Source organism: Alicyclobacillus suci (assembly GCF_017329615.1).
GTDB classification, from domain to species: Bacteria; Bacillota; Bacilli; order Alicyclobacillales; family Alicyclobacillaceae; genus Alicyclobacillus; species Alicyclobacillus suci.
In genome coordinates this window covers 170,941-228,611 of sequence record NZ_JAFMTW010000001.1, presented here as the reverse complement: position 1 = coordinate 228,611, position 57,671 = coordinate 170,941, and the positions used below count along the sequence as shown (strand labels likewise).

Genomic DNA, 57,671 nt, shown 5'->3' with positions numbered 1-57,671 from the left:
TGCGCCTTGGCAAACGAACGTTGCAACCGGATGATACTGTACAAACCGGTGCGCGGCTGGTGTTAGAAGATCCATCCCCCGTGACGTCGACGCCGAATCCGTCCGTCGAAAACTTGGGCTCTTGTTTGTCTGCGGGCGCTGCCCCACTTGAAATCTGTTACGAGGATAATCACGTCCTAGTCGTGAATAAGCCGGCAGGTGTCATCGTCCATTCGGATAATCCGTTGGAACTTACGCTGGATACCTTGGTTGCAGAGTATTATTGGCAGTCGGGACAAAACCTGCCCGTCCGCCATGTGCATCGCCTGGATAAGCCGACGACCGGCGCAGTCGTTTACGCGAAACACGGGTTTGTGGCCAGAGCGCTTGATGCTCAGTTGACAACCCATCAGATGTCTCGGCGGTATCTCGCCGTCGTCTATGGCGCTGCGCTCTTGAAAACGCAGACGGTCGCGAAGCCGATTGGGCGAGATCGGCATCGCGCTGGCGCGTACCGTGTATCATCAACCGGGAAACCGGCGCGTACACATATAGTGGTACAAGCCGCTTCCGTGATGGATGGCCAGCAATTATCGCTTCTGTCGTGTCGGTTGGAAACCGGGCGCACGCATCAAATCCGGGTTCATTGCGCTGCGTTAGGCGCACCGATTTTAGGGGATGTGCTGTATGGTGGGCGCGCCCATATTCACGCTTGGCCGCCGCAACCGGCGATTGCACTGCACGCGCGGGAAGTGGCTTTTTTCCATCCATACGATGAACAAGAAGTTGTCATAAAATGTCGTCCTGGGAACGATTGGATGACATTTTTACGGAAAGAATGGGGAGTAGAAGATGATGTGTAGGAGTGCTTTGTCATGGAGGAACGCATGCACATAGTCGGGCATTTTTTCGCAAATTTAACGGCCCGCATCTTTAAGCACGACATCGCCTCACTCTCAGCTCAAATCTGCTTCTACGCCCTGTTTTCGTTGTTTCCGCTCCTCATCCTAATCATTTATGGAACGAGTTTGGTTGTTCCGCAGTCCAATATTCAACATTTGTTGATTACGGCGCTCAAACCATATTACCCAAATGTCGATTACGCCAACACGGGTGGGGCAAACGACTTTATCGCTAAGAGCATTCAGTCGCTGGGCGCTGCTGGGGCGCGGATTGGCATCGTCAGTTTTCTGACGCTGACATGGTCGGCGACGAGTGCGTTTATTGCTGTCCAGCAAGCGCTCGACACCATTTTTGAAGTGGCAGACAAGCGGTCTTTTCTGGCCCGGCGAATTGTCGGGTTCACCATGCTCGTCCTGCTGATTTTTGTCGCCGTGTTCTCGTCCATTGCCTTGGCCCTGTTTCCACATATTGACCACGCCCCATGGTGGGCGGGCGTCTCAGGCTGGGCTTCGGCAGTGCGTGGATTGACCCGGGTGGTTTATCCGTTGTCCCTGTTTGTCACGTGTTTTGTCTTTTATCGATACTTGCCGTCTCGCAAAGTGGATGTCAACAGTGTACTGATTGGCGCACTCTGTGCGTCGGTGGCGTTGGATTTAGCGAGGGCGCTGTTTGTGGTATACGCCAGTCACTTTGTGAGTTACCATTTGATTTACGGTACGCTGACAGTCGTGATTATGCTGGTGTTGTGGATGTACATCGCCGGTATCATTCTGCTGTTTGGCGCGGAAATTGCCTCTTGCTTGAATTATATGGGACAATCCAAGGACAACTGATGGAGTGCATGAAGACGGAGTGAATGAAATGGACGAGATTGTACTAAAAGGCATGCCTTTTTTTGCCTATCACGGTGTTTTACCGGAAGAGAACGTGACGGGTCAGCGATTTATTGTAAATACGTGGTTGAGTTGTGATTTGCGTGAGGCCGGCGTGTCCGACGATGTGGCCGACACAATTAATTACGCGCACGTGTATGCGGTCGTGCGCGAGATTGTGGAGGGCAAGCCGCGCAAATTGATAGAAGCTGTGGCGGAGGACATTGCGGCGCAACTCTTGGCGACGTTTGACCGGCTGCAGGCGGTCACCGTTGAAGTAGAGAAGCCAGGCGCGCCGATTCCGGGGATTTTCGGGCAGGTGAGCGTGAAAATCCGGCGCCATCGCACATCGGCGTCGACGTTTTTGGTATAGGGCAAGGTGCTGTAAGACTTGTCAGCGAATGCGGCGATAAATCACCGTCGCAAAGTAGAACATACAGGCTGTCGGGCCAAATCGGTAGATCATGTGACGCGCCTTTTTCACCGCTGGCTGGCGCCGCACTTTGTCGTCCGACAAATACATCCCCAGCAGCCCTTGCACGATAAAGCGGTGAATTCGCCCGCCATACGACATTTGCTTCGCCCGTCGCCAGCTTTCGTTTGCAAAGTGACGAATGCGCTGATGGGCAGTGTGTGCATCTGGATAACAAGCGACAAAGTTGAAATCTCCTTCGCGTGCGTCTTCCTCCAAGTCGATTAGGTAATCTAGCAGAATGTGAAGTCCGCAAATCCACGGAAAATAATGGGTATGTGTTTCTTCTACGGTGCGCGCATCAATCTCTTCGGTAGCGGCCAGAAACAACGTAAACATCCCCAGAGTCGAACCCGTGGCGCAGGCAAATTCCCACCATAGCAGTGCGTCTTCGTACGGCTTGAGAAACGGTGTGCTCCAGTCGATGAGCGTTTGACTGCGCTTATCGGGCTGAATGTGCTTGTGCTCTTGAAGTTCACAATAGCGCTCCACATACCACTCGACATGCTTCTGGACGATGTGATAGTTTGGCAATTCGCCTACGCAGCGCTGGCAGGTTTGTACCAAATCTGCCAAATAGCCACCGTCGTCCGGGTTCCCTCGAAAGGCGTAATACGCCCGAAGTGGTGCACCCGGGACAACCGCATCGCGCATGGCGTCGTGGAGTCGGCGAAAATCTATCGGATCATACCGATCACACCGGTCACACAAGTTATCGAGATAATCACTAATCGTTTGCAGCGCCACAATTAATTCGACGAGTGTCGGCGCGTATTCGCGGGTGGCGGCTGCGTAGACGCTCCCTCCGTCCGCATGGAATCGCTTATGCTGAAGGCTGGACAACGCCTGGCTTCGCAACGTCTCATTTGGAATGGTCTTTGCACGCGTCGTCCAACGCTCGATTTGTTTTCTTGAAAGCGGCATGACGTCGTGAAATAGGCGGTATAGGAAGCGCGTGGGTCGTGTCGGTGTCGCAGATGTCAAGCGGTTTCCCCCGTCCCTATACATGTGGTGTTCGCATGGATGGCAAAGACTCATTTCGTCAGAAACTGAGTGACAGAGCCTGCCCAACCAAGGACTTTTTTCGCATTCTCCATTGTGACCCAATTTTTTAGGTCGAATTCTCCGGATGAGGGATTTGTCGCCGCCGCCTGTTTTTCTGTCACTGATTTGTCAGGGCTGCCGGTGGCATGAACGCTTTTGCTTGGAGCGCTCTGGCTCGTTTGTGACGCAGGTGCATGGCTCCCTGGTGCAAATGGAATAGGATGATTCTGCTTCGGCCAGTGATGTGGCGTCGAAGCGGCTGGGTGAGGCGTCGTTGACGCTCCCGGTGTCTGTGCGTGTGGGGGCATGCCAAGGAGACCGCGACGCCTTGCCCCGTGATGCACGATACCGGCGAGTTCGCGCACTTTTTGGTCGCTGGCTACATCGAACGCCAGGCTGCCGAGTTTGATGAACGTGTTCCACTGCACAATGCCCACCTCCTAGCATGGTTGTTTTATCGTATGCAAAGGTGCGCGGCGAGCGTGGACGTTTCTCCATGGGCACTTTTATTTTGGCCCGCGGTAAGTGCAGCCTGGACTATCGTCCGATGAATTGCCTCTCGTTCAGGACACCAGTGGCGACTGAATGTAGGCCAGTATGAGTGCCATCGTATGTTTCAGTGCGTCCCGATGGGTGCGTTCATACGCGTGGGAATTTGCGACACCGGGTCCAATTAGCCCATGCCGCACATCGGCGCCTGCCCGCAGCGCAGCGGATGCATCAGAACTGTAGTAGGGGTAGATATCGACGGCATAATGGAGCCCGTTCGCTTTCGCGAGTGCTACCAAATGTCGGCGGAGTCCTTCGTGATAAGGGCCTGATCCGTCAAGTGCGCAGATGGAGACGCTGTGTTCATCTGTCGCCAGTCCGTCGCCGATGGCACCCATGTCGACCGCTAGGTACTCGACGATTTCATCTGCGATGTTGGCGTTGCCGCCATAGCCGATTTCTTCGTTGTTGCTGATGAAAATGTCCAATCCGTATGGCAATTTGTACTTACTGGATTGTAACTCACGCAATACGCCAAAGAGGATGGCGACGCTGGCTTTGTCGTCGAGGTGGCGGCTTTTGATATAACCCGTATCGGTAATGGCTACGCGCGGATCCCACGCGACGAAATCACCCACCTGGACACCGAACGCTAGGGCCTCTTGTTGTGTGTTGACGGGCGCATCCAGGACAATCTCCATGTTCTCATCCGTGCGCTTGATGTCGCCGACTTCGCGATTGACGTGCACGGAAGTGTTATGCAGGATGATGGTACCGGTGAGCACCTGGCCTGATTCAGTCAACACTTGACAGTATTCACCTTCGACCGTATTCCACGTGTAACCGCCGATTCGGTGTACGCGCAATCGGCCGTTTTCAAGAATTTCTTTGACCATGCCACCGAGCGTGTCGACGTGGGCTGTCAGAAACCGCCGATTTTGATTGTCTGCACCGGGAATCTGAATCAATAAACCGCCTTTTTTCGTCAACGTCGGCTGGTAACCAAGTTTTGCTGCCTCTTCGGCCAAGAGGGAGATGATGTCCTTCGTGTGACCAGTTGGCGATGGCGTCTTCAAGATTCGGACTAATAAATCTTCAACGTATGAATCGTGAGACATGGTATGTGGCCTCCAGTGTGACATAAGGAATTGTCTTTGCATTGTATCACATGAAACAGTATCCATTGGTCGCACGGTGCGCACATACGAGATTTGACGTATGATACGGTAAGGTGAAAAAGTTCGTCGTAAAGGGAGTTTCTGAGGCAATGCGGGTAATGATGGATAAACCACAACTGCTCGAACGCTATGAACGGGTAGGGCAATGGTTAGAGAATAGAGGGGACAAGCTTCACGCTGGGCGGATATACGATGTCCTCAAGGAGTTGACCGTGGACCATGCCAGCACGAGCGTCGCGTTTTGCGGTCTGTTTTCGGCCGGGAAATCGAGTCTCATCAATGCCTTGTGTGCGTCGAATGCGCTCCAGACCGGTGCAGTGCCGACGACGGCTACGGTTCACGCCGTGACGTTGCCAGGGACAAATGGGCGTGTGCAGTTACTGGACACCCCAGGTGTCGACTCGACGGATGAGGCGCATCGAGAAGCGACGATGAATGCGCTGCATCGCGCGGATTTAATGGTGCTTGTCGCCGATTATCAACATGTCGAGGCGGAGGAAAATCTCGAGTTGTTGCGGGCGTTTTCGGAAGAGGGCAAACGAATTGTGTTTGTCGTCAATCAGGTGGATAAACACCTTGATTTTGAATTGACGTTCGCCGAGTTTCGCGAGCATGTGGAAGCTGCGCTGGAGGACTACGGCATTGAACTCGAACACATCTTCTATACGTCGACAACAGAATCGCCCTACAGCGAACTGAATGCGTTTCGCGATTTTTTGGCGGGGTTGCAGAATGTAGATGATGCAACACACGTGGAACAAGTACAGAAGCGGCTCGACGAGATTATTCGCGACGCGGTGCATGAACAGCTTGCAGGCGAGCGCGCATCTGTTGCGGCGCAGGTGCGCGACTGGTTTGGCAGTGAGCCGATGGATGAAAGGGAACTCGCCACCTGGCTGACGCAGGAAAAACAAGCGCTCACGCAGTTGGAAGAGGCGTTTCAACAGGAAAATGCGGCCTTTGTCGACAGCCAGCGCGCGCTGCGCGAAAGCTGGGTGCGCTTAGTCGAGTTGGCGCAGATTTCGCCTTATGAGACGACGGAGAAGGGCCGGTTTTTTGTAGAGAGTCTGCGACCGGACTTCAAAGTTGGTTTTCTCCGATCCGCCGCCAAAACCGCCGCCGAACAGACACGTCGCGGCGAGGCGTTTATTGAGGATTTGACGGGCCGCGTTACCAATTATCTCCTGGTGCCGCTGCGTAATCAAATAGCCAAGGATATCCGCCAACTGCCTTTTGGACAAGATAGCTGGTTGTCGCAACTGGAAGGGTTGACGGTGGATGTCACGCTGGACTACGTTCGCAAGTTGGTGAAGCCAGGCGCCTTGGTGTCGTCACAGTATCCGTATCAGTACGTCAAGGACGTTGTGGCGCGCATCAAGCGCGATGTCCTAGGCCAATTGAACGGATTGGTCGACGTCTGGTTTCGCGAGGCTGATACGGCATACAAAACGTATCACGCGGACAAGTCGCATAGCATAGAAGAACAGCGCCAGCGCGTCGCGGCGCTCAAACAACTCGAAGGCGTTTTGCGCAAGGAGCGCGAGTGGGTGGATGCGCTGTGCAGCGGGGAGGTACCGAATCCGTGACGACATCGAATCATCGTTCTGAACAGCGTCTGCGCGAGTTGTTGCGCGACGTACAAATCAATCTGCAAACCCTACCGGATATTTCGTTGCGCGAAGTGATGGATGTAGAACAGCGACTTGCGCGACGCGATTATCTCGTCGCGGTTTTTGGCGCGTTTTCAGCAGGTAAGTCGTCGCTTTTAAACGCGCTGTTTGGCGAGTCGCTGCTCACGGTGTCACCGAACCCCACAACGGCCGCAGTGACGCAATTGCAGGCCGAGGATGAGCGGCAAGCACAAATCGTCGTTTCCGCGAAGACCGAGGAGGAGTTGTGGCGCGATGTCGCAAGTGCCTTTTCGGCGTTGCACGAACAGTTCTCAGGGCTCGATGAGGCCGTTCATCGCGCTGGCGCGATGAACGCTAAGGATTATCCGACATCGTTGCGCCGGCACGTTCGCTTTCTCAAGGCCATTTACGAAGGTTATGCAGTCATGCGCGACCGCCTGGGGACAGCGTGGACGACAACGCTTGATGAACTTAAGTCGTTTACCGCGATTGAAGCGAATGCAGCATACGTGGCAAGGGTGGATGTCTACGCCGACCATCCATGGCTTCGCAAAGGGTTTATTTTTGTGGATACTCCGGGAGTCGACTCGATTCATCGGCGCCATACTGATGTCGCTTTTCGTTATATGCGGCATGCCGACGCCGTGATTTTTGTCATGTACTACACCCACGCCTTCACGCAGGGAGATAGAGATTTCTTGCTGCAGCTCGCTGGCGTCCAAGATGTCGCCAAGACCAACAAACTGTTTGCGGTGATTAACGCGGTTGATCTCGCCAAGTCCGCGGAGGAACGCGACGCGGTCCGCACGCGCGTGTTCAGTGAGTTGCGCCGCTTGGGGATTCGTGAGCCGCGCGTGTACGAGGTGTCGGCGCAGATTGGCTTGGCGGCACGGCGCCTCTCTGCGGCGCCAGACGACGAACAGTATCAGGCGATGGCGCGCACTCGATTGCAGTTGGACAGCACTGCGCCTCTTCCCAATGTGGATGAAATGCTTGCAGTGTCTGGGTTGACTGCACTCGAACAGGAGTTGACGGAGTACGTGCAAACCGAGGGTGACCAGCTCGCGGCGGATATGGTGCGCCGGGCACTGGCCCAAGTCGCGTCGCAAGTCGACCATCTGCTCTCCGACGAAGTCGCCCGTCAGGCGGATGATAAATCGTTCCGAAATCGTCGGCAAAATGAACTAGCCAAGTTGCGTGAAACGTTGAACGAGGCGCATGCGCGCGATACGGACCGCGCCTCGTCGCTCTTAGGGCAATACGTTCACGATTTGGAAGAGCTCGTGTTTCATGCCTCCGAGCGAATTCGTTTGCGCTATCGCGATTTGTTTCGCGAGGCGTTTCACCCGGGACAGTTTCGTGTCGGACGCAGTCAAGACAAGCTGCGGGAGGCAGGTGAAAGGTTGGCCGACGCACTTGCTCGGCAAATTGACATTGAGACGAGGACCTTCTCATTGCGGGCGGCTGCATTGGCCGAGCAAAACGTTCGTCGCGTGGCGGAGGTGTGGGGCGAGGCGTTTGACGAGCATGCGCTTCAGGCACCGGCGCTGGAGGAGCCGGATTTCTCTGGAGTGGTTGTCGAATCTGTCGCCGCTAATGTTCCAGCTGACACGTTCCAGCCGTTTTATCGGCACTTCTCTTCCGCGAAGCAATTTTTTGAAGGCGATGGGCAACGGAAGATGATGGATGAGAGCGAGCCGGCTGTGATGGAGGTTGTCAAGGCGAGTATGGAGAAGACGACGCAAGCGGTGCTAGACGATGCAATCAACCGCTTGCAATCGGCTTTGGAAGTGCTGTACGCCGCGTTTGAAAGCCAATTGGACACGGCTGAACAGGCTGCGTTGCGACCGTTTGAGGCAGGCCGGCTAGAGGCGTTACAGCGTGCGCAGGCGTATCTACGCGAGCTGCGTGTATGACGCAGCCACCAAGACGTCGAGACTGGTGTTTGAGAGGACACGCGCGTGCGGTGTTTGGCTGACGTCTACATGAACTTGTTCCCTACTGCGTTGGCAGATACAATGTAGGCACAGGTGTTAGGGTTGGAATATATTGTTTTGTTTGTTTTGAGCGAATCGTTACAAATCGTGCGCTGCCGCTGCACAGGCATAGCGCGTTACTTCGTTCAGAGGCAATCGATGAGGAGGAACACACGATGGGGCGTCGCTGGGATGATTTCGACGAATGGCCAAAGGCTCGACGCAGAGGTCGGAAAACTGCCATCATGTGGCCCGCAATCGGTCTCGGTTTAGCAGTGTTTTACGTGCTTGGCGTGTGGACGGGGGCGGGTATCGCGCATTCGGGCGGATCGAATGTCGTGTATCTGCCGTCGCAGAGTGCGCCGAGCTCTAACGCGCAAAGTGGAGCGGGTTCTGGGGATCCGTCGCTGTCGGATTCAACCTTGGTGACAGATATCTACAATGAGGTCAAGGGCAGCATTTTTACGATTACGGCGGTAAATGGCAGTGGTGGACAGGACACCGACCCTCAGGAAGATATCGGCACGGGCTTTCTCATTGACAACCGTGGCGATGTCGCGACCAATGCACACGTTGTTGGGTCTGCCAAGACGGTGGAGTTGAGTGTGGGCGACGAGAAGTTCAAGGGCACGGTCGTCAACGCTGATACACTTGACGATTTGGCCATTGTTCACATCAACGCGCCTGCGTCGATGCGCCCGCTCACGCTTGGGTCCGCAAAGACGTTGCAGCCGGGAAATCTGGTTGTGGCGATTGGCAATCCGTTTGAACTGACGGCGAGTGTCAGTTCGGGCATTGTCAGCGGCTTGAACCGCTCGATGTCGGAGTCCGGTGGACATGTGATGAATGGGATGATTCAAACGGATGCGCCACTGAATCCAGGCAATTCCGGTGGACCATTGCTCAATGCCAGCGGTCAGGTGGTCGGTATCAACACCTTAATTGAAAGTCCGATTGAAGGCTCCATTGGGATTGGTTTTGCGATTCCGATTGACCGCTTAGTGTCGCTTGAACAGAAATTGCTTTCCGGTAAGAGCATTCAGCACGCGTGGTTGGGTATTGAAGGGATGGACATCGATTCCCTGATGCAACAGGAGATGAAATTGGCGAGCGGCAGTGGTGTCTATGTCACCTCTGTCACGAAGGGAAGTCCGGCCGCGAAAGCTGGCCTGCGTGGGGATACCAACGCCGCGAAGTTGAATAGCGCGAGTGATTCGGCGGATCCGTTTAAAATCCTCAAGGGAGATGGCGACATTATTGTTGGGATTGACGGGAAAAAGGTCACCACGATAGAGCAATTGACGCAGTATATCGACGCCGATGAGCCGGGGCAGACCGTGACATTATCCGTTTTGCGAGGCGGCGCACAAACGAGTGTGAAGGTGACACTTGCCCCGTGGCCGAGCAACCAGTAAGGTGAGCGCGATAGTTCGTCCATAGAATGGCAAGCGAGCGCTAATTGGGCTATGATGAGCTTGCGATGTTGGCCTGTACACGTTCGCGCGTGTCGGCGGTGTGCGATGTTCGGGTATCCATCGCAGGGGTGGTTGCTTGAGGAAATTTCTATGGACACTTGTGTTTTGTTTCATGATGTATGTATATTGGTATGCCCATCGGCACCTCGTGTGGAGTTTATCGTGGTGGCCGGCGGATCGAAAATTTGGGGTCGTATTTTCACAGCATATGATAACAATTCGGGGGATTCATTCACTCGACCAGTTTAATGTGTGGTTGGGCGCACATTTTGCAGAGGACAGGCCAGTGACGTATACGGCCTGGATTGGATTTCTCGTGCTTTCCGCAGTTCCGAATCCAGTACTCGGTGTGATTCTGTTTGTCGTTCCTTTTTGGGTGAAAGTTTTCGTGCTCTGTGCGTTACACTGGCTGTTCATGATATCTCTTCCCGGCCGGCGGCGCCGTCGTCAGTTGCAGAAGGCGTCAACTTCCAGCTTGACTGATGGAAAAGCCGGTGTCGAGGGTTCAAGAGACGCTCCTTTGCGCCGTCAGGCCAAACGACATCTGGAGCAACGGAGAAGTTGACGTGTGCTGTTCATCGGATGTTCATCCGAAACGCAAGCTGAATGTATCTCTCTTGCGTTTTGCAGCAGTCTATAAGGGGTGGTGACTGATTGCGCGGGGGGTTGTGATGAGATGAGTGAGAGGTCTAATGCAGACCGGTCCGTGGTCAATTTTGAGTTTGAGACGTTTACGCCGTCCGACTTTGAAGGCCATCAAAATTTGGACAATCCGTCCGTGCGGGGATATCTCGTATACAACGACGGTCGGAAAGACTTTGGGTTTGGAACGTTTGGCATGTCTGACACGTATACGATTGATTATGACGTGCTCAACCAAATCAAAGCAAAACACCCTGCGTTTATGAAGGAAATTGTGGAGCATGGCGGGTTTAAGATCAACGGGGTGTGGCACGAAGTAAACGGTGACGGTGACCTCATCAGCCATTGATGTATCGCGCGAAGGTAAGCGCCATCCGGCGGCGCCTGGTCAAGGCGTAGCGTTGGATGGCGTTTGTTCCGTTTTTGCCAGCTGTTGAAGCTCCGTCAAGAACCCCTTAGGCGCGATATACGCGTGTGCGTTGTTGAACAGCAGAATCACGTTTGTACTCGTCCGTGCAACGGGAATACTTAAAATGTGGTTGGATGATTCGATCAAGACGCTGTCGATATCTGTGGCAAAGTCGCCTTCGTTCCCGGTGTAGGGCTTTGCCGTCTCCAACAGGCGGCAAAATCGCAAGATGCTGTCCTGACTGGTCAATTGGTATTGGCCTGCTGAATTCGCTGTAGAAGACCCCGTTGTTTGAATCAAGACTTGACTGATGGAGGAAACATCGAATGATGTTCCTAGCATTTGCACACGTACGTGCTGCTGACTCACCTCAAATGCGGCGACGCCACAGAACAGGGCGATAATCAGCGCTGGTAGAATGAAGAGCTTGGCTGATAAGCGCCGGGATCGCATTGAAAACATAATCCACCCACCTCGTTAACGAAACATCCTCATTATAGACGACGCGGTGGGGGAAAATGTGACACATATATGGAGATTTATCGCGAATTTCTCCTGTAAATATATGACTTCTTACGTTCTTGGCCTGCGTACGATTGATGAAACATCTTAAGCAGCGCCCTTTTTTCCAGTCTGGATACATATGACCTAGATATATCCAAGGTGTCTGCGACCTCGTTTTGTGTCCACTCCCGGCCATCTACCAGTCCAAATCGCAACTCAATGACTTTTCGCTCGCGTTCGTCTAGGACGTCGAGGAGTTTAATCATGCCGCTGATTTCCAAACGCTTATTGACTTCATCCTCTGTATTGTCCGTGTCGGACCAGAGAATGTCTGATATCGTAATTTCATTCTCCACACCATCATATCTGTACTGGTCGCTTAAACAGGCGACTCAGAATATGGGATAAAGGTGTAAGTTGAACTCCGCACCCCGCTGATGCGTTTCCTTGTTATACACCGCTTTATCCAAAATTGTGCGAAGCAATCGATTCTGTTCTGCCGGTGTTTTCATCTTTGGGTAGAGGTCGAGCACGTGTATCACCTGCGGGATAGCCATTTGCGGTGCGCAATCAGCCGCTATTTCCTGGTCAATCTCTTTGAGCAAGCGTTCTTTTTGGTGCTCTAATGTGGATAATTCCGAGAGGATCTTTTGCCTTCTATCATGGTATGTCGCTGCGTCATAAATACCTTGTTCGAGCAGGTTGTGTAAATTGTCCCGCTGTGTTTCTAGGCGGTGAATGTCATCGTCTATCTTCGTCAGTAATCGCATGTTGTGGTGCGCCTCTGTCGGACAACTTGTGGCAGCAGTCACTTCGTCGCGGGAGATGGTGTATTCGCAAAACCATTCGCGGAGCGCCTGAACCACTCTTTGTTCGACAATATCCAGTCGGGTGCTGCGTTGGGGACAATTCGGGTTTTTGCATATCAAGTGAGGACCTTGTTTGGAATAAGGCCGGCGAATCAGTTTCTCGCCGCATTTCGAACATTCGATGAGGCCGGCCAATGGGTTTGCAATCTGTTTCGAGCAACCGAGTGGGGCATGAGATCTCGACGCGCGAATTTGCGCGCTCGCCTCGAACATCTCTATGGAAATCAGCGGCGTGTGGCGCCCTTTGGCTCGAATTACTTCTTTTTCGGGGCGTTTGGTGTAGGTTCCTTTGCGCTTGTCGTGTTTTATCCGGCCCCAGACGACATAACCGGCATAATGGGCATTCCTCAGGATAGCAACCACATTCGCGGCTCTCCACGATTTTCCTGTTGGCGTCTTTATTCCGAGTGTGTTTAAGTACGATGCAATGTGGCTGCCCCCCATACCGCAATTGACGTGGAGATGAAATATAAGGCGCACCGTGTCGGCATCTTGATTTGGAATGAGTATCCGCTCGTCGTTCACATCGTAACCAAAGGGTGGCCGAGTGCCGAGGTATTTGCCGTCCTGGACGCTGGTGATGCGTCCTTGTTGCATCCGCTTGGTGATCATCTTGAGTTCACGGCGGGCAAAAAACGCTTTAAACTCGGTCCATTCCTCATCCATCTCATCACAGAGATCATAGACTTTATCAGGGGTTAGGATGAGGGTGCCGGCTTCGCGAAAGACTCGCATGATACGCCCTTGGTCTTCCATATCGCCGCGCCCAAGGCGGTCGATGTCCATGGTTAAAACGGCTTGTGCCTCACCGTTTTCTACACCTTGCAGAAGTTTTTGCATTGCTGGTCGCTCCGATATAAATTCACCGGAGACAACTTCTTCAAATACACGCGTGATACGCCACTGAAACTTGGACGCCAATTGAAAGAGTTTGCGGCGGTGGCGAGACAGGGTCTCGATGTCACCGCGACCTTCACGGCGTGCGCGTTCCTCTGCTTCTCGGTCTTCTCGCGATTTCCGAAGGTATACCCACACATTGCCGAGATGCTCTGGGAATGTTCCGAAAGGCATGGGTCGATGCGCCTCCTCGTTTGCAGTTCGTAGGTAGGTCGTAGAAGTGACCACAACTCATTCATATTGAACCTACAGCGATTTAACACCGATTCCATATTAGCGGTGTGTGGCGCAACGTCGTCAGGCAAGCTGCACTTTTTGTCGTCATATGGTTATAGGGGGGTGTTGTAGTTGCGATTGAGTGAAGGGATTCAGACGACTGCGAACGTTCGACCGGACATAGAGCCGGACAAAGAGATGGATATCGGGGGAACGCGGATAAGTATCTTCGCACCACCACCGATGTCCGCTACACAGCGCCAAACGCGCCATCAGGCGGTCGTCAACATTGTCGCCAAGTATTATCAAGAGACAATGAAATCTCCGTGACAGAAGGGGAAAATGGCAGTTACGCCGCCTTGGGGTATTGTTTGGTGTAGAGCATCATGAATACCGCGCCTCTCCATCGCGGGAAAAGGCGCGGTTTTCTTTGTACCTACTGTAACGTTCGACTCTCGATAAGTTGATGGCGCGTTATTGTTGAAAGTGGGCGATGGCTAGGCGTAATTGTTCCGCCATCCGCGATAATTCCTGAGTTGAGGCGGCCACTTCTTGCATGGTTGCCATTTGTTCTTCTGCCATAGCAGCCACACTTTCCGAACTTCCTGCATTTTGTTCTGCGGACGCTGCAATTTGTTGAATAGACGTCAGCACTTGGGACGTACCTGCTGCAATTTGTTGGGCTGCAGAGGAGACATCGAGGATTTGTGTTTGTACGGCCTCGACGGCCTCCATGATTCGCTCGAAGGAGGTACCTGCTACATGTACAGCTTGAATGCCGTTATTTACATCTGTCTGTGCAGACTGCATGGCCGTGACTGCGGTTTCCGACTGCGCCTGCATGAGCGAGATGGATTCCACGATTTGTCGGGCCGCGTCGGCGGTGTTACCAGCGAGTTTTCTCACCTCTTCCGCGACGATGGCGAATCCGCGTCCGTGCTCGCCAGCGTGAGCGGCTTCAATGGCGGCATTGAGTGCCAAAAGGTGAATTTGCGATGCGATGCTTGTAATCAATTCGGTCAGGTTGCCGATATCTTGAGAATTGGTTGCGAGCGTGTGAATCAGTTCCGCCAATTGGGTGACGCCCTGACCTACAGCGCTCATCTGCGTTATGGCATGCTGGATGGAATCGTTGCCGTGTTTCGCAATATCCGATGCTTCAGTGGCTGCGTCGCCAACCGATTGCGCGCGATTGGAAATCTGTTCGATGTCCTCGCTGATGCCTGTTACTGCAGCCAAACTTTCTGAGACGTTGCGCGCTTGAACCGCGATATTGTCGGACATCGTATGAATCGAAAGCGATACGTGTTCCGCTGACTTGTTTGTCTCTTCGGCACTGGCAGTCAATTCTTGTGACGCGGCAGCGAGTTTGTCCGACGTTTGTGAGACTTCGTCAATGACGGTTTCTAGTGTGTCGACCATTTGATTGAAGCTGTGTGATACTAATCCAAACTCGTCGCGATTGGCGATGTGTACGCGTTGCTTCAAGTCGCCTGCGCCAACCCGTTTCGTGGTTTGAACTAATTTTCGCAGTGGGCTGACGATGTTGCGAATATTGATGTAGATGAGCCCGCTAGCCAAAATCAAGGCAATGACGAGCACGATGAGCGTCGTCGTGAGAATGGGGCGCGCCGCGTTTGTCATGTCCTGTGTGTTCATGGCGCCTGCGATTTTCCACCCGGTAATGGGGTTTGTCGTGTAGACGAGCTTTTGCTGATGACCGTCTTGGGTGTAGGTCTCAGAACCGTCGGTGTTGGTATACATGCTGTTTACCCACGGTAGTTTGCTGACATCCTCGCCGGCTTTCAGGGCAGGGTCGATGACCACTTTTTTAGCGCGATCGATAATCAATGGGAAGCCCGTTTGGCCAATTTTGACAGACCCAATCACATCGCTTAACGCAGATACAGGAATTTCACAGTGAATTACGCCGCTGCCATCGTGCACAACTTCCGAAATGCCAATCACGAGCTGACCTTTTAACAGACTGGATGGATAGGGGTCAAGGATACATATTTGCCCACTGACCTGTTCTGCCTGCTGGTACCAAGGTTGTTGTTGGGCGTTGAATCCGTTTGGCACTTGCTGGCTAGAATAATTCCTGTAAAAGCCAGTGGTCGATGCGAAATCGAGGTCTGCCAATTCTGGGTGTGTGTCACTAAACGATGATAGGATGGCGTCTAATTTCGCACCGTCGTTTGAAGACCAATCAGATTTGCTGATTTCCTCAGATAAGTACGTGATATTGTTCATTTCGGGTTGAATGTATTTTGAGATGTCCGAATTCATTAGGGCCACGTTGTTCGTCGCGTTATTGAGTAGTTCGTCTGCCATTTTGGCATATGACGTGCGGTAGGCTATGACACTGACGACGAGAGAAGGGATTAAAAGAACGGCGATAAAGCTGAGAATGAGTTTTTGGTTTACACTATTTAGGAATTTACCGATCACGGGATGTTCTCTCCTTGGCTTCTATGTACTGTCCCTCTATTTGATTATAAAAGTGCATAGTTAAAACTGGAGTATTTATGTAAATTTAACCAAGGTTTAACGTTTGTGATACAAACATTTCACGGAAATTTAACGAAAATCACTTGCGAGCAAATTGTGTACACAGGTTTTGCGGCCTCATAGGAAGAAACTGTGGTGAAATGCCGAAATGCCATTGAGCTTGTCCGCCATATCGGGGATAATCAAAGATATGGCGCACTCGTTGTGTACAGTCATCTTGTTATAGGTATTTCATTGCCTTCTTTGTCTGTGCCGATAGGACTGTAAAGCGACACGTCCTTGCGGGTCTTGCGTTGTGCGCGAAGCTGCATGAGAATTTCGTTTTGGATACAACGGGCCGCATATGTCGCAAATTTTGTCCCTTTGGTTGGTTGGTACGTGTCGACTGCTTTAATCAGGCCCACGGTTCCAATTGAAATTAAATCGTCTTGGTCTATACCGGATGAATCAAACTTCTTCGTGTTACATACACAATCACGAGTTTGCTTCAAGTCTGCACTAAGGAGAACAGTGGACCTTGATTCAACATTGGATTCACCACTTTGGTTACTTTGGCGTATTCCTTATCACGTTCATCGAAGCAATCGGATTTCCGTTTCCCGCGGAAACTACGCTTACTCTGTCGGGTATCGAGTGGACGGAAGGCGTTTTTCGACTCGCGCCGCTATGGGCGGCAGGAGCGCTCGGAAACATCGTCGGCTCCACAGTCGCTTATAGTATTGGCCGCTTTCTTGGACGTCCGATTGTGCTGTACTTGGGTAAGTACATTGGGATTACGGCTGCCCGTCTAGATAAGGCGAATGAACAGTTTCAGCGTTACGAGTACGCGGTGCTCGTCATTGCGAAGTTCATCGCCGGCATTCGCATTTTGGTGCCTTATTTGGCCGGTATCAATCGGATGAGGTTTTGGCTTTTTTGGCCAGTGAACACGGTGTCTGCTATTGCCTGGTCGGGTGCCTTCATCATCGCTGGGCATTACATTGGCGCACTGGTCAGCAAATTGTGGCCATTTTTACATCGCTATTTAATCCCGGTTATCATCGTCGTCTGTCTGATTGTCGCTGCCATCGTCTATTTGAAAGTCCGCAGCCATCGACGGGAAAAGACGCAGGTGCAGCCACAGGAGATAGCGAAAGAGGCTGATTCACGAGAGGATGACCCGTCGCCCCGGTCGTAGTTCGTGAGTGTCATACGTGGTTCGTTTTGATTGCAACGATAGTACTGGTACCGAAACAGCGGTCTATCCGTCTAGGACAATCCCTTCAAGGCATATCAAGTTGCTGAGGGGGGCGATTGTGACGGATAGGCCGATTTTTGTTCGTATAGATTCGAATGGCGGTGGCACGGAGCAGCAACAGGAACTCACTTCGATATTGGTCGCACTCTACAAACAACTGGTCGTGTTTGCTGAACAGGTGTCTGAAGGTCGCCATGACGACGAAGGGAGGGATAGCACGTGCGGTTACTGAAGGCCGCCGTGTATATTCGGGTGTCGACAGGGGCGCAGGCGACAGATGGTCATAGTCTCGATGTGCAGTTGGAGCAGTGCATGGAACAGGCGAAACGGCTGGGCATTGCAGCAGAGGATGTCGAAGTGTACCGCGAGGCAGGCGCTTCAGGTGAAGATATGGATAGGCCAGCGCTCACACGTCTGCTTGACGCCGCTGCAGAAGGGCGGCTGAGCCACGTCATCGTCAAGCACCCTGACCGACTGTCACGCAATATGGCCGATAAAGCGATTATCGTCCGCCTTTTGAAGCAACATCACATCGATATTGTGTTTGTCGATGTGCCAAATTGGGATCAATCAGATGAAGCGCATTTGTTATTTAACATCATCAGTAGTATTGCGGAGTACGAGTTGCGGCAAATTCGTCGACGGACGTTGTCGGGTAAGCTTCGGGCGGCTCGTGAGGGGCAAATTATGCCGATGGGGATTGACCCATACGGATATCGTTACGAATCCGGAAAGTTGGTCATTGACGAAACGGAAGCGGCGTATGTCCGGCAAATTTTTGCGTGGTATGTCGACGAACGGCTTAGCATGCGCCAAATTGCCCGGAGATTGGACGAATGCGGCGCACCGACCAAGACGCGTAAGGCGCTGACATGGAGTCATGCCACGGTGGCGCACATTTTGCGCAATGAGATGTATGTTGGGCGGTACACATATAATCGACGTCGAACGAAGAAGGAGCGGGGTGCCGTCGCGCGCGGTCGTCTGCGTGTCCGGCGCGTAATTGGCTGGCATCCGAAAACCGACTGGATTGTTTACCCTGTGCCGCGTATCGTCGACGATGCGACATTCGAGCGCGCGCGTCAGCGCAGACAGGCGGCGCATCGCCAAGGGTCTCGTCGCAATACGTACCAACATTTGCTTCAGGGGAAGTTGCGGTGTCGTTTATGTCACCGGATGTGGCATGTTGCAGCATCTCGAACTAAGAGGGATGGGGACCTTCGGTATTATCGGCGCCCGGCGGAGAAATCAGGTGCGGCGCGACAGTGTTCGTATCGGTGCCGCGCGATTCGCGCGAAGGCGATTGAGCGGGCTGTGTTTGGCGAGCTGGTCAAACGGCTGCTCGCATCACAGATGTGGAAAGAAGTCACATTAGATGATACGGGTCTACATGCGCGAAGGATATTAGATGACATACAGTGGTCGCAAACGCAATACGAGCAACTGGTTCAGCGGCTTCAGCGACTTCAGAATTTGTATGTGACGGGGGATTTGTCGCAAGTGGAATATGAACGCCATGCCCAGCTACTGCGGCAACAGCAAGCGCGTGCGGCGGCGCGCACAGTGCATTTACAGTCGGTTCTCCAGCAAACGGAATCGGCGCGCCGGCGGGCGCTAGAAGAGGTGATGCAGATGTTCTTAACGGGCGATGAGCGGATTCCGTTTGCGATTCGCCGCCAGATGGTCTGTAGCTTTGTGGACGAATGCCTCATTGACGCCTCTGATGATGCGGTTGATGTGCTCATTACTGGCCCAATGGTGCAATTGACACAGGCCCAATCGATGTCGTGACTGTGTAGCGGATACGTTGGCGACGTGTGCAACTAGGCGTAGGTTGTGCTCGACTAGCAAATCGTGTGCGGCTTTGTCCTGGTACTTGCGCCAGCGTTCAAAACACGCCTGTTCTTCTTCTTTATCCAGTGGCTGTGGAAACGATTGATTGACAAACCCGGTGACAAGGACCATGTCCCGCATCATCGCGGCGGCAAGGGCAAGTGACAGCAATCCGCGTTCACCTCCGACTAACTCACTAAACACGGTGCCCTAGCCTATGTTACAGGCTGAATTTTGGTGCAATTATCCCATAGAGCCCGCGTGCAATAACTTGGTGTCCCGCATTGTTTGGGTGAATGGGCAGTACACCGTGCCGTTTGATATCGCGCAATGTGCCCGTGTGATATCCAGCAATTAGTTCCTTTTGTCGACCAGCAAACCAGCTGGCGGTTGGAACACAGATGCAACCTGCACTATCGGCCACTTCTTTTGTGACCGCATTGAGCGCTGCGATGCCATCGACTGCGAGTGGGCTATTGGGAAATGGGTTGTACTGTGTACACAGGTAAATCGGCGTGTGGGTCGATGTTTGAATGTAGCGAACGAGGCCCCGCAACTGGTAGCCGTAGCGTTTTAACGCAGATGTTACCCCCCGCATTGGCTGTGACGACCCATTTGCTGCGGCGAGTGCAGCATAGCCTAAATCGTCGCCGCCGACCCAGATGATAATTGCGCGCTCTTTCGCAAACGCCGTTCGGCCCAGCGCGTGTGCGGCGGCGTTGAGTGCGCCGCTGGTCCAACCAGGCTCTGCCACGACGAGGCCTGAAGCCGATTGGATACCGCGCGTGTGTCGGAGCATCTGAGTTAGTACACATGGGTAGCTCAAGCAATGGCGGGTTGCCCCTTCGCCGAACGTGATGGAATCGCCCATTGCCAAGAAGTGCATACCCATCGCCTCCTTCTGTGGCGCCTACATGCATTGTGTAATCACTTGCATAGAGTGATATTGCGCGCGTCATCAGCCTCTGTATTGAATGCACGTTCGCTCTGTATTGAGCGGGTGCTTGCCCACAGAAAACACAGGGGGAGTGTGGAAATTCATGACTGTAAGTCCAAGCCATGTGTATCTTTATGCGGCGACACCGACGGACCTACTCAAGGCACAGGCGGCGGCGAACGTCTGCGGCGTTCCGAGAGCCAATTGTACGGGGAATTTTCAGAATGCGTGGCGGTTCGCCGCCGCCGAGGGCAATCTTGTCGTGGCAGTAGGAGGGGCTGCAGTCTACTCCTTATATTACAATCCGTGTGGCTGGGCGAATCCCAGTGGACAACCAGGCGGTCATACGCCATTTGAAATGTACGCGTTAGGCCAAGGCGTGGCAAGTGCAAAAGCGAATTATTTCGCCAACGCGGGGGGCGTGACGTCCCTCGACAGTCTGACACTGGCCGTCATGCTGACCTACTACGCGATTCATGGGGTGTTTCCGCGTGGCTACGGTGCACTGCCCACACAGGAAACGCCGCAGCAGGTGTGCGTGTCAAATGCGCAGCCGAATGTCACGTCGACGGATCCTACGCCATCCACGCAGCCTGCGCCCACAACTTCGTCGCCTTCTGTTGGCGTGTACGCGTCGATTTCCACGACCGCTGACGTTCAAAAGGCCATTTCCCAAGGCTGGCCAGGGATTGCCGTGACGACAGCACTTGGGGCGCAAACGAGTCCGTTTACAGCGACCTTGTCCGCAAAGCCTGACGCAAAGGTCGCGCAAGTGCTGGAGTCCAGTGGTGCGAAATTGTGGTGGTTGTCGTTTTGGACGGTCAGTTGGCCGACGAGTGGAACGACCTTTTATCAAGCAGGGTTTGACGCCGGGTCATATGCTGGCACGCAAATCCAGGCATATCCAGGAACGCGGCGTCCGAACTACGTCATTCTCGATCCCGAAGGTTACAATACCCCTGCCCAGACAGCGCAACAGTTTCAGGATTTTATTCGCGGTTGGGATGCAGGCTTAAAGTCTATCAACACGTCGTTCCAACCTGCGTTTTACTGTAACCAATCGCAATACGCGACATTTCAGTTGTCCACCCTGAGTATACCGGCATTTGTGGCCATTGCGCCCATTACGGGAAATCGTCCGCAAGTGACTGGTGGCAATATCAAGGGGTATATCGCATATTACGCGACGTGTCCTGTCAACGATGAGATAACGCAGGTCAAAGGGTGGGGGGCACTTTACAACACAGTGCAGTTTCGCGATAGTGGAATAGATTGTGGTCCGACCGCTTGATAGTGCAGGAACTGTTTGGTAGTGTGCAGACATAGATTCGTCAGGCGCGGGGGTTGATAGCCATCAAGTCCCGCGCCGATGTGAGCAACCGCGACAGAGAATTGTGTGGTCATACACGTATGCATCTCTGGTAGATTGTTCGGGCAGGATGACAACGACGCTTGTGGACGACCGTACATCATTGTATAAAGGATGTACAATGGCTCCCATTTGAAGTGCGGGGCGATTGATGAGGAGGAACACAGTTGACAACACACATTCACCCACATCATGTGGACGCAGAATTCGAAGATACATCCATCCAACCGGCACGAACAATGGACTTGGCCAAGATTGAAGAAGCCGTGCGCATGATTTTGACGGCGGTGGGCGAAGACCCAGATCGCGAAGGGTTGTTGGACACCCCAGCGCGCGTCGCACGTATGTATGAAGAAATTTTTGCGGGGTTACATCGAGATCCAAAACAGGAGTTGAGCGCTCGTTTTCACGTCGAGCATGGGGAAATGGTGTTTGTTCGCGACATTCCGTTTTACTCGATGTGTGAGCATCACTTACTACCTTTTTTTGGGACAGCCCATGTGGCCTATCTTCCGAGCGACAATGTGGTAACAGGCTTGTCGAAGTTGGCCCGCTTGGTGGACACGGTCGCGAAGCGGCCTCAGGTGCAGGAGCGAATGACGAACGATATAGCTGACGTACTGTTTACCGAGTTGAATGCCGAAGGCGTCATGGTGGTCGTCGATGCGGAGCACCTGTGCATGAATATGCGCGGCATTAAGAAGCCAGGCAGCAAGACGATGACGTTGGCGGTTCGCGGTCGCTATGAGTCGGATTTGCGCATGCGCGAAGAGGTGTTGCAGCTGGTTCGCTATCGTTAAAGGGTTGGACAAGCACGCGGGCTTCCGGCGTGACGCGCATGAGATAAATGCGTGGGTACACGGGCTACAACGAAATCAAAGCTGCGTGGGGCAGGCGCCTTTTTGTCGTGTCCCGCGCAGCTTTTTTTGTGCCGGTACGCGTCGCTCAGGGGTTCGGCGTAAACAGGGCCCAACTTGATGTATTGCCGATTTGATAGACGAGGTTGTCGCCATGGATGTAGACGTTGTCGGTCCAAGTGCCCAGGGCGATAGATTGTGTTTGATTGCGCGTCAGGTTGTACTGGGTCGCACTGCCCGATATCGAGTTTCCATTGGACGAGCGAACTGAAGTTCCCCAGTAAACGTCTGTTTGACCGACGGCCCACCACACGTTTTGCCGGGCAGTCGTCTGTAGATTCGCCAAGGACAACACGTGCCTGGTGGTCTCGTCAAAATACTGCAGTGCATCGGTTTTTGCGCCACTTGCATCTGTCAGCTCAAAGACGATAACAGCCCCGCTGTGCGTCTGCTCTAATTCCAATAGATGAACAGTGGTGGTATTTGGTTTATTTTGTGCGACGTTATCGTGTTGTAAAGACGCATTTGAGTTTGAGCCGCCAAGTGGTTGCATCGCGGTGGCCGAATCTGGTTGTTGGCTTGTGGATGCGTTGTCCGATGCGGCGGATCCGCTTGTGACTTGTGCCGGTGAAACAGCCGTCGTCCAATCGGTGTTAAATGCTGACGCCGATGCGACATTCGCGGGTACCTGACCGATGGTGATGGCGCCCTCTGTGAGTGGCGTCGGACTGGCATCCGTCGGGAATGGCGTGTATTGAATCACCGTTGGGGGATTTTGCGCACCCACTATTGTGGGGGATTTCGGGATTTGCGCCCAAATGACGCCCTGTTCGAGTGGAACTGCGACGATGTCATGCGTCATTGGTGCTGGTACGGTTAAACTGTGTCCTTGTCCATCTGAATAGGAGGACAGGACGCCCTCGGTGTCTGGAGATGGTCCGAATTGTAACACTGAAGATTTGACGGACGTGTCTGCGTACGCGTTTTTTGCGACGATTTTCGCCTGTCCGCCAAGAACCGCGCCCAGCGTCGCAGCAGCAGAATTGTCTTGTGTACCAGTTGATTTTCCCGGGTGATTCGCGAACGATGACGGTTTTGTCGCCGTTGTTTTGGGTGTCGTCAGTTTGTCTGAATGCGTCGTCGACTTCGAATTGCCGATGGCGTTGCTTTGCTTGTTTGACGTGTTTGAGTGGTCGCTGGCGGTTGCTGTCGACGTCTGCGAAGCGCTTGACGTCTGCGATGACTGTAGAGAGGTCGTCGTTCCGGTTTTTATTTGGCTGGCCAATGCTTGCGCAGCTTGTCCATTTAACAATTGCTCGTTCAGATGACGCTCGTGGTATTGGTAGGACCAAATCAAGATGGCTGCGGATGATGAGATAGCTGCTGTCGGAATCAGAATTTTTTGCATAACCCAGTGCATGCGCCCTGGGGTCTGTTTTGACACGACTCAACCTCCTATCCGAATCGCGACATGGCGTTTAGTAAATGGTTAAATCTAGTGTAACATGAGCTAGGGAGTTGTCCTAGATTTTTTTCATGGCAACGACGACAAAAAAGCTGTTCCCCAGCATGCTGAGGAACAGCTTTTGGAATATGTGTATGTCTTACAGTGCAGCTTCGTAGTTTTTGTTTGCTTCGTCCCAGTTGACGACATTCCAGAACGCTGCGATGTAATCAGGGCGTTTGTTTTGATATTTGAGGTAGTATGCGTGTTCCCAAACGTCGAGGCCGAGAACAGGCTTTTTCCCTTCCATCAACGGATTGTCTTGATTTGCTGTGCTAATGATGGCGAGTTTGCCACCGTCGACAACCAGCCACGCCCAGCCACTGCCGAAACGGCCTGTCGCTGCAGCGTTGAACTGCTCTTTGAATTTATCAAAGCTACCAAAAGTGCTATGAATCGCCTCAGCCAATTTACCTGTTGGTTGGCCGCCACCATTTGGCGAGAGCAGCTTCCAGAACAGGCTGTGGTTCGCGTGGCCGCCGCCATTGTTGCGGACTGCCGTACGAATGTTTTCTGGAACGGCGTTGAGGTTGCTGATCAGCTCTTCAACGCTTTTATTGGCCAAGTCTGCTTGACCTTCGAGCGCTTTGTTCAAGTTTGTAACGTACGTCCCGTGGTGACGATCATGGTGAATTTCCATCGTCAAGGCGTCGATGTGTGGTTCGAGTGCGTCAAACGCATACGGTAATGCTGGTAATTCATGAGCCATGTGGACAAACCTCCCTATGTAATTGGGTCGTTTCAAGCCTATTGTAACGCACTCATAGAATGTTTTCCAAATACCGTGTGCAAACTTTCGACCGATTGTTTACGATGTTCGCGCCGGATGGTATACATGTAAAAGAACTGTCCACTGGAAAAGGGGTTATCACTTGGCACTTTTGACTGGCAAGACCATTGTCGTGATGGGCGTCGCAAATAAGCGCAGCATTGGTTGGGGCGTCGCGACAGCCGCAGCGCAACATGGGGCAAATCTCGTGTTGACGTACCGGAGTGAGCGGGCGGGGGAACAGATTAAGAAGTTACTTGCCGAACTCCCGGAGACGAACGCACGCGTGGTGCAATGCGACGTCACGGACGATGCTTCGATAGCGGCAGCGTTTGCCGAAATTGGTCAACAAGGTTCGATTCATGGCCTTGTGCATTCGATAGCGCACGCCAATGTCGAAGATTTGCAGGGCGAATTTGTGGCGACATCCCGTGAAGGGTTTCTGCTGGCGCAGAATATTAGCGCGTATTCACTGGTCGCTGTGGCCCGCGCTGCCCGTCCTTTGATGACGGATGGGGGTGGCATCGTCACCATGAGCTATTTAGGTGGTGAGCGCGCGGTGGAAAATTATAACGTGATGGGGGTTGCCAAGGCTTCGCTGGAGTCGGCTGTGCGCTATCTTGCAAAAGACTTGGGCAAGGACAACATCCGTGTGAATGCGGTCTCCGCTGGGCCGATTCGCACACTTGCGGCGAAAGGCGTGCGTGGCTTCAACGACGTGTTGCACAAGATGGAGGAGAAGGCGCCGCTTCGCCGCAATGTCGACGCGCAAGAGGTTGGCGACGTCACGGCGTTTTTCTTGTCGGATTTGAGCCGGGGGATTACAGGCGAGGTGATTCACGTCGACGGAGGATATCATATCGTCGGCGTCTGATCTGCCTGATATCACCGGGCCTATGCCCAGACGTCTGTGCCAACGGCTTCGGCGATGGTGGAAAATCCGTCCTGCCGAAGCCGTTCGGCCAATCCTCTGGCGATGTCTCGAACGACCGTTGGTCCTTCGTAGATGAAGGCTGTATAGAGCTGTAGCAGGTCGGCGCCAGCTCGAATTTTTTCGTACGCGTCGTCCCCTGTGAAAATTCCGCCGCAACCGATGATGGGCAAGCGTCCTTGTGCTGTTTGCCGAACAAGGCGAATCACTTGGGTCGCTCTCGCCCTGAGCGGCCGCCCGCTCAATCCGCCACTCTCTTTTTTCTCCGCGCTTTTCAGCCCCACCCGAGAGATTGTCGTGTTGGTCGCGATAATACCTAGTTGCCCGACCAAACTAGACTCTAACAACGCTTCGACGATATGAGTCAGCGCCGCGTCATTGAGGTCTGGAGACAGTTTGACAAAGACTGGCTTGCGATGTTCAGTCAGGTAAGGCGCGAGTCTGTCTAGCAAAGATTGAATGGTTCGCGCACTTTGTAGGTCCCGGAGGCCTGGCGTGTTTGGAGAACTCAGATTTATCGTCACATAATCGGCAGTCGCAATGACGTCGCGAAGCGCACGTTCATAGTCGTCGCCAGCGCGTTCGTTAGGTGTCACTTTGTTTTTGCCAATATTGACACCGACATAACCTGCTCGATGTTTCAAGTTGGCTAGGCGGTGGGCACAGGTACGACTTCCTTTATTATTGAAACCCATGCGATTGATTAGTGCCTCATCTGCCTTCAACCGGAACAAGCGAGGCAATTCGTTGCCGGGTTGCGGAACGGGGGTGACGGTGCCGACTTCGATACTGGAAAAACCGCAATGGAAGAGACCTGGCACAGCAACTGCATCTTTGTCCAACCCTGCGGCGAGCCCAATTGGGTGGGGAAGGGTCATACCGAGCACAGTCGTGTGCAGGATTTTGTCGGGCGTCCACGGGCGGACGGCAAGTTTACCCAGGTTGGGCCAGTGTCCCAAGGCGTTGAGGACAAGATGGTGTGCTCGCTCTGGGTCTAGTTGAAAGAGTGCGCTGCGCAGCGTCTTATACATAGTAACCTCCAACATCTCTTTATCAAATCTGCTCGAAAGTGTAGCATGTTTTAGGGATTCGCACACGCCTTTGTCACGTTTAGCGGGAGAACTTCGTCTAACAGTCAAAAGGCGTGCGCTTCAGTAAGGGGAATCAACATGCCGAAAGCGCGTCGGGCGAGCGATGAAGAAGCGTTTCCAGATCTTCCTCGTCTCGAGGAGTGGATGGACGCTTATGGGAGTGACGTAATCCATCTCGCTTACTCTTATGTTCACAACTATCATAGGGCAGAAGACATCGCCCAGGATGTCTTTCTTCGAGCATGGCGAAATTGGGCGTCGTTTCAAGGGAACAGCTCTGTAAAAACCTGGTTGCTGTCGATTACGGCGAACCGCGCGAAAGATTATCTCAGATCTTGGAGCGCGAAGCACGAGGTTGCAGATGACGGCGACGCGCTGGCGGCCATATCGGTGTCGGACACGGCCACGGAAGTGGCCGCGAAGCTTGATCGCGATGAATTGTGGCAGACGGTTCATCGATTGCCGGAGAAGTATCGGGAAGTGGTCATTCTTTATTATGAGCGGGAACTGTCGAGCCAAGAGGTGGCAGAGGTTCTTGGAATAACTGAACAAGCGGTTCGAACGAGATTACATCGAGGACGGCAGTTGCTCAAGCGTGCGCTCAGTGAGGAGGGGATGGGGTTTCATGACGAATCGAGACGATAAAGACCTCCAGAACATCATGCAGCAATTGAGTGAAGTTCCGTTTCGCGACGAGTTGAAGTCGCGCGTTCTCAATGCCGCAAAAGCAGAAGATTTAGCACTTGCAGGAGGACGGCGAAAGCGAGTACCCCGCACTTGGTATGCGGGCATTGCCAGCGGACTGGTCGCGGCAGCCGCAGTCATTGGCGTGGGGATAGGTCTAGAGCGACATGATGCAGAACAAGCAGCCCACCAAGCATCTGCAACTTCAGCGTCGGTTTCGTTTCAATTAGACGCTAAGCAGTATGGGATGGCGCAAGCCCCGCTGCAAATATCCAACGTGCGCGTAGGTACATTGCCTGGAGACCCGAAGGATTCAGACGTCCTTGCCGATTTGACGAACACCTCAGATAAACCGGTGCACGAATCGGATATCTTTGGTGTCCTGTCGTTCACGCCGGCAGGGGACAATAACCTGCAAACCGGAGAAAATTGGTTGACGTTTGTCAACGGGCCAAGTGGCTCCATTGCGCCGCACCAGACCGCACAATGGGGATTTCACCCGGACGGCAGCACGCTACATGCACCGCTGACACAGGCTATCGTGGAAACGCCGCATCTTCGTTTTTACCTAGCGCACTTGGTACCGACCGATATGGCTGACAAGGTGTGGACCAAGAGTCCGCTTGACGTGAGTCAAGTACAGGTGGAACCCCGTGTCGTGGATGGCCGTGCGCAGTCGGTACAAATCGATGCGCGATTGACCAACAGGTCTAAATCGCCGTTTCCACTCAGCTCAGCGCGTGCCGTCATTTGGTTTGCGTCGTCGCCTGAACAGAGTTTTTTGTCGGATGGCAGTATTCGCTTTATGTATCACTTGACACCCGAGTATAAAGATCAGGTGTGGCCGAGTGTCGTTCAGCCTGGACAATCCATCGCGGTGAACTTCCGAGTGATTTCGGATAATCAGTCGGATTTCTTTAATCGGATGGCCCACGTGATGATTATCAACACGCCTCAGGGTGGTTTTTAACGCGAAAACGGCCTACGGTGCCCGGGAGGCAACGTGGAGAAAGGAGCAGGAAACCCATGACGACGCGGTTTAGTCTGGCAGAGTTGGCAGACATGCTGCATGTCCCAGTTGAGGCCGTAAGACAGGCAGTGGAGTCGCTTGTGGACGAGTTGACAGGGGAGTCATTTTTGTATAATGACCGCACGTGGCGCATTGCGCCGAGCGACGTCAAACGCATTCAACTGTGGCTAGAGGTGCATCCTGAAGCGGTTGAGGAGGCACGTCGTTCACGGACTCGACGCGTCCGTGTGAAACGAATTGTGGCGCCAGGCGAGGGGAGCGAGTAAGCTTACCTATCACGTTTCATTGCGTTTAGATTATGAGAGACGTACACTAGAAATAAATCGAGCCTGGCTTCCATTAGGCGGTATTGGTGAAGGGAGAAACAGTCGTGAGAATCGGAGTGCCAAAAGAGATTAAAAACAATGAAGATCGCGTTGCCATTACACCGGCTGGTGTACGTGCGCTCGTGGATGCGGGTCATCAGGTGTTTGTCGAGACCGGCGCTGGCGCAGGGAGTGGGTTTACAGATGCACAGTACCAAGAGGCTGGTGCACACATTTACGCGGATGCGTCGTCCACCTGGGGAGACGCTGATATGGTGCTCAAGGTCAAGGAGCCACAACCGTCTGAGTTTGCTTTCTTTCGCTCTGATCTGACACTGTTTACATATTTACATCTCGCGCCGGAGCCCGAATTGACAAAAGCCTTGATGGATACCGGCGTCACGGCGATTGGTTATGAGACGGTTCAATTGTCTGATAACAGTCTGCCACTCTTGATGCCGATGTCAGAAGTGGCGGGCCGGATGTCTATTCAAGTGGGCGCGCACTTCTTGGAGAAGCCGTTTGGTGGCCGTGGTGTGCTGCTCGCTGGCGTTCCTGGGGTGCCACCGGCGCGCGTCGTCATTGTCGGCGGCGGCATTGTTGGTACGAACGCGGCGCGTGTGGCTTTGGGGATGGGCGCAGATGTCACGATTTTTGACAGCAACCCTCGGCGGCTGCGAGAATTGGATGACATGTTCCGCGGGCAAGTGCGGACCGTGATGTCAAACACGTATAACCTGCACGAACATATTGAAGGCGCCGACCTGCTTGTGGGCGCTGTGCTGATACCGGGTGCGCGTGCGCCGAAGATTGTCACGGATGACATGGTCAAGGGGATGAATCCGGGCGGCGTGATTGTCGATGTGGCGATTGACCAAGGCGGATCGATTGCGACGATTGACCGCATCACGACCCATAGTGATCCGGTGTATGAGAAATATGGTGTGGTACACTATTCAGTAGCCAACATGCCAGGGGCGGTTCCGCGCACGTCGACGCTTGCGTTGACCAATGTGACGATACCGTATGCGGTGCGTTTGGCCAACTTGGGTGCCGCAGCCGCGGTTAAGGCGGACGCTGCTCTGGCGAAAGGTGTCAATGTGTATCGTGGGAAGGTCACGTACGAAGCGGTGGCCAACGCGTTGCATCTGGAGTACACGGAATTGTCGTCCTTGCTGTAATGGGAATTTGTGTATGATTTGAAAGTGAGGTGGAACGGCTTGGTCACGGAAGAACTGGTTCGCAATATGTTGACTGAGGTGCTCGACCCGGAGATTCAAATTGATATCGTCAACTTAGGGATGGTTTACAATATCGATATTGAAGATGGTGGCAAGCGCATCAAAGTCACGATGACGCTCACTACAATGGGTTGCCCGTTATTTGACGAAATCAAGGATGAAATCGTGGAGCGGCTGACGTCCTTGGAGGGTGTCGAAGAAGTCGATGTGTCGCTTACGTTTGATCCACCTTGGGATAAAGAAATGATGTCCGACGAAGCGAAACTCGTATTCAAATATTTGTTTTAAATCAGGGCCGCCGCCAAGGCGGCTCTTTTGTGCGATGCGCATCTGGCAAACGGGGCACGCTACCCAATGTGTACGTAGAAAACTTGCATTTTTGCACAGGTGTGATACGCTTTTTAAGAAGAAACATGACTAATGCGGTCAACATTTAGAAATATACAGATGAGTGAGAGGTAGGTACGTATGGCAAAGCCAAATTTCCAAGTCGAAGATCTACACGTCAGCATTGAGGGTAAAGAAATCCTCAAGGGATTGAATTTACATATTCGCGGCGGGGAAATTCACGCCATCATGGGACCCAACGGAACGGGGAAGAGCACGCTGGCCTCGTCTTTGATGGGGCATCCTCATTACGAGGTCACAGGTGGTCGCGTGACATTGGATGGTCAGGACCTCCTCGAAATGTCAACGGATGAACGCGCACGCGCGGGTTTGTTCCTCGCGATGCAATATCCATCGGAAGTACCTGGTGTGTCGAATGCGAACTTTATTCGCCAAGCGCTCAACGCCCGAATGGAAGAGGGAAAAGAAATACCAGTTCTCAAGTTTCACCGGACGCTGCAGGAGAAAATGAAGCAATTGAATATTGACCCGGTGTTCGCTGAGCGCTATCTCAACGAAGGCTTCTCCGGTGGTGAGAAAAAACGCAACGAGATTTTGCAGATGTCGATGCTCGAACCCCGTATCGCAATTTTGGACGAGATTGACTCAGGACTCGACATCGACGCTTTGAAAGTTGTAGCGAATGGCGTCAACAGCATGAAATCTGACAATATCGGCTTCCTTATCATTACGCACTACCAACGTTTGTTGAACTATATCGTGCCGGATTATGTACACGTCATGATGCAAGGGCGAATTGTCAAGTCCGGCGATGCGAAGCTCGCAGAGGAATTGGAAGCTAAGGGATACGATTGGTTGAAAGAAGAACTGGGTATTGAAGACGAGACGGTCGAGGTCGACGCGTAAGGGGGGGAGCACAAGTGACCGAAGCGAATACGGTGTCATTGCAAGTTCATGCCGTAAGTTCGGCGTTTCAGGAGCCTGAATGGGTGTTGCGCCTGCGGGAGGACGCCTGGCAGCGATTTACGGAGATGCCGGAACCGCGCCTCGAGAAGACAGACCTCCGCAAGCGCGGCTGGGAGACGGGCACGTTTGTTGCTTCGCCAACTGGCGTACCAGAGTCGGTTCGCCATTACGTGAACAATCTCGACCATCCGTACGCCTTGTTTGTCGACGGGCATCTCATTGAAGTGAAGCACACAGAGGCGCAAGGTCAACAAGGTGTCATTTTTACAGATATACACACTGCAACGCTCAAGCACGAATCGTTGGTGAAAGAACATCTGGCATCCGTCGTCAAGGTGGATGACAATAAATGGTCGGCATTGAGTTTGGCATTGTTCGCGGGCGGCATCTTTTTATATGTTCCACGGAATGTGCAAGTCGACGTTCCATTCGAATCGGTTCATGTGTTCACGGCAGCGCAGTCGGGTACGTATCCACGTAATCTGATTGTGGCGGATGAACTGGCTGATGTGAAATTTATCGACGTGACGTTTTCACCAGAACAGAAGGAGAAATTTACGTCCAGTCACGTCACGGAAGTTGTGGCCAAGGCAGGTAGTCGCGTGCACGTCGGTACCGCTGACGAGTTCGCGAAGGGAGCGACGTATTTCGTGACGCGCCGTGCGCTGGTGGGCAAGGATGCGGTGGTCGAATGGACGGTCAGCGATGTGAGTAACGCATTTACGGTTGAATTGGTGGAAGATATCTTGGAAGGCACTGGCGCACGTGGAGAAACGCGTGTGATTGGGGTGGGATATGGACGCCAACACATGGATTTGACCGCGAGCATGGTGCATCGTGGGCGCCATACAGAAAGTGATATTACGATGCATGGGGCGTTGCGCGAACGTGCGAATAGCGTCTTCCGGAGTTGCACAGAAATTGTCAAGGGCGCTGTCGGAGCGGGCAGTGAGCAGCACGACAGAATGATTATGATTGACAGGACCGCACGCGCTGATGCGATTCCGATGCTCCTGATTGACGAAAATGACGTCAATCGTTGTGGGCACGCTGCGAGCGTTGGGAAGATTGACCCGAACCAAGTGTATTATCTGATGAGCCGTGGTATTCCGCAGGCACTGGCCACACAGATGATTATCTGGGGCTATCTTCACGATTCGGTGGAGGCCTTGCCTAGTGCCCCGTTGCGCGACCTCGTGGTGGCGCGTATAGAAAGGGAGCTTTCACGATGAATCCGATAGAACTCCGTAAGGATTTTCCGATATTTGAGGAGAAGATCAACGGTCATCCGCTCGTCTATCTGGATAGCGCGGCGACATCTCAGAAACCGCGTCAGGTGCTCGATGTGTTGAAGCGGTATTACGAACATGAAAATTCCAATGTGCATCGCGGTGTCCACACCCTTGGAACGAGGGCGACGGAGTCTTATGAGCAGGCGCGGGAGAAGGTTGCTACCTTCATCCACGCGCCGTCAGCGAATCAGGTTGTATTCACCCGCGGGACGACGGAGTCGCTCAACATGATAGCTTATGGTTATGCGCGAACGCGGTTCCAGGCTGGCGACGAGATTGTGTTGCCGCCGAGTGAGCATCACAGTAACTTGATTCCTTGGCAGCAGGTGGCTCGTGCTACCGGCGCTTCCATCAAGTATCTGCCACTTCAACCGGATGGAACGATTCGCTTGGAAGATGTGGAAGCGACCGTCACAGAGAAAACCAAGTTAGTGACCATTGCGCACGTTTCTAATGTACTGGGTACCATTAATCCGGTGAAAGAAATTGCCGAAATCGCGCATCGACACGGTGCCATTATGGTCGTAGATGGCGCCCAAAGCGTGCCACATATGCCGATTGATGTGGTCGAGCTGGACTGTGATTTTCTCGCTTTTTCCGGGCACAAGATGTGTGGGCCTACTGGTATTGGCGTCCTCTATGGCAAAAAAGAATTGTTTGAGCAAATGGAGCCCACGTACTTTGGCGGCGAAATGATTGACGTGGTAGAGCTTTACGAGTCGACCTGGAAGGAAGCTCCGTGGAAATTTGAGGGGGGTACGCCGATTATCGCTGGGGCGATTGGGCTTGGCGCGGCGGTGGATTACCTGTCGGCCATCGGTCTGGATGCTGTTGCGGAACACGACGCGAAATTAGCCAATTTGGCTATGGAACGGTTGCAGGCCATCGATGGTATTGACGTCTATGGCCCGCCGGCAGGCGTGCATCGCGGCGGGTTGGTTACGTTCAACCTGCGTGGTGTACATCCGCACGATGTAGCGACTGTATTGGATACTCAGGGCGTCGCGGTGCGCGCAGGACATCATTGCGCACAGCCGCTGATGCGGATTTTGGGTGTCGGATCAACTGCGCGTGCCAGCTTTTATCTTTATAATACAGAAGATGACGTTGAGCACTTGGTAGAAGCCCTACAACAAGCGAAGGAGTTCTTCGGCCATGCAATTGGATGAGTTGTATCGCCAAGTGATCATGGACCACTATCAGAAACCGCGAAATCAGGGAACGCTATCGGAGGATGCCATCTCGGTAGATCTTCGGAATCCCAGCTGCGGTGACGAGATTTTTCTCCAACTGATGGTGGAGGACGGCATCGTCAAAGATGTACGTTTTCGGGGAAGCGGATGTTCCATTTCCATGTCGTCCGCATCCATGATGACGGAGGCCATTAAAGGCAAAACGGTTGACGACGCATTGAAACTCTCGCAGACATTTCGGGAAATGATGTTGGGTCACGACGTAGATTTTGACGAACTGGGCGAGCTTGAATCGCTCCACGGTGTCGCCAAGTTTCCGGCGCGCATCAAATGTGCGACGCTGGCGTGGCAGGCGCTGGAGCGTGCAGCCTCGTCGACTGGCGAGAACTAAGAAATAAACTGCGCATGACAGGCACTGATGGTGAATTGTAATACATCTCGAAAGGGGATGTTTGGCATGGCAAAACAACTGCCGGACATGGAAGAGTATCAGTATGGTTTTCGCGATAAGGACATTTCCGTCGTCAAGTTCGAGAAGGGCCTGACACGCAAAACCGTTGAAGAGATCTCGATGATGAAGAACGAGCCCGGTTGGATGACGGATTTCCGCTTGCGTTCCCTCGACATCTTTTGGGAAAAGGGGATGCCAAACTGGGGCGGCGACTTAAGCGAATTGGATTTTGACGAGATTACGTACTATGTCAAACCTTCGGAACGTCAGGGTAAGACGTGGGATGAGGTTCCTGAAGAGATTAAGAACACGTTCGACAGACTTGGTATCCCGGAAGCGGAACAAAAATTCTTGGCCGGGGTCTCGGCACAATACGAGTCTGAAGTCGTTTATCACTCCATGCGTGAAGACTTGGAAAAAATGGGCGTCATCTTCTGCGATACGGACACGGCTTTGAGGGAACATCCGGAAATCTTTAAAGAGTACTTTGGTACGGTGATTCCACCGGAGGACAATAAGTTCGCTGCACTCAACAGCGCAGTCTGGAGTGGCGGTAGTTTCATTTATGTTCCAAAGGGCGTACGTTGTGAAGTGCCGTTGCAGGCTTATTTCCGGATTAACTCGGAGAATATGGGTCAATTTGAACGGACGCTCATCATTGCCGACGACGACAGTTTCGTTCACTATGTCGAGGGGTGTACAGCGCCGGTTTACAGCACAAACTCGTTGCACAGTGCGGTCGTAGAGATTATTGTCAAGGACCGAGCCCGCTGCCGTTATACCACGATTCAAAACTGGGCGCCAAACATCTATAACTTGGTGACCAAGCGCGCTGTGGCACATCGCGATGCGACGATGGAATGGGTCGATGGCAACATCGGATCGAAACTGACCATGAAATATCCATCTGTGTATATGCAGGGTGAAGGTGCGAAGGCGATGGTGCTGTCTATCGCCGTGGCAGGCAAGGGCCAGCACCAAGATGCTGGTGCCAAGGTCGTTCACAATGCGCCGAACACGACCTCGACGATTGTGTCGAAGTCGATTAGTAAGCACGGCGGCAAAACCACTTATCGCGGGTTGGCGAGTTTCGCGCCGAATGCGGTGGGCTCCAAGGCGAACATCAAGTGTGACACGCTGATTTTGGATGACAATTCGACATCTGATACGATTCCATACAATGAGATTATGAATGATGATGTCACACTGGAACACGAGGCGTCTGTCTCCAAAGTCAGTGAGGAACAGCTCTTCTACCTGATGAGCCGCGGCATTTCTGAAGAGGACGCGACGCGAATGATTGTCATGGGCTTTATTGAACCGTTCACGCGCGAACTTCCGATGGAGTATGCGGTCGAGATGAACCGATTGATTAAGTTCGAGATGGAAGGTTCCATCGGGTAAGTTGTAAGATTGGCGCGTTCTTGTCTGTGGGAACGCGCCTCTTGTAAGGAGAAGGGTGAACTCGGTGACTTGGATAAAGGTTGCGAACGTAAGTGATTTGGAAGTAGGCGATATGATGCAGGTGTCGCTCGACGAGGAAGACCTCGCTTTGTACCACTTGGAAGATGGTTTTTATGCGACGTCGGACGTCTGCACGCATGCTGCACAATCGCTTTCCAATGGAACGCTGGACGGGCACATTGTGGCTTGTCCGAGGCATGGTGGCAAGTTCGATGTCAAGACGGGTCAGGCGACATCCTTTCCGTGTGTCATCCCCATTGCAACCTATGAGGTTGAGGTGCGCGGTGACGAAGTATGGGTGGATTATGATTAATGTAGCGGTATGTCTGACATGGTCAGGAACTGAAACAAGGAGGAGTATGGCATGAAGGTATCCCGCAAGACAGAATACGGACTTCGCGCCATGGTGGCACTCGCATCGATGGCGGGGGTTGACCGCACGGTTCCGCTTCGGCAAGTGGCCGAGGCGGAATCGATTCCGGAACAGTTCTTAGATCAGATCATGGCCAAACTACGCAGAGCAGGATTTGTGACAAGCGTTCGCGGCGCAGGTGGTGGATATCAATTGAGTCGACCTCCGGAGGCCATTTCGATTGGCGCTTTGGTTCGCTTGCTGGAAGGGTCGTTAGCGCCTATTGCATGCGTGACAGAAGAGGGGAATGAGTCACCTGAAAGTGTCTGTGACTTGTATCGGTCTTGTCATACGCGCAACGTTTGGATGCGCGTTGCCGTGGCAGTCACCAATGCATTGGATGCGTTGACCTTGGCGGACGTGATGTATGATGATATTCCGCTACACGCGTAAAATTCCATCCTATCGAGTATAATGCGCAGAGCAATCGTGGCCATGTCCCGGGGCTCTGCGTTTTTTTGCGTTTTGGATCCGCTTCATTCTTCGCGCGCCAGCGATTTGTCTAGTTGGTCCACTTTGTGCTTGTGTAACGTAACATTGTTATGTTACGATGTTTGCACCGGGAGTGAGTGATGAATGGAACAGGACCTCATGTCTAAAAAGGAATTGTTAGAGCTGACCGGGATTTCGTATGGACAGTTATATCGGTGGAAGCGCAAAAAGTTGATCCCCGAGGAATGGTTTATTCGAAAATCTACCTTTACCGGGCAGGAGACATTTTTCCCGAGGGAGAGAATGCTACAGCGTATCGCGCAGATTCAGAGCATGAAAGATGATCTGTCGCTGGACGAAATGGCGAGGATGTTCTCCCCGGGACCATCTGACATCTCTCTTTCTCCGGAACAGCTATTAGCACAAAACATTGTTACGAAATCGGCGTTGGATGTCCTGTTTGAACAACATCCGGGGGTAGAGATTTTAAAGTTTGAACAACTGCTTTCGTTGTATGTTGTGGATGTTGCGCTGCGGACAGGTGATATTCATTTGGATGATGCAGCGATGATGTTCAAGACGATGGAGCAGAATGTTGAACGGTTTGAAAATGTGAGTTGCCGGTTGTTGGTGATTCGGAAACTGGGTGTGTCGTCGTGTTTTTTATGCTCGACGGCGGGAGATTTATATTTTGATGCGGATACGAAAATCGTGATGGAGTTAGATCTTGCAAAGTGTATCGAGGAATTGAAGTTAAGGTTTATGTAAGGGGTGAGGCAATGTGGACGATTACGCAGTACGGCCAAATCTCGATGTGTCGGGGGTAGGAAGTGCGTCAGGTGGCGTATATCAAAACGTAACCATTCAGGGCGTCAGCAAGATACATCATGACATCGACTGTCTTCGATGTGACCTCGAAGGGGTTGCTGAAATTCTTGGTCACGTACGAGCACAGGTACTGAGCGTTCAGGGAAAGGCGAAAATACAGGGCGACGTCGTCGCGAATGAAGTCGTTGTGGAGGGCGTCACACGCATATCGGGAGGGGTGTTCGCCGAATCTTTGTCGTTGACAGGGGTGCTGTGCGTTGGCGGATCTTGTGAGACAGAAAGGTTTGAGGCGCATGGCATGTTTGTGATTGAGGGCCTCTTGTCAGCAGATGAGATTCTGTTGAGATTGGAGCGCAGTTCGCGCGTTAAAGAGATTGGTGGCGCACAAATTCGCGTGGTGAGAAGCAAAGGCTCACGCTTTTTTCAGCGCGTTCGCCGATTAACAGCCGAGGTGATTGAAGGGGACGATATTTATCTCGAGTATACGAAGGCGAACGTGGTACGAGGAAAGCGAGTGACGTTGGGGCCGGGTACGGAGGTGAATCTCCTCGAGTATTCGTCCGATTTTGAGAAGATAGGCGACGCGTTTGTTGAGCGCCATAAAAAGCTGTGACTGCGCGCTCGTGGTTGTGAATCACGATGACAAAGCGCGTTTGGCGAGTTATCGGAGGGAATGCGATGAAAACGAAGCGAAGTTTGGGTAATCACTGGACCATCCACGGTACGGCGCAGTCCGCAGGTGGCACTTTTGAGAAGGTGACCGTCCATGGCGAGGGGAAAGTGACTGGGGATATTCAGTGTGCGCACCTAAAAGTCATGGGCACGTTCCAGGTGGATGGAGCGCTTTTTGCGAACTCGGCAAAGGTGATGGGAACCGTAGAGGTCGCGAAGGATTGGCGTGGTGACCACGTTCACGTACTTGGCGAGATGAAGGTACGTGGTGACTGTAATGTGGAGAAGTTTAAATGTCAGGGTTCATTTAACATTGGTGGATTGTTGAATGCGGGTGCCATAGAACTGTCCCTATATGGAGATTCGAGCGTTCTGGAAATTGGTGGGGAGACCATTCGCGTAAAACCATCTCATCGGTGGAGAGCGAAGGGCGCTCGTCAACTGACGGTCGATACCGTGGAAGGCGATCATATTGTGCTTTACGACACGGTGGCGCGCGTTGTACGTGGCAACGATGTCGAGATTGGCTCGGGTTGTGACGTTAAAGTCGTCGAGTATCGCGACAATCTTCGCATCTCGAACAGTGCGAGTGTGGGCGTTCAGACGCAGACAGGATTGATGCAAAAGGATGTGGACGTGCGTGACTAATCGGCCCACGCGGGTAGGGATTGTGGTTGTTGGCTTGTTGTTGGGAATCTTTATTTCAGCAATGGACAATACAATTGTCGCGACGGCGACAGGAAGTATTGTCTCCAGCCTCGGTGGAATTGATAAAATCGTTTGGATCACTGCGGCCTATATGGTGACTGAAATGGCTGGCATGCCAATTGTCGGGAAGCTTTCGGACATGTATGGGCGCAAACGGTTCTTTGTGTTTGGATTGGTGGTTTTTTTACTGGGGTCGATGCTCTGTGGAACAGCACACAACATGGACCAACTCGCCGTTTATCGAGCCATTCAGGGGATTGGCGGTGGCGCTCTGATGCCAGTTGCGTTCACGATTATCTTTGACGTCGTCCCCCGGGAGCAAGCGGGCAAGTTTTCCGGCATGTTCGGCGCTGTTTTCGGACTCGCGAGCATCTTTGGTCCGTTGCTTGGGGCGTACATCACGCAAGATGTCAATTGGAGGTGGGTGTTTTATCTCAACGTCCCCTTAGGTGTCGTTACATTTATTTTGATTTATTTTTACTATCATGAGTCGCCTAGACACACACGACAGGCGATTGACTGGCTTGGCATCCTCACATTGGTGCCTGCTATCGTATCTCTGATGTTTGCACTGGAGTTCGGCGGCAACCAGTATGCCTGGGCATCTGTAGAGATTGTTGGGGCATTTTTTATCGCACTCATTCTATTTAGCTTGTTTCTCGTGGTAGAAGCGAAGGCGAAGGAACCGATTATTTCCTTTCATATGTTTCGGAACCGCGTGTTTGCCGTGAGCAATCTGGTTGGGCTGTTGTCGGGCAGCGCCTATATCGTGGCAGTCATATACGTGCCGATTTTTATTCAGGGGACGTTGGGCGGATCAGCTATCAATGCGGGCCTCGAATTATTGCCGATGATGGTGGGGTCGTCGCTCACAGCACCGCTCGGCGGCGTGTTGGCGAATAAAATGTCGTACCGGAACGTCCTGATTCCGTTTTGTCTGCTTTTTTTACTTGGCATTTATTTATTGACTAGGCTCACGCCAAACAGTTCGATGTTTGAAGTGATGGGATTTATGTGCATTGTAGGTCTGGGGATTGGACCTTCATTTTCAGTGATGGGCATGGCCTCGCTCGGCGAGTTTGATGCGCGCCACCGGGGCGCTGCGAGTTCAACCAACTCATTTGTTCGGGAGCTTGGGATGACTGTTGGGATTGTTATATTCGGTGCGATTCAGACCCATGTCTTTCAGCGTCAACTGACGTCTCTGATGGTAGGGGGCGCACAAACTAGGATGACTCATTTCGCAAAGATGGATCCACGGGCCATTCTCACACCGGAAACAAGACAGCGTATCCCGCGTCCGATTCTTCATCAATTGAGTCGTGCGATTGCGTATTCTGTCACACACACATTGCTCTGGGACCTGATTCCGGCTGGACTTGCTTTTGTGACGCTATTTTGGATGGGTGCTGCGAGGTTTCGAGGCATGCACAACGCAGAAATGGATACAGAAGGGGGCGTATAGAGAAGTCGACACGCCGAAAAGGCTGGCGCCTTTCTTTCATCGTGCGCGCAGTCCCTTTCCAGCGTGCAAGTACCTTCATCTTATTCATGAGACCCGAGTAGGTGGATTGCGTTAAAAACCAAGGTCGAGTTTAGGTAATGATTGAATGCGCTCCACAGCAGCATCCCGCGTATTGCAGGCATCCACATACTGCAAGAAGATACGCTTGACGTCGTCATGTTTGTTGAGGATGACGGGGTCGACCAGGAGATGGTGTTCTTCGCGGTCATACGTCAAATGCAGACTCGGATTGTAGCCATGGTCGCGAAGGCTCTGCAACAGCGCACTCAAAGCATCATTGACCTGAAAGTGTGCATTGCTCCAGTCCTCTGAGCGATAGGTTTCCATATCGGTGGTTTCCTTCCCTTCGTCTGTGTCGCGCGATTTGAAGCTCCATCTAAATCTTAGTATAATGCCTACGAAGCCAATCGCCAAGTTGGTCTAAATTCAAGGAGGGATTGTCATGCCGTTAGTCGGTCGTCCAGCACCAGACTTTGACATGTTGTCAACGAAAAACATGGATACGCTGAATGAACGTGTGAAGCTTTCCGACTACAAAGGTAAATGGCTGGTTCTGTTCTTTTACCCAGCGGATTTCACCTTTGTCTGCCCGACGGAAATCATCGCTATCAATGACCGCCTGCAAGAGTTCAAAGATCTCGACGCAGAAGTTCTTGGCGTTAGCACGGACAGTGTTCACAGTCATAAAGCCTGGATTAACACGCCGCGTGCCGAAAATGGTTTAGGTGGCTTGGATTACCCACTAGCAGCAGACTTCACCAAGACCGTCGCACGTAGCTATGACGTGTTGGTTGAAGAAGAGGGAACCGCGCTTCGCGGTCTGTTTATTATTGATCCCGACGGCATCCTCCAATACCAAGTTGTGCACAACATGGACGTTGGCCGCAGCGTGGATGAGACGCTCCGCGTTCTTGAAGCGTTGCAAATGGGTGGCTTGTGCCCGGCGAACTGGAAGCCTGGACAAGCTACGTTGAACGTTTGAGTTTCATAGACGATATTGACATCTCCGCGTGCAACTGGTGCGCGGGGATTTTTATCAATTCGGAGGTGAACAGGTATGCCAATGCGGTTGGGTTCCGATATGCCGGCACTGGTGGGGGCCACGGAGTGGTTCAATGGCGAACCGAAACTCGAAGATGGCAACGTGACGTTTGTACATTTCTGGGCAGTGTCCTGCCATATCTGCCATGAGACGATGGCGGATGTTCTGCGGATTCGCGACGAATATGCGGATCAGGGTTTACAAACTGTGGCTGTCCACATGCCGCGCATGGAAGAAGACACCGACATCGCGCGGATTCGAGCGGACGTGGAGAAATATCGTATCACGCAGCCGTGTGCTGTCGATAATCAAGTTGCCATCGCGCAAGCATTCCAAAACGAGTTCACACCGGCATTTTTTATCTTTGGCCGCGATGGAAAACTATTGTTCCGGACGGCTGGAGACAAAGGTTTTCAGAAAGTAGAACCGAAGGTGCGTGAGGCATTGGGTATCCGCTAGATAATACGCCCTACACGTGTAAGCCCGCCATTATCAGGCGGGATTTTTCGTCTTGGCTTGGTCCAGTCGTCGCGGCAGTGACGTGCCTTGCGGTCGACTGACATCAATATGTAAGCGCTTGACATAAGCTGCAAGTAAGCATAGACTTTTTTAAAAGTGAATGACTATTCATTCATTTTTGGGGGGATGGCTATCGGGACACGTCGGGACAGTGCGAAGCGCGATGCGATTTTGCGAGCTGCCATTCAGGTGATTGCAGAAACAGGTTATCATCACGCGCAGATCAGTCGAATTGCCCGTGCCGCCGGGGTAGCGGATGGTACAGTGTATCTCTACTTTAAAAACAAAGAGGATTTGTTGCTTTCCATTTTGCGTGAGAGCATCGGCGAAGTTGTCCACCAACTCCGGCAGGCGCTTTTAAAGGAGCGCGGGGCTATTGCGAAGCTGCGGCGCATCGTCGAGGTTTACCTGGGTGGTTTGGGGCGAGATGCCGAGCTGGCAATGGTGACGCAGGTGCATTTGCGGCAAGTTGATGCTGAGATGCGACGGCAAATCGGGGAGATTATGAAGCCGTTTTATCACTTGTTGGACGACGTTATCGATGAAGGCATACAGGCAGGCGTGTTTAATCAGGAGGTCGGTCATCGGATTGCACGGCGGATGATTTTTGGCACTCTGGATGAAACCGTAACCGCCTGGGTATTGTCTGGCAGCAAGTACGATTTGGGTGCACTTGCGCCGGATATCGTGCGTGTGCTGTGCTATGGCATCTCTTTGCGCGAACAGGTAGAGGAGGAAGTGTGATTGTGAATATCTTAGTGCTCATCAAACAAACCTTTGACACAGAAGAGCGTATCGCCATCGTCGACGGACAGGTGAAAGAAGATGGTGTGCGATTTGTCATTAATCCATACGATGAATATGCCATTGAGGAAGCGATTCGCATCAAAGAGGCGAGTGACGCACAGGTGACAGTCGCCACGGTTGGACCGGAACGGGCGGAGGAGGCGCTGCGGACAGCGCTTGCGATGGGGGCGGACGAGGCCATTTTAGCTGCTGATGAAGCGCTCTTCGGTGATGAGTTCACTGTTGCGCAAGCCCTTGCGGCCATTGCGAAAAAGGGGCAGTACGACCTCATCCTCGCGGGCAACCAGGCAGTCGACGATGGGTCAAGTCAGGTGGCGGTGCGCGTTGCTGAATTGTTGGATTGGGCTCATATTTCGACCGTGACAAAACTTGAGATAAACGGCGACGAGGTCGTCGGTCATCGCGATGCGCAGGGTGATGAGGAAGTGGTTGCCGGACGCTTGCCACTGGTCGTGACCGCACAACAGGGGTTGAATGACCCGCGTTACCCTTCGTTGATAGGCATTCGCCGCGCGGGGAAGAAACCGCTTACGAGGATGTCTCTAGCTGATTTGGGACTGGCTGAAGGCGACATTGCACCGAAGACTAAGATTGTCCAGCGGTTTTTACCGCAGGTGAAAGAAGCTGGACGAATTTTGACTGGGGACTTGTCGGAACAGGTACAAGAACTGGTTCGTTGTTTGCGCACAGTGGATAAGGTCATTGAATGAGCACTGGGGGGAGCATGATGGGAAAGAATATTCTGGTTGTCGCCGATGTACGTAACGGGGCACTGCGCAATGTGACGAATGAAATGCTTGGGGTTGCAAACCGATTGGCACAAGGTGGGACCGTTCATGTCGCAGTGATTGGCCATCTGTTGGATTTGCCCGATTTTGGTGTGGCTGGAGCGGACGATGTATGGGTGATGGATGATGCGCATTTTGGAAACTATACGCCCTCTCTGTATCGCAAGGCCGTCATCGAAGTGATTCAGCAAGTTCAGCCGCAAGTCATCCTATTTGCGCATTCGGCTGTGGGCAAGGATTTGGCACCGGCTGTTGCAATGCGGCTTGGATTGGGGCAGATATCCGATATTACAGATGTTGAAACAGATACAGAGACACCGACGTTTATTCGCCCCATTTATGCTGGAAAGGCGTTCACAAAGGTGGTGGCGACGTCTGAACCGTATGTCATCACGGTTCGTCCTAATAACCTAGCGCCGTACGACGGTGCGCCAAAGACGGTGAATACTCACACTGTGAACGTGACAGTGGAGGATGCAGATTTATCGACAGTCGTGCGCGAGGTGGTTCGCAAAGCGAGTGGCGCGGTAGATCTCACAGAGGCGAAAATCATCGTCTCCGGCGGACGTGGTGTCAAATCGGAAGCAGGTTTTTCTGTTTTGTACGAATTGGCGGAGGTACTGGGTGCGGCTGTGGGCGCATCACGTGGTGCATGTGACGCGGGCTACTGTGACTACGCTTTGCAGATTGGCCAGACAGGCAAGGTGGTGACGCCTGATTTATATATTGCGTGCGGCATTTCTGGAGCGATACAGCATTTGGCTGGAATGTCGAATTCGAAGGTGATTGTGGCGATTAATAAAGATCCGGAAGCGCCAATTTTCCAAGTGGCCGATTATGGCATCGTTGGAGATCTGTTTGAGGTGGTTCCGCAGTTGACTGCTGAGTTCAAAAAAGTCATGGTGTCGCAGTAAGCGTTTCCGTGCGCTCGCGAAGAAGCGACAAACAGCGGCACGTATATTTCGTGCCGCTGTTTGATGGCGTGTTGTGAGACCATGTTGGGCATCTGCGTCTTGCCTGGTTTTTCAGACGCTGCGCGGTATAAAGGTCTCAATGGCGACGATGACGAGTGCTACGAAAAATAAGACCCAAAAAAATTGACGCATCTGACCCGCCCCCTCTGTTGCATGGATGGACTGCTATGTAACTAGGCTACCGCCATTTTAACAAAACGATAAGTGAGCTGCACTGTGAGTTTGGTACGGAAACGCAGTGGATTGTGCTATACTGTGGCGCAAGTGGAGACGAATCGACAAGGAGCAGGGAATATGCGTTCGTTTGACCAATTGGATTGGGTTCACCGCTTCGAAGATTACGAAATGATTATGTACCTTCAGCAAGAGGGTACAGAAGACGACGGAATTTATATGCAAGTTTTGCAGCGGACCGTCGAGGATGGCGCGGAGGAATGGAACATTTTATATGACCGTCGCCTCACGTCAGAGGTTGGCAAGCCTTCGGTTTCTAAGGAAGATCCTAGTTACGAAGATGAGATTCTTCGTATGTATTTACATGCGCATCCCGCTTTGGTGGATGACGAGAAAGCGTATTTGCGCGCTTGGTTGGCAAGTGCGGGTGCAAAGAAGGATGGCGAGAATCTGTGAGCAAGAAGTCGAAGCAGAAGCGCAACAAGACGGAACAAGACGTCTTTGACAAACCGGAGTATGCGATGGATATCGTCGTTGATAAGCCGAAGAAGGCACCGAAGGAAAAGCCGAAAGAAGAGGCTTTTCACGTCGGTGAGAGCATCGGTGACAAAGTGGCCACCAAGTTGACAGAGCTCAAGGCGCAGCTTGAAGAAACGGCTGCAGCAGTCAAAGAGGCGCCCGCCAAAGCAAAGCGAAGGGCGAAGACGTCGCGCACGGCGAAAGAACGTCTGGAGGACAATCCAGATTTGTCGTTTGCCGAGCTGTTTGATCCAGAAGACGACGAAGAGGTGTCATTTGACGAGTTGTTAAAGGATTCCAAGCTCGATTGGCACCACTTTAAAGACGAATAAGTCACACCGCCGCCTGACGTGGCAGTGGAACTCGTGCTCGCGTCGCTTCGCGCGTCAATCGGCCGACTCAAACGGTTTGCCCTGCGGTTTTGGTGCAGTTTTGCGCGTTGCCGAGTCGGTTGTTTCAACTGAGTGGGCACCCTTGCTTATGGATGGATGATGCGCGTAGTCAGGGTGTGCCAAATCATTTGCCACTCGCGCAATCCGCTCCACGTCGAGGGCTTTTGCCAACAGGTCGGCGTCTACGCCGATGGCCGCACCAGCTTCCCGCAGTGACGTGTCGTGCGCGAGTGCGTATTTGACCACTTCAGCGGCGCGGTCATATCCCAGTTCTACATTCATGGCTGTTGCTAACGACAATGAGTTTTCCGCGTACCACAGGCATCGCGCTTCATTCGCTTTAATTCCCCGGATACAACGTTCTGTAAAGGTTCGTACACTGCTGCTGAGAATATGAATACTGTGCAAAAAGTTGGCCGCCATCACGGGCATCATCACGTTTAGTTCCAACTGTCCGGCGGCGCTAGCCTGGGCGACCGTCGTGTCGCAGCCAATCACCTGGAAGGCCACCATATTGAGCATTTCCGCCATCACAGGGTTTATCTTCCCTGGCATAATCGATGAACCTGGTTGAACTGCGGGCAATTGAATTTCCGCGAATCCTGTACGGGGACCGGAGGCAAGCAGGCGCAAATCGTTGGCGATTCTCGCTAAAACCTGTGCGATGTTGCGAAGTACGCCAGAGACCAGTACGATTTCGTCCGGGTTTTGATTGAACGTGAAGGGATTCGACGGCCGGTGGAAGGCCAGTTCGGTATATGCGGCAATATAAGCTGTCGCTTTGTCGGCGAACCCTGGTGGTGTGTTTACACCTGTGCCAATAGCGTTCCCTCCCATACCAATCGCCAAGAGATTGCTGGCACTCTGTTCGAGCCAGACGCGATGGCGCCGAATGTTTTCCGCGTAGGCACCAAATTCATCTCCAAGGTACAGTGGGACCGCGTCTTGCAGATGCGTTCGCCCCGATTTAACCACATGCTGAAATTCCGATTGCTTAGCGCCCAGTGCGTCTTCCAGTGCGGCGAGGGCGGGATCGAGTTGGTGTGCCAACATCTCCATCCCTGCAATGTTCATCGCGATATGAAACGTGTCGTTTGTCGACTGCGATTTGTTGACGTCGTCATTGGGGTGCACCAATGACGTGTCTCCACGTGTCCCGCCCAACAATTCAGCGGCGCGGCTGGCGATAACCTCGTTGACGTTCATATTTTGGGATGTACCTGCCCCAGCTTGATAGACGTCGACTTGGAACCATTCGCGATAGCGGCCTTCGATGACCTCTTCGGCGGCGGCGCAGATGGCATCCGCTTTGGCCGCCGGAAGGGCCCCGAGGTCTTTATGTGCTTTTGCAGCGGCCCACTTGATAATGGCCTGGGCGCGAATAAACGAATGGTGTAGGTGGAGACCACTGATTGGGAAATTTTCGATAGCCCGCGCGGTTTGCGCTCCATAATACGCATCTGCTGGAATCTGCAGTGTGCCTAGGGAGTCGTGAACCGTTCGGTGTTGAAATGGTGACATAAGCATCCTCCTTGGTGGGGCAGATGGATTGGACAGACGAATTCCTAATACTGGATTCTATTTTAGCAGTTTCTTACTGCTTGCATACGCTTGTGTGTCGGGTGGTGCTCATGTAGAGTGGAACAAGATGAGGTGATGTGCGTGCGCGGTTGGTCTATTGAAACGTTATTGTCCTTGCAAATTCCGGAGGGAATTGCGATGTCGCCGGATGCGACAGTAGCGGTGTACAGCCTGCGTACACTCGACGAAGAGGAAGGAAAGTATCGCTATAAGTTGTGGTCTGTCACACGTGATGGTGCGCCTATTCAACTGACGCGAGGGGACAGTAAAGATACATACCCGCAGTTTAGCCCTGACGGCAAGTGGTTGGCGTTCATCAGTGATCGGAAGAGAAGCGCTTCGGATGATAACGACCACGCGCCAGAACAGCAGTTGTACGTTTTGCCCGTAGCGGGTGGCGAAGCATTTCTCGCTGCAGAAAGTTTGGGGAACGTTTACGATTATGTGTTTAGCGCCGATGGCAGTTGTATCTACGTCATTGTTGACGTCGAAGAGACGGCATACGAAAAATATTTGCGCACGTCTGCCGAAGAGGATATGCGAGATGTGACGCACGAAGAGCGAAACCAGTTGCCACGGCGTATCTGTCGTGTCTCACTTGACGATTTTTCGGTGACAACGATGTATCAGCGCGATTACGGGTTGATGCAATTGGCAGCGGGATCGACCGACGAGACCTTGGTGTTTGTAACGAATTATACGGGCTTGACGAATGATCTCGACGATTGTGATATATGGTGCCTGTCGGCGGTTGAAGATGGAGATTATCAGGCACAAGCGCTGGTGTCCCGCAAAGGTGCCTGTGTGCAACCAGCCATCGCGCCAACTGGCGACGTGGTCGCGTTTGTGGCACCGCGCGGGGACTGGGCCGAACATGCTCAATCGGATTTGTGGCTTGTCGATAGGCGGTCGGGGCAAGTGTACAATCTCACACAAAGTCTGGACTTTGTCGGCGATGTACAGGATGTGCAGTGGCTTATGGATGGCTCGTTGGTCGCGACTGTCGAGCGTGGGTTGTACGCGTCGCTTGTCCAATTTATTCCGGAAAAAGAGGTTGGTGGAAGATGGCGGTACCGATTTGTGAGTGGCAAGACGTCGGTTGTCGGTGAGTTCTCTGTCGCGGCAAAAACGGCGGCAGTGGGTTATCTGGCCGAGACGGCGGATAGGCCGCATGAAGTATTTGTTTTGAATTTGCAAGAAAGCGGAACCCATGATGGCGTTCAGTGGACGAAGCTTCATGCGCCTTATCAAGATTTGCCGCGGGCACGTGTCCAACCGTTTACTTGGATATCTTTTGACGGTCGGGAAATGGAAGGTGTGCTGTCTTTGCCGAATCCGGATGTGGCTGGGCCTGGTCCTTATCCGATGCTTGTCGATATTCACGGCGGGCCCGCGTGGCATGCGACGATGGCGTTTTCCAACTACCTGAACGTCCATTGGCTGGGGAGCCTTGGGTACGCTGTGTTTTGTCCAAACTATCGCGGCGGGATTGGTTATGGCCAGGCGTACATTCAAGCCAACGCCATGGATTTGGGCGGGGGAGATTATCAGGATATTATGACCGGTGTCGACGCGGTCTTACGCACTGGTTGGGTCGATGAAGCGAGGTTGGGCCTGACGGGTGGCAGCTACGGCGGGTATATGACCAATTGGATCATCGGTCACGACCACCGCTTTCAAGCGGCGGTTTCGGAGTTTGGCATCTGGAACTTGTTGACCGATTTCGGTTGTTCGACGCAGCGTGTTTGGGAAGTGATGTATCTCGGGCGCTATTGGGAGAACGAGGCGCTTTATCTGGAGCGCTCACCCGCGCGCTACGTACAAAACATCAACACGCCGGTGTTAATTATTCACGGAGATGACGACGACAACACATTTCCGGCCAATTCGAAAGAGATGTATAACGCGCTGTTGGAAGCAGGTAAGACCGTCGAGTACGTCCATTATCCGCGCGAGGGACATGGAATTCGCGAGCCGCGGCACCGGGCTGACGAATTATCGCGGATTGCCGCGTGGTTTGGTCACTATCTGCAGACGCCACAAACTCCGGTGCCTATCTTGTTCGGGCAAGCGGGCGCAATTCAGGGAGACCAGTACAAGGCGCTGATTACCGGGGTCGAGGTGACAAACGCCTACAAGGCGTTCGGGGATGATTATGAGGCGGTCCTCGCCGTGTCTGTTACGTTGATGCCGGCGTCTCAAAGTCGGGATGGCGCACTGGAACTCAAGCTGGACAATCCCGCTACAGCTGATGTGGCACTTTACTTTACCGGGCGGGAACCACATCAGCGACCGAGTGTGTTTCCCAGTGCAAAACAGTTGCCTTTGGGCGTAGCAGTCGGCGGTGTGGTAGTGACAGGAGATGTCGTGTTGCGTCTCGAAGACATCCAGACAGTGCATTTTTTGTTCGACGATGACATCCTCGGTTATGCCAGTGTCGATAAGCTGTTGCTCGATATCAGCAATGTCGCATTTCGGTTGGTGTAGTGGGCGCACGGCGCCATTCGCTGTTGTGGCAATGAAAGGAATGAAGCGAAGATGAACGAAACCTTGGATTTGCAAGCCGTCCTCGTGACGTCGCTCGAAGCGGCCATTGAGGCCGGTGATTATTTTAAATCGAGATTCGCCACAGAGTTGGTCGTCAAGACAAAATCGTCCATATCCGATCTCGTCACTGATGTCGATCCCTACTGTGAGCAACTCATCCGAACGCGCATCAAGCGGGCGTTCCCAAGTCATCAGGTGCTTGGTGAAGAGGCGGTGGAACCGGGGCGTGAGGCCTCGGAGCGCGCAACTCAGGCCGTTTCACAGGCATCGGCGCTTTGGATTGTCGACCCCCTCGACGGTACGACCAACTACGTCAATGCCATTCCACTGTCGGTGGTGTCGATTGCCTTTGCAGCGTCGGGACAACTGCAGGTTGGCGTGATTTACGACCCATTTCGGGAAGAAGTGTTCTATGGTGAAATCGGGTGCGGTGCGCATCTTGCCACGCGCGCCGATGTCGTTCGTTGGTTACAAGACCCCAAGCAGCCGCGCCCGGGCATGCACTTGTCGGTGTCAGAGGTGACAAAGATTGACTATGCGGTCATGGCGACGGGGTTGCCGATGCGGCATGTGGCGCGTGAAACGCTGATGCAGCGGGCGACACAACTGGTGCTTCAGGCCAAAAGCCTGCGCGCACTTGGCGCGGCTGCCTTACATATGGCCTATGTGGCCGCCGGACGGATTGATGTGTTCTGGGAGTATGAATTGAACGCGTGGGACGTTGCTGCGGGTGTCTTACTCATCCGCGAAGCGGGCGGTGTAATACAAGATCTCGATGGCCGGGATTACAGTTTGGAAACTCGCAATATTGTCGCGAGTGGCCGGCGAGAGACGATAAATCGGATTGTCGATACACTTCGGGGAGCATGATGTCGCCTCGTTTTGGGAGATGAAGGGATTGCAGAGCAACCAAGAGCAACGCATGGCAGAGCAACGCATGATGGAAATTGCACAATTGCCGGTTTACCGGGACAGACACCTGACCTTGTTAACCGATTTATATCAATTGACCATGATGTATGGTCAATTTAATGCAGGGCGCCACGAAATTCGCGTCGTCTTCGACGTATTCTACCGTTCGAACCCATGCGGCAATGGCTATGTCGTGGCCGCAGGTTTGGAGCAGGTCGCGTGGTACCTCTATCACCTCAAGTTCACCGAGGGCGACATCGCTTATTTGCGCTCCTTAAACATGTTCTCGGAAGCGTTTCTCGAATATCTGAGGAATTTTTCGTTTCATGGGGACGTGTACGCCATTCCAGAGGGAACCTTGGTGTTCCCGAACGAACCGCTTTTACGCGTCGAGGGCCCGATTGTGGAAGTGCAGTTGATTGAATCGGCCATTCTATCGTTTATCAACCATCAGAGTTTGATTGCGACCAAGGCCCGGAGAATTGTCGAAGCGGCCAGGACGAACCCACTTCATCCGGGTAGTCCTGTCATTGAGATGGGGTTACGACGGGCGCAGAATGTCGACGCCTCCGTGTTTGGTGCGCGCGCGGCTTACATTGGCGGCTGTGTCGGCACCAGTAACCTGATGGCTGGGGAGTCTTATAATATCCCGGTATCCGGTACACAGGGGCACAGTTGGATTCAGAGTTTCCCGTCGGAATTAGACGCTTTTCTTGCATATGCAGAGGCGTTTCCCGAGGAGACGGTATTGCTCGTTGACACTTATGACGTCCTCCGCTCCGGCGTGCCTAACGCCATCGAAGTGGGACGCCGGATGCGGGATACGGGACGCAGTTTAAAAGCGATTCGGATTGACAGTGGTGACTTGGCTTACTTATCGAAACGAGCGCGCCGTATGCTCGATGCCGCAGGTCTCCGTGACGTCAAGATCATCGCTTCGTCTGATCTTGACGAGTACACCATTCGCGATTTGGTGACACAAGGGGCGGAAATTGATGCCTGGGGTGTGGGGACTCACCTCATTACGAGTTCGGAGTGCCCGGCGTTGGGCTGCGTTTACAAGCTGGTCGCGCAGCAGGTCGACGGGGTGTGGGAACCGCGTATCAAGGTATCGGAAAACCCGAACAAAGTGACGAATCCGGGACGTAAAAAGGTACTGCGTCTGTTTGTCGACAATCAGGCAGTCGCGGATTTAATCGCTTTAGACCACGAGCGTTTTGACCCATCTGAGCCGCTTGAGATTTTTGATCCGATTCATACGTACAAGCGAAAAGTAATTGAGAATTATCGCATTGAGGAGTTGCTCGTGCCTATTTTTGAACGCGGACAGTTGGTGTATGAGTTGCCGCAGGCGCATGACATCCGCGAGCGGGTTGACCTGCAGGTCGAACAATTCGCAGCAGAAATTCGCCGGCCGCTCAAACCGCACGAATACCATGTCGACTTGTCTCAGGAGTTGTGGGATTTAAAGCAGTCGCTTCTCCATCAATGGCGCAAACCTGAAGGGAAAAAAGGGTAAGTCGTGTGATACGCACGTGTAATGTTGTATGATGAGGGAGAAGGGGGCGACTCGGGTGAAGGTGCTAAAAGTTACGCCTCGCGGCTATTGCTACGGCGTTGTCGATGCGATGGTCGTCGCGAAACGCGCAGCTGAGGACAAGGCGTTGCCGCGACCAATTTATATTCTCGGGATGATTGTACACAATCAGCATGTGGTGGATGCTTTCGCCAAAGAAGGGGTCATCACCGTCGATGGGGCGGATCGACTGACATTATTGGAACAAATAGATCACGGGACAGTGATTTTCACCGCACACGGCATTGCGCCACAGGTGCGGGCGCGAGCCATCGAGAAGGGGTTGCACGTCATTGACGCCACCTGTCCCGATGTGACGAAGACACACGACCTCATCATCGAGAAGACGAGAGATGGGTATGAAGTTGTGTATATCGGGAAAAAAGGGCATCCCGAGCCGGAAGGTGCAATGGGGGTTGCGCCTGGGCGCGTCCATTTGGTGCAGGTTCCGGAAGATGTGGACAGCCTCCAGCTGAAGACATCAAAAATCGTCATCACCAATCAGACGACGATGAGCCAGTGGGATACGCAGGAGTTGACCCAGCGAGTACTGGATAAGTATCCATCTGCGGAAGTGTACAATGAGATTTGTCTTGCGACGCAAGTTCGCCAGCAGGCGGTGGCTGAGCAGGTAGGGGCTGCGGATGTGTGTATTGTCGTGGGGGATCCACGCAGCAACAACTCGAATCGTTTGGCGCAAGTCGCTGAAGAAATCGCAGGTACGCCAGCGCACCGGGTGGGTGACGTGAGTGAGATCAATCCGGAGTGGCTGATGCGTGCGAATGTCGTAGCGGTGACGTCAGGTGCAAGCACACCGACGGCTATCACAAAAGAAGTGATTGATTACTTGGAGCAGTTCGATCCGGCTGATCCGCGCACGCACAAAATTGTGCGCACGGTTAATCCAGAACGAATTCTACCGACTGTCAAGCATCCGTCCGCCTGACGGTTGATACCACAGGCTATTCGCTTCATGGCGTGTGTTGTGTGGAACTGCTGTAGGGGAGCGGTGCACGCTGGTCTATTTACTGATTGTGATTCTAGGTCTTATTTCAATTGCTTTTATGATTTTACGCCGGTTTGTTCGGAAGCGGACGTTTGGCCGCTTTGCAGCGACGTTTTTTACGGCAGTGTTTTGGGTTGCCTTTCTCGCCTTGCTCGGTTATCAGATTGGGTATACGGCAGGCGATAAAGGCGTGAGCGCGCTGAAGATTTTACACATCTCGCGAAACAATCCGTAGTGGGTTGATTGGTCGTAATGCTGACCGCCGCAAGTCTAGGTGACGCACCTGAGCGACGGTCAGGGTCATCATGATGGTTATGGAAGCGAATTCGGGAGGGATGGGCATGGAGGAAGCATTACGTTCTTTCTTTTTGCGGTTGGCACAAAATCAGGCGATGATTGGCTGGGCGAAACGTTATGGATTGCGTTTTGGCGCGAATCGATTTGTCGCGGGGGAGACCATTGAGTCTGCGATTGCGGCGGTTGCCGAACTCAATCGACAAGGCATTGCTGTGACGCTTGACCATTTGGGCGAGTTCGTCGCGGATGAGGCAGAAGCACGAGCTGCAGCGGCGTATTGCGTGAAGACCTTGGAAGCGATTCACACGGCTTCAGTTGACTCGTCGTTGAGCCTCAAGCTCACACAACTTGGGCTGGATATCCGCCGGGAACTGTGCCTCGAAAATATCCGGATGATTCTTGACGCGGCATCGGCGTACAAGCTGTGGGTCAACATCGATATGGAGGACTTTTCGCGGTGTCAGGCGACGCTTGATATTTTCCGAGAGCTTGCCGCATCGTATGACAATGTACAGACGGTCATTCAAGCGTACTTGTACAGAAGTTTGGATGACGTCAGGGATTTGGCGGAGATGGGCGCGAGTATTCGGCTTGTCAAAGGCGCGTACAAGGAACCGGAAACGGTTGCGTATCCTGACAAGGCGGATGTCGACGCCAATTATATTCGGATGCTGGATGTCCACTTGCCAAGCCCTGGCTTGACGTCGATTGCCACCCACGACGAGCAGATTATCGATTACGCGAAGCGCACCATTGCAGAGCAAGGGATTGCAAAAGACAAGTACGAATTCCAAATGCTATATGGTATCCGCACGGACTTGCAGCAAGCGCTCGCAAAAGAAGGGCACCCGGTTCGGGTGTATGTGCCTTATGGGGACGACTGGTATGGTTATTTCATGCGCCGCTTGGCAGAACGGCCTGCAAATGTGGAATTCGTCTTGAAAGGCGTCATTCACTCATAAACTTGGTGGCACAATCGTTTATGTATCATGATAGATGGGATGGGCATCCGCGATGAAAGCGGGTGCTCTTTTGTTAACTATCTTTACAGAATTTATCATAATAATTGACTATTTAGTATTAGATGCTATAATTCGACTGTAATAGTCACATGATTTGCATGATTGATTTTGGGGGTAAGAAAGGGGAGACCGTATGGAGCAGGGCAAATTTCGCAGAAAATTAAGTTTACTGGATCTTACGTTATTGGGCGTTGGGTCCATGGTCGGGTCTGGGTGGTTGTTTGCCTCGCAGACAGCGGCTACAATGGCTGGCGCGATTGCGTGGATTCCATGGTTGTTCGGCGCACTTGCGGTCATGCTGATTGGACTGGTTTACGGCGAGATGGCTGCGGCAATTCCACGAGCAGGTGGGTTTGTTCGTTATCCAGATTACACGCATGGCTCACTTGTCGGGTATATGATTGGATTTGCATCTATGATGGCATATTCCAGTGTTGCTGGTGTTGAGGCGGAAGCCGTTCGCAGTTATGCTTCCAGTTACATCCCTGGTTTAGAGATTACGCAGGGGTCGGCGACCAACGTCACGCTAGTGGGAGATTTATTTCAAATCGCACTTTTAGTTTTGTTCTTCCTGATTAATTATTGGAGCGTTCAAGTATTTGGCAAAATTAATACAATTGTCACTATACTTAAATTTGTCGTACCGTTGTTAACCATCATTATTTTGCTCTTCTCGTTTCATCCGAGCAACTTTTCCGTCAACAAGGCGGCGCCAGGTGGTATTCACGGTGCAATGCAGGCTTTGACGGCAGGTGGCCTCGTCTTTTCCTTCTTAGGATTTCGGCAGGCGGTTGACTTCGGTTCTGAAGCGAGGAATCCACAGCGCGATATTCCGCGCGCCATTGTGTTTGCCGTCTTAGTGTCTGCGGCTATCTACGTTCTATTGCAAATTGTGTTTCTCGGCGCTGTGCCACATGATATGATTGCGAATGGTTGGCAGGCTGTGTCGTTTAAATCACCGTTCGCGAACTTGATGGAGACACTTGGAATGGGTTGGATGGCGGTTATTATCTTCGCGGATGCGATTTTGTCGCCGTCTGGCACCGGTAATATCTACTTGGCTGGTACGGCGCGCACACTGTTTGCCTGGGCGAAAAACGGGTATTTTTATTCGGTTATCGGCAAGATTGATGCACGTACGGGCTTGCCGCGCGGCGCACTCTGGCTCACGCTCATATTGTCGATTGTTTGGACCTTGCCATTCCGTTTCAGCATGTGGAGCGGATTGGTAGACGCGGTTACGTCGGCTACCGTCATGACCTACATGATTGGACCTGTTGGCGTCGCTGCACTTCGCCGAACTGCGCCAGATCTGAAGCGTCCATATCGGCTGAAAGGGCTCCACATTATCGCGCCTGCAGCGTTTATCTGCGCCACATGGATTATCTATTGGGCCGGTTGGCAGACTGACTCGTTGCTTATTGGGTTTACGCTTGCTTCCTTGATTCTGTACTTTGCGTTCATGGATAAGGATGTTGAATCTCGTCAGCGGCTGAAAAATGAGTGGAAGTCCGGTATTTGGTTGATTGTGTACTACCTGTTCATCGCCGTAATGTCAGTACTCGGCAGTTTCACAAATACGAAAGTGTATCACATCGTCATCCCTAATCCATGGGATACGATTATCGTCGGCGTTGGCGGACTCGTGTTTTATTATTGGGGTGTGGCGAGTGCGCTTCGCGTACCGCGTATTGCGGATGAATCTGAGGCAGAGGAAATTAAGGACGCCAGTTATGCTGGTGCCACAGACAGCTCTGTTCAGGCGTAAACAGAAATTCGTCACCTTCGAGCGCACACGGCTACCGTGTGCGCTTTGTTTGGTGCAATGTGTTTACGACCGTTTTGCTATTTGCTCATAGACTGCTGCGAAATGTTTTGCAGACGCCGCCCAAGTGAACTGAGACGCACGTGCAGATGCTGCTTGACTATATTGGCGGTATGTGTCTCCATCTACGACAATCTTGCGAATGGCCTGCGCAAATGCTGATGAACGATGAAATTGGCGAACCAAGATACCTGCTTCGTCTCCAATCGCCTCTGGGATTCCCCCGAGTTGGCTGGCCACCACCGGGAGTCCGTGACTCATCGCTTCGATATTGACGAGTCCGAATGCCTCATGTTTTTGTGAGGGGCAGATGAGAATATCGTGTTCGGCATAGACGTCATTGAGCTCTGTGGGTGGAACAAAACCTAAAAATCGAATGTCCGCGTCAGCGGACGCTTTCAGCAACGCTTTCCGATATGCTTTTTCCCATGGTGGTGTTCGCCCGACAATGGTGAAAGACACAGCCATGTCACTTGCCAGCAATTTGACAGCGTCCACGGCAACGTGAACGCCTTTTTGTGCGATGACGCGCCCGACATACAGCACACGCAGCGGATGGTGTGGGCGTTTGTCGGTGTGAGCCGCACGTATTGTCGGCGGAAGTGTGAGTCCGGGATAAATCACGGACGGATGCCAATGTTCTGAGAGCCCCATTTGTTCTCGGATAGTCTCAGATAAATCGCGGCTGTTACAGACAATTCCATGCGCATGTGTGAGTACGTTTCGCGCGCGTTGCCGGGTGATGTGTCTTGCGCCAAGGAATGTCGTGGAGTGAAGGTTTAGGATGACCCGCTGTTCTGGGAATCTTCTGATGACCTCTAACGCGCGACTCGGCCGGTTCTCAATTTGTACAATATCTGGATGTCGTTTGCGAATCATGTGTCTCACACGCCGCCAGTATTCCGTGGGTGTGGAGCGCTGGACGATGATGTGAATATGGCGACCCTGCGGATGACGAATGCGGTTTGCTGTTGACCCAGGACTGACCAGGGTCACACGAAAATTATCACGCTGTGATAATGCCTCATACAAATGGTTGACGTAAATTTGTACACTGCCACCCCTGATGGGGGGGATTGGCAAGTCCTCTGGGGCGATGATCATCACATGCACAACCATGCGCCTCCTCTCCTCGGAGACTCGCTCTACAGTATATGAGACTACAATCAAAGGGACACCCATGAGCATACACTAGGCCTGACAAATGCTTGTGAATCCTACAGACCGCAAATCTGTGAACATGGTGTGTGCGTGGCCTGTGAGGATCATTGGAGGAATCGTGGTGCTCTTTGTTCTCACAGGTCGGGGTCCAACTGCGTTGAAAAATCTGCCTAGGCGAAGATTAACGTTCCAATTGTTACAACAGGCTTGTCGGGACGTGGGTATTGAAATGATGATTACGACACCGACGAACGTGAATGGGAAGCGTGGTGTTTGTCATGGGTGGACGATGGGGGAGTCCGCACAGACGACTTCATGGACGCCAAAAATCGCGCCAATGTCAGGCAACGTGCTGTATGACGCGATGTATCTACGCGACTTGA

General features: G+C 52.7%; 60 protein-coding genes and 1 pseudogene (2 of these 61 only partly in view). 46 read left to right on the top strand and 15 right to left on the bottom strand.

The genetic code is table 11. From position 1 onward, the window contains the following. The 3 genes in view from J3482_RS01280 to folB are tightly spaced (at most 28 nt apart) and all read left to right on the top strand, a layout consistent with a single transcriptional unit that may run on beyond the window. On the top strand, window positions 1-842 hold the 3' portion of the coding sequence (locus tag J3482_RS01280) for an RluA family pseudouridine synthase (protein WP_206921946.1). 139 nt of this gene lie to the left of the window's left edge; only the last 842 of its 981 coding nucleotides appear in the window; its start codon lies off the left edge, out of view; the stop codon is at window positions 840-842. 12 nt (window positions 843-854) lie between these two features. Beyond that, window positions 855-1,715, top strand: coding sequence for a YihY/virulence factor BrkB family protein (locus J3482_RS01275; protein ID WP_146822397.1), 861 nt, complete (start codon window positions 855-857; stop codon window positions 1,713-1,715). A gap of 28 nt (window positions 1,716-1,743) precedes the next feature. Beyond that, window positions 1,744-2,127: a dihydroneopterin aldolase gene (gene folB, locus J3482_RS01270; RefSeq protein ID WP_146822398.1), complete on the top strand. Its 384-nt coding sequence runs from the start codon at window positions 1,744-1,746 to the stop codon at window positions 2,125-2,127. A gap of 21 nt (window positions 2,128-2,148) precedes the next feature. Here the strand turns inward: folB and J3482_RS01265 are convergent, their stop codons facing one another. The 3 genes from J3482_RS01265 to J3482_RS01255 all read right to left on the bottom strand — a co-directional run bounded on the left by J3482_RS01265 (window position 2,149) and on the right by J3482_RS01255 (window position 4,877). Then, a complete protein-coding gene (locus J3482_RS01265) occupies window positions 2,149-3,210 on the bottom strand; it encodes a tetraprenyl-beta-curcumene synthase family protein (protein ID WP_223204083.1) in 1,062 nt (353 codons plus the stop codon). A 50-nt stretch (window positions 3,211-3,260) separates the two neighbouring features. Then, on the bottom strand, window positions 3,261-3,698 hold the full coding sequence (locus J3482_RS01260) for a hypothetical protein (RefSeq protein ID WP_146822400.1): 438 nt from the start codon (window positions 3,696-3,698) through the stop codon (window positions 3,261-3,263). 135 nt (window positions 3,699-3,833) lie between these two features. Then, the gene (locus J3482_RS01255; RefSeq protein WP_206921945.1) at window positions 3,834-4,877 is read right to left on the bottom strand and encodes a M42 family metallopeptidase; all 1,044 of its coding nucleotides are present in this window, start codon (window positions 4,875-4,877) and stop codon (window positions 3,834-3,836) included. Window positions 4,878-5,026: 149 nt separating this feature from the next. On the opposite strand from J3482_RS01255, the gene J3482_RS01250 reads away from it, so the two are divergent. From J3482_RS01250 to J3482_RS01230, 5 genes are all read left to right on the top strand, one after another. Next, window positions 5,027-6,523, top strand: coding sequence for a dynamin family protein (locus tag J3482_RS01250; RefSeq protein ID WP_206921944.1), 1,497 nt, complete (start codon window positions 5,027-5,029; stop codon window positions 6,521-6,523). Then, window positions 6,520-8,484, top strand: coding sequence for a dynamin family protein (locus J3482_RS01245; protein ID WP_146822403.1), 1,965 nt, complete (start codon window positions 6,520-6,522; stop codon window positions 8,482-8,484). The genes J3482_RS01250 and J3482_RS01245 overlap by 4 nt, the downstream gene beginning before the upstream one ends. 236 nt (window positions 8,485-8,720) lie before the next feature. After that, complete coding sequence (locus J3482_RS01240) at window positions 8,721-9,959, top strand: S1C family serine protease (RefSeq protein ID WP_146822404.1); 1,239 nt, start codon at window positions 8,721-8,723, stop codon at window positions 9,957-9,959. A gap of 346 nt (window positions 9,960-10,305) precedes the next feature. Continuing rightward, window positions 10,306-10,584: a hypothetical protein gene (locus tag J3482_RS01235; protein ID WP_188332200.1), complete on the top strand. Its 279-nt coding sequence runs from the start codon at window positions 10,306-10,308 to the stop codon at window positions 10,582-10,584. A gap of 111 nt (window positions 10,585-10,695) precedes the next feature. Next, complete coding sequence (locus J3482_RS01230) at window positions 10,696-11,010, top strand: hypothetical protein (RefSeq protein WP_146822406.1); 315 nt, start codon at window positions 10,696-10,698, stop codon at window positions 11,008-11,010. A 39-nt stretch (window positions 11,011-11,049) separates the two neighbouring features. Here the strand turns inward: J3482_RS01230 and J3482_RS01225 are convergent, their stop codons facing one another. The 3 genes from J3482_RS01225 to J3482_RS20780 all read right to left on the bottom strand — a co-directional run bounded on the left by J3482_RS01225 (window position 11,050) and on the right by J3482_RS20780 (window position 13,514). Then, entirely contained in the window at window positions 11,050-11,532 is a 483-nt protein-coding gene (locus J3482_RS01225; protein WP_146822407.1) for a hypothetical protein, read from the bottom strand. A 77-nt stretch (window positions 11,533-11,609) separates the two neighbouring features. Beyond that, the gene (locus tag J3482_RS20785; protein WP_051189507.1) at window positions 11,610-11,930 is read right to left on the bottom strand and encodes a sigma factor-like helix-turn-helix DNA-binding protein; all 321 of its coding nucleotides are present in this window, start codon (window positions 11,928-11,930) and stop codon (window positions 11,610-11,612) included. Window positions 11,931-11,966: 36 nt separating this feature from the next. Continuing rightward, on the bottom strand, window positions 11,967-13,514 hold the full coding sequence (locus tag J3482_RS20780; RefSeq protein ID WP_206916379.1) for a recombinase family protein: 1,548 nt from the start codon (window positions 13,512-13,514) through the stop codon (window positions 11,967-11,969). A gap of 174 nt (window positions 13,515-13,688) precedes the next feature. Between J3482_RS20780 and J3482_RS01210 the strand changes: the two genes are divergently transcribed. After that, window positions 13,689-13,886: a hypothetical protein gene (locus J3482_RS01210; protein WP_206921943.1), complete on the top strand. Its 198-nt coding sequence runs from the start codon at window positions 13,689-13,691 to the stop codon at window positions 13,884-13,886. 144 nt (window positions 13,887-14,030) lie between these two features. Here the strand turns inward: J3482_RS01210 and J3482_RS01205 are convergent, their stop codons facing one another. Beyond that, window positions 14,031-16,007 (bottom strand): methyl-accepting chemotaxis protein, encoded by a 1,977-nt coding sequence (locus J3482_RS01205; RefSeq protein ID WP_206921942.1) that lies wholly within the window; start codon window positions 16,005-16,007, stop codon window positions 14,031-14,033. Between the two features lie 281 nt (window positions 16,008-16,288). Then, window positions 16,289-16,558, bottom strand: a pseudogene (locus J3482_RS01200) (sigma-70 family RNA polymerase sigma factor); the annotation flags it as partial. Window positions 16,559-16,584: 26 nt separating this feature from the next. On the opposite strand from J3482_RS01200, the gene J3482_RS01195 reads away from it, so the two are divergent. The 3 genes from J3482_RS01195 to J3482_RS01185 all read left to right on the top strand — a co-directional run bounded on the left by J3482_RS01195 (window position 16,585) and on the right by J3482_RS01185 (window position 19,095). Then, entirely contained in the window at window positions 16,585-17,244 is a 660-nt protein-coding gene (locus tag J3482_RS01195) for a DedA family protein (protein WP_146822410.1), read from the top strand. 118 nt (window positions 17,245-17,362) lie between these two features. Continuing rightward, a complete protein-coding gene (locus J3482_RS01190; protein ID WP_188332201.1) occupies window positions 17,363-17,536 on the top strand; it encodes a hypothetical protein in 174 nt (57 codons plus the stop codon). Further along, entirely contained in the window at window positions 17,524-19,095 is a 1,572-nt protein-coding gene (locus J3482_RS01185; protein WP_146822411.1) for a recombinase family protein, read from the top strand. The genes J3482_RS01190 and J3482_RS01185 overlap by 13 nt, the downstream gene beginning before the upstream one ends. A 262-nt stretch (window positions 19,096-19,357) precedes the next feature. Here the strand turns inward: J3482_RS01185 and J3482_RS01180 are convergent, their stop codons facing one another. Continuing rightward, entirely contained in the window at window positions 19,358-20,023 is a 666-nt protein-coding gene (locus J3482_RS01180) for an SGNH/GDSL hydrolase family protein (protein WP_188332202.1), read from the bottom strand. A 154-nt stretch (window positions 20,024-20,177) separates the two neighbouring features. On the opposite strand from J3482_RS01180, the gene J3482_RS01175 reads away from it, so the two are divergent. Then, a complete protein-coding gene (locus tag J3482_RS01175) occupies window positions 20,178-21,365 on the top strand; it encodes a hypothetical protein (RefSeq protein ID WP_146822413.1) in 1,188 nt (395 codons plus the stop codon). Window positions 21,366-21,682: 317 nt separating this feature from the next. Beyond that, window positions 21,683-22,243 (top strand): GTP cyclohydrolase I FolE, encoded by a 561-nt coding sequence (gene folE / locus J3482_RS01170; RefSeq protein ID WP_031218907.1) that lies wholly within the window; start codon window positions 21,683-21,685, stop codon window positions 22,241-22,243. Between the two features lie 145 nt (window positions 22,244-22,388). Here the strand turns inward: folE and J3482_RS01165 are convergent, their stop codons facing one another. Together J3482_RS01165 and J3482_RS01160 are read right to left on the bottom strand one after the other, a co-directional pair. Next, on the bottom strand, window positions 22,389-23,744 hold the full coding sequence (locus J3482_RS01165) for a hypothetical protein (RefSeq protein WP_146822414.1): 1,356 nt from the start codon (window positions 23,742-23,744) through the stop codon (window positions 22,389-22,391). Window positions 23,745-23,904: 160 nt separating this feature from the next. Next, the gene (locus J3482_RS01160; RefSeq protein ID WP_146822415.1) at window positions 23,905-24,513 is read right to left on the bottom strand and encodes a superoxide dismutase; all 609 of its coding nucleotides are present in this window, start codon (window positions 24,511-24,513) and stop codon (window positions 23,905-23,907) included. Between the two features lie 163 nt (window positions 24,514-24,676). On the opposite strand from J3482_RS01160, the gene fabI reads away from it, so the two are divergent. Beyond that, on the top strand, window positions 24,677-25,447 hold the full coding sequence (gene fabI, locus J3482_RS01155; RefSeq protein WP_146822416.1) for an enoyl-ACP reductase FabI: 771 nt from the start codon (window positions 24,677-24,679) through the stop codon (window positions 25,445-25,447). A gap of 20 nt (window positions 25,448-25,467) precedes the next feature. Here fabI and J3482_RS01150 read toward each other — a convergent pair whose 3' ends face one another. Then, entirely contained in the window at window positions 25,468-26,535 is a 1,068-nt protein-coding gene (locus tag J3482_RS01150; RefSeq protein ID WP_206916362.1) for a quinone-dependent dihydroorotate dehydrogenase, read from the bottom strand. Window positions 26,536-26,673: 138 nt separating this feature from the next. Here J3482_RS01150 and J3482_RS01145 point away from each other — a divergent pair, with 138 nt between their 5' ends. From J3482_RS01145 to J3482_RS01070, 16 genes are all read left to right on the top strand, one after another. After that, on the top strand, window positions 26,674-27,240 hold the full coding sequence (locus tag J3482_RS01145; protein ID WP_146822418.1) for a sigma-70 family RNA polymerase sigma factor: 567 nt from the start codon (window positions 26,674-26,676) through the stop codon (window positions 27,238-27,240). After that, window positions 27,221-28,249: a hypothetical protein gene (locus J3482_RS01140; protein ID WP_206916359.1), complete on the top strand. Its 1,029-nt coding sequence runs from the start codon at window positions 27,221-27,223 to the stop codon at window positions 28,247-28,249. The genes J3482_RS01145 and J3482_RS01140 overlap by 20 nt, the downstream gene beginning before the upstream one ends. Before the next feature lie 56 nt (window positions 28,250-28,305). Further along, entirely contained in the window at window positions 28,306-28,575 is a 270-nt protein-coding gene (locus J3482_RS01135) for a hypothetical protein (protein WP_146822420.1), read from the top strand. Window positions 28,576-28,679: 104 nt separating this feature from the next. Continuing rightward, window positions 28,680-29,795 carry an alanine dehydrogenase gene (gene ald / locus J3482_RS01130; protein WP_146822421.1) on the top strand — a complete coding sequence of 372 codons (1,116 nt, stop codon included), beginning with the start codon at window positions 28,680-28,682 and terminating at the stop codon, window positions 29,793-29,795. A 39-nt stretch (window positions 29,796-29,834) separates the two neighbouring features. Further along, window positions 29,835-30,143 carry a metal-sulfur cluster assembly factor gene (locus J3482_RS01125; protein ID WP_021297132.1) on the top strand — a complete coding sequence of 103 codons (309 nt, stop codon included), beginning with the start codon at window positions 29,835-29,837 and terminating at the stop codon, window positions 30,141-30,143. A gap of 180 nt (window positions 30,144-30,323) precedes the next feature. Further along, window positions 30,324-31,109: a Fe-S cluster assembly ATPase SufC gene (gene sufC / locus J3482_RS01120; RefSeq protein WP_146822422.1), complete on the top strand. Its 786-nt coding sequence runs from the start codon at window positions 30,324-30,326 to the stop codon at window positions 31,107-31,109. Between the two features lie 14 nt (window positions 31,110-31,123). After that, the gene (locus J3482_RS01115; protein WP_223204084.1) at window positions 31,124-32,401 is read left to right on the top strand and encodes a SufB/SufD family protein; all 1,278 of its coding nucleotides are present in this window, start codon (window positions 31,124-31,126) and stop codon (window positions 32,399-32,401) included. Next, entirely contained in the window at window positions 32,398-33,630 is a 1,233-nt protein-coding gene (locus J3482_RS01110) for a cysteine desulfurase (protein ID WP_206921941.1), read from the top strand. The genes J3482_RS01115 and J3482_RS01110 overlap by 4 nt, the downstream gene beginning before the upstream one ends. Further along, window positions 33,617-34,045: a Fe-S cluster assembly sulfur transfer protein SufU gene (gene sufU / locus J3482_RS01105; protein ID WP_146822424.1), complete on the top strand. Its 429-nt coding sequence runs from the start codon at window positions 33,617-33,619 to the stop codon at window positions 34,043-34,045. Before J3482_RS01110 ends, sufU begins: the two co-directional genes overlap by 14 nt. Window positions 34,046-34,111: 66 nt before the next feature. Further along, complete coding sequence (sufB, locus tag J3482_RS01100; RefSeq protein WP_146822425.1) at window positions 34,112-35,509, top strand: Fe-S cluster assembly protein SufB; 1,398 nt, start codon at window positions 34,112-34,114, stop codon at window positions 35,507-35,509. Between the two features lie 64 nt (window positions 35,510-35,573). Continuing rightward, on the top strand, window positions 35,574-35,882 hold the full coding sequence (locus J3482_RS01095) for a non-heme iron oxygenase ferredoxin subunit (RefSeq protein ID WP_146822426.1): 309 nt from the start codon (window positions 35,574-35,576) through the stop codon (window positions 35,880-35,882). 51 nt (window positions 35,883-35,933) lie between these two features. Then, window positions 35,934-36,374, top strand: coding sequence for an RrF2 family transcriptional regulator (locus J3482_RS01090; protein ID WP_146822427.1), 441 nt, complete (start codon window positions 35,934-35,936; stop codon window positions 36,372-36,374). A gap of 183 nt (window positions 36,375-36,557) precedes the next feature. Further along, a complete protein-coding gene (locus J3482_RS01085) occupies window positions 36,558-37,181 on the top strand; it encodes a YhbD family protein (RefSeq protein WP_206916355.1) in 624 nt (207 codons plus the stop codon). Window positions 37,182-37,194: 13 nt separating this feature from the next. Then, complete coding sequence (locus tag J3482_RS01080) at window positions 37,195-37,854, top strand: hypothetical protein (RefSeq protein ID WP_206916353.1); 660 nt, start codon at window positions 37,195-37,197, stop codon at window positions 37,852-37,854. Between the two features lie 65 nt (window positions 37,855-37,919). Continuing rightward, complete coding sequence (locus tag J3482_RS01075) at window positions 37,920-38,561, top strand: polymer-forming cytoskeletal protein (protein ID WP_188332203.1); 642 nt, start codon at window positions 37,920-37,922, stop codon at window positions 38,559-38,561. Further along, window positions 38,554-40,086: an MDR family MFS transporter gene (locus J3482_RS01070; RefSeq protein ID WP_328702625.1), complete on the top strand. Its 1,533-nt coding sequence runs from the start codon at window positions 38,554-38,556 to the stop codon at window positions 40,084-40,086. The genes J3482_RS01075 and J3482_RS01070 overlap by 8 nt, the downstream gene beginning before the upstream one ends. Before the next feature lie 111 nt (window positions 40,087-40,197). On the opposite strand, the gene J3482_RS01065 is transcribed toward J3482_RS01070, so the two are convergent. Continuing rightward, window positions 40,198-40,473, bottom strand: a complete 276-nt coding sequence (locus tag J3482_RS01065; RefSeq protein WP_021297119.1) for a hypothetical protein — start codon at window positions 40,471-40,473, stop codon at window positions 40,198-40,200. Window positions 40,474-40,588: 115 nt separating this feature from the next. On the opposite strand from J3482_RS01065, the gene J3482_RS01060 reads away from it, so the two are divergent. From J3482_RS01060 to J3482_RS01030, 7 genes are all read left to right on the top strand, one after another. Next, window positions 40,589-41,128 (top strand): peroxiredoxin, encoded by a 540-nt coding sequence (locus J3482_RS01060; protein WP_021297118.1) that lies wholly within the window; start codon window positions 40,589-40,591, stop codon window positions 41,126-41,128. Between the two features lie 75 nt (window positions 41,129-41,203). After that, window positions 41,204-41,647: a thioredoxin fold domain-containing protein gene (locus tag J3482_RS01055; RefSeq protein ID WP_146822432.1), complete on the top strand. Its 444-nt coding sequence runs from the start codon at window positions 41,204-41,206 to the stop codon at window positions 41,645-41,647. A 186-nt stretch (window positions 41,648-41,833) separates the two neighbouring features. Next, window positions 41,834-42,451: a fatty acid metabolism transcriptional regulator FadR gene (gene fadR / locus J3482_RS01050; protein WP_146822433.1), complete on the top strand. Its 618-nt coding sequence runs from the start codon at window positions 41,834-41,836 to the stop codon at window positions 42,449-42,451. A gap of 2 nt (window positions 42,452-42,453) precedes the next feature. Next, complete coding sequence (locus tag J3482_RS01045; protein WP_146822434.1) at window positions 42,454-43,224, top strand: electron transfer flavoprotein subunit beta/FixA family protein; 771 nt, start codon at window positions 42,454-42,456, stop codon at window positions 43,222-43,224. Window positions 43,225-43,241: 17 nt separating this feature from the next. Beyond that, on the top strand, window positions 43,242-44,216 hold the full coding sequence (locus tag J3482_RS01040; RefSeq protein ID WP_146822435.1) for an electron transfer flavoprotein subunit alpha/FixB family protein: 975 nt from the start codon (window positions 43,242-43,244) through the stop codon (window positions 44,214-44,216). 276 nt (window positions 44,217-44,492) lie between these two features. After that, a complete protein-coding gene (locus J3482_RS01035) occupies window positions 44,493-44,906 on the top strand; it encodes a hypothetical protein (protein WP_206916346.1) in 414 nt (137 codons plus the stop codon). After that, window positions 44,903-45,301 carry a hypothetical protein gene (locus J3482_RS01030; protein ID WP_206921939.1) on the top strand — a complete coding sequence of 133 codons (399 nt, stop codon included), beginning with the start codon at window positions 44,903-44,905 and terminating at the stop codon, window positions 45,299-45,301. Before J3482_RS01035 ends, J3482_RS01030 begins: the two co-directional genes overlap by 4 nt. Before the next feature lie 54 nt (window positions 45,302-45,355). Here J3482_RS01030 and J3482_RS01025 read toward each other — a convergent pair whose 3' ends face one another. Next, entirely contained in the window at window positions 45,356-46,882 is a 1,527-nt protein-coding gene (locus J3482_RS01025) for an aspartate ammonia-lyase (RefSeq protein WP_223204085.1), read from the bottom strand. A 141-nt stretch (window positions 46,883-47,023) separates the two neighbouring features. Between J3482_RS01025 and J3482_RS21445 the strand changes: the two genes are divergently transcribed. The 7 genes from J3482_RS21445 to J3482_RS00990 all read left to right on the top strand — a co-directional run bounded on the left by J3482_RS21445 (window position 47,024) and on the right by J3482_RS00990 (window position 56,070). After that, window positions 47,024-49,429: a S9 family peptidase gene (locus tag J3482_RS21445; RefSeq protein WP_206921938.1), complete on the top strand. Its 2,406-nt coding sequence runs from the start codon at window positions 47,024-47,026 to the stop codon at window positions 49,427-49,429. Between the two features lie 51 nt (window positions 49,430-49,480). Continuing rightward, complete coding sequence (locus tag J3482_RS01015; RefSeq protein ID WP_206921937.1) at window positions 49,481-50,359, top strand: inositol monophosphatase family protein; 879 nt, start codon at window positions 49,481-49,483, stop codon at window positions 50,357-50,359. Window positions 50,360-50,411: 52 nt separating this feature from the next. Continuing rightward, on the top strand, window positions 50,412-51,920 hold the full coding sequence (locus tag J3482_RS01010; protein ID WP_146822518.1) for a nicotinate phosphoribosyltransferase: 1,509 nt from the start codon (window positions 50,412-50,414) through the stop codon (window positions 51,918-51,920). 55 nt (window positions 51,921-51,975) lie between these two features. Beyond that, window positions 51,976-52,923: a 4-hydroxy-3-methylbut-2-enyl diphosphate reductase gene (locus J3482_RS01005; RefSeq protein WP_146822441.1), complete on the top strand. Its 948-nt coding sequence runs from the start codon at window positions 51,976-51,978 to the stop codon at window positions 52,921-52,923. Window positions 52,924-52,957: 34 nt separating this feature from the next. Then, a complete protein-coding gene (locus J3482_RS01000; protein WP_206921936.1) occupies window positions 52,958-53,218 on the top strand; it encodes a hypothetical protein in 261 nt (86 codons plus the stop codon). Window positions 53,219-53,324: 106 nt separating this feature from the next. Further along, window positions 53,325-54,242, top strand: a complete 918-nt coding sequence (locus J3482_RS00995) for a proline dehydrogenase family protein (RefSeq protein WP_146822443.1) — start codon at window positions 53,325-53,327, stop codon at window positions 54,240-54,242. A gap of 193 nt (window positions 54,243-54,435) precedes the next feature. Continuing rightward, on the top strand, window positions 54,436-56,070 hold the full coding sequence (locus J3482_RS00990; protein WP_206921935.1) for an APC family permease: 1,635 nt from the start codon (window positions 54,436-54,438) through the stop codon (window positions 56,068-56,070). A gap of 63 nt (window positions 56,071-56,133) precedes the next feature. Here J3482_RS00990 and J3482_RS00985 read toward each other — a convergent pair whose 3' ends face one another. Then, complete coding sequence (locus J3482_RS00985) at window positions 56,134-57,231, bottom strand: glycosyltransferase family 4 protein (protein ID WP_223204098.1); 1,098 nt, start codon at window positions 57,229-57,231, stop codon at window positions 56,134-56,136. A 178-nt stretch (window positions 57,232-57,409) separates the two neighbouring features. Here J3482_RS00985 and J3482_RS00980 point away from each other — a divergent pair, with 178 nt between their 5' ends. Then, window positions 57,410-57,671: the 5' end (the start) of a YheC/YheD family protein gene (locus J3482_RS00980; RefSeq protein WP_206921934.1), read on the top strand. 872 nt of this gene lie beyond the right edge of the window; 262 of the gene's 1,134 nt are visible here — the first part of the coding sequence; the start codon lies at window positions 57,410-57,412; its stop codon lies off the right edge, out of view.

What these genes read in the sequence shown, in the direction of transcription:
- J3482_RS01275 (WP_146822397.1), top strand. Translation starts at nt 855, where the DNA reads ATGGAGGAACGCATGCACATAGTCGGGCATTTTTTCGCAAATTTAACG.
- folB (WP_146822398.1), top strand. Translation starts at nt 1,744, where the DNA reads ATGGACGAGATTGTACTAAAAGGCATGCCTTTTTTTGCCTATCACGGT.
- J3482_RS01255 (WP_206921945.1), bottom strand. Translation starts at nt 4,877, where the DNA reads ATGTCTCACGATTCATACGTTGAAGATTTATTAGTCCGAATCTTGAAG.
- J3482_RS01250 (WP_206921944.1), top strand. Translation starts at nt 5,027, where the DNA reads ATGCGGGTAATGATGGATAAACCACAACTGCTCGAACGCTATGAACGG.
- J3482_RS01240 (WP_146822404.1), top strand. Translation starts at nt 8,721, where the DNA reads ATGGGGCGTCGCTGGGATGATTTCGACGAATGGCCAAAGGCTCGACGC.
- J3482_RS01230 (WP_146822406.1), top strand. Translation starts at nt 10,696, where the DNA reads ATGAGTGAGAGGTCTAATGCAGACCGGTCCGTGGTCAATTTTGAGTTT.
- J3482_RS01225 (WP_146822407.1), bottom strand. Translation starts at nt 11,532, where the DNA reads ATGTTTTCAATGCGATCCCGGCGCTTATCAGCCAAGCTCTTCATTCTA.
- J3482_RS20780 (WP_206916379.1), bottom strand. Translation starts at nt 13,514, where the DNA reads ATGCCTTTCGGAACATTCCCAGAGCATCTCGGCAATGTGTGGGTATAC.
- J3482_RS01180 (WP_188332202.1), bottom strand. Translation starts at nt 20,023, where the DNA reads ATGCACTTCTTGGCAATGGGCGATTCCATCACGTTCGGCGAAGGGGCA.
- J3482_RS01175 (WP_146822413.1), top strand. Translation starts at nt 20,178, where the DNA reads ATGACTGTAAGTCCAAGCCATGTGTATCTTTATGCGGCGACACCGACG.
- folE (WP_031218907.1), top strand. Translation starts at nt 21,683, where the DNA reads ATGGACTTGGCCAAGATTGAAGAAGCCGTGCGCATGATTTTGACGGCG.
- J3482_RS01160 (WP_146822415.1), bottom strand. Translation starts at nt 24,513, where the DNA reads ATGGCTCATGAATTACCAGCATTACCGTATGCGTTTGACGCACTCGAA.
- J3482_RS01150 (WP_206916362.1), bottom strand. Translation starts at nt 26,535, where the DNA reads ATGTATAAGACGCTGCGCAGCGCACTCTTTCAACTAGACCCAGAGCGA.
- J3482_RS01145 (WP_146822418.1), top strand. Translation starts at nt 26,674, where the DNA reads ATGCCGAAAGCGCGTCGGGCGAGCGATGAAGAAGCGTTTCCAGATCTT.
- J3482_RS01140 (WP_206916359.1), top strand. Translation starts at nt 27,221, where the DNA reads ATGACGAATCGAGACGATAAAGACCTCCAGAACATCATGCAGCAATTG.
- J3482_RS01135 (WP_146822420.1), top strand. Translation starts at nt 28,306, where the DNA reads ATGACGACGCGGTTTAGTCTGGCAGAGTTGGCAGACATGCTGCATGTC.
- sufC (WP_146822422.1), top strand. Translation starts at nt 30,324, where the DNA reads ATGGCAAAGCCAAATTTCCAAGTCGAAGATCTACACGTCAGCATTGAG.
- J3482_RS01110 (WP_206921941.1), top strand. Translation starts at nt 32,398, where the DNA reads ATGAATCCGATAGAACTCCGTAAGGATTTTCCGATATTTGAGGAGAAG.
- sufU (WP_146822424.1), top strand. Translation starts at nt 33,617, where the DNA reads ATGCAATTGGATGAGTTGTATCGCCAAGTGATCATGGACCACTATCAG.
- sufB (WP_146822425.1), top strand. Translation starts at nt 34,112, where the DNA reads ATGGCAAAACAACTGCCGGACATGGAAGAGTATCAGTATGGTTTTCGC.
- J3482_RS01090 (WP_146822427.1), top strand. Translation starts at nt 35,934, where the DNA reads ATGAAGGTATCCCGCAAGACAGAATACGGACTTCGCGCCATGGTGGCA.
- J3482_RS01085 (WP_206916355.1), top strand. Translation starts at nt 36,558, where the DNA reads ATGGAACAGGACCTCATGTCTAAAAAGGAATTGTTAGAGCTGACCGGG.
- J3482_RS01075 (WP_188332203.1), top strand. Translation starts at nt 37,920, where the DNA reads ATGAAAACGAAGCGAAGTTTGGGTAATCACTGGACCATCCACGGTACG.
- J3482_RS01065 (WP_021297119.1), bottom strand. Translation starts at nt 40,473, where the DNA reads ATGGAAACCTATCGCTCAGAGGACTGGAGCAATGCACACTTTCAGGTC.
- J3482_RS01060 (WP_021297118.1), top strand. Translation starts at nt 40,589, where the DNA reads ATGCCGTTAGTCGGTCGTCCAGCACCAGACTTTGACATGTTGTCAACG.
- J3482_RS01055 (WP_146822432.1), top strand. Translation starts at nt 41,204, where the DNA reads ATGCCAATGCGGTTGGGTTCCGATATGCCGGCACTGGTGGGGGCCACG.
- fadR (WP_146822433.1), top strand. Translation starts at nt 41,834, where the DNA reads ATGGCTATCGGGACACGTCGGGACAGTGCGAAGCGCGATGCGATTTTG.
- J3482_RS01040 (WP_146822435.1), top strand. Translation starts at nt 43,242, where the DNA reads ATGGGAAAGAATATTCTGGTTGTCGCCGATGTACGTAACGGGGCACTG.
- J3482_RS01025 (WP_223204085.1), bottom strand. Translation starts at nt 46,882, where the DNA reads ATGTCACCATTTCAACACCGAACGGTTCACGACTCCCTAGGCACACTG.
- J3482_RS01015 (WP_206921937.1), top strand. Translation starts at nt 49,481, where the DNA reads ATGAACGAAACCTTGGATTTGCAAGCCGTCCTCGTGACGTCGCTCGAA.
- J3482_RS01010 (WP_146822518.1), top strand. Translation starts at nt 50,412, where the DNA reads ATGGCAGAGCAACGCATGATGGAAATTGCACAATTGCCGGTTTACCGG.
- J3482_RS00995 (WP_146822443.1), top strand. Translation starts at nt 53,325, where the DNA reads ATGGAGGAAGCATTACGTTCTTTCTTTTTGCGGTTGGCACAAAATCAG.
- J3482_RS00990 (WP_206921935.1), top strand. Translation starts at nt 54,436, where the DNA reads ATGGAGCAGGGCAAATTTCGCAGAAAATTAAGTTTACTGGATCTTACG.
- J3482_RS00985 (WP_223204098.1), bottom strand. Translation starts at nt 57,231, where the DNA reads ATGATCATCGCCCCAGAGGACTTGCCAATCCCCCCCATCAGGGGTGGC.